We start from the raw sequence: 57,671 nt of genomic DNA, 5'->3' as shown, positions 1-57,671 counted from the left end.
GACATTGCGCGAACGCTTCTCGGTGGCCTGCAGGGTCCATTCGGCGACGGTGCCCGCACCCTTGCCACCCTCCAGCACCTTGTAGTCGCGGTAATGCGCGGAGAGGATGCGCGGACGCACCGTCTCGTAATCCGCGATGGCCTCGAGTGTGCGCTGCGGATCCGCCGCGACGGCGATCGAACTGCTGGCGCTGACCTGTCCCACAATGAGCTCCTTGTCCGGCTGCGTCTTCTTCTGGTCGCTCCGCAGGCTCCGCTCCCCGCGGTTGTCCCCTATCCTGCCCTGTCCGCGGCGCTTCGTGACGTTCAGGTCGGTCTGCGCCGCGCGATGTTGATCACCACCCGCCGAACGGTCCACACTGTTAGGCTTCTCGATCAGATTGCGCCGGAGGGGATCCATGCAATACATCGTGCGAAGCGGGTACTCGAAACCGCCCGGATCACCGCCGCACTGACACGGCGGGCCCTGGGTATTCCCGATGCAACAGATGCGTGACATTTATCCCTCGTCGGTGAGCTCGCAGTGCTTGTGTTACCGGTGCGTACTAGCGTCGAGGAGTGGCAGTGAGTCTGTTGGGTAAGGCCGGACACGCATCGGCCGCACACGAATCAGGGTTCGCCGCGCATCGAGCGGGCGTGGACCGGCTGTTGGCGAGTTATCGCGCGATCCCCATCGACGCCAACGTCCGACTGGCCAAGAAGACCTCGAATCTGTTCCGGGCCAGGGCCAAGAGCACCGCCCCCGGCCTGGACGTCTCCGGACTGGCCAAGGTCATCGCGGTGGACGCCGACGCGAAGACCGCGGACGTGGCCGGGATGACCACCTACGAGGATCTGGTCGCCGCCACCCTGCCCTACGGGCTGGCACCGCTGGTGGTGCCGCAACTCAAGACGATCACCCTCGGCGGCGCGGTCACCGGCCTCGGCATCGAGTCGACCTCGTTCCGCAACGGCCTGCCGCACGAGTCGGTACTGGAGATGGACGTGCTGACCGGCACAGGCGAGATCATCACCGCGACACCGGATGGCGAGCACGCGGATCTGTTCCACGGCTTCCCCAACTCCTACGGCACCCTCGGATATTCGGTCCGTCTGAAGATCGAACTGGAGACCGTACAGCCCTACGTCGCGCTACGGCACGTCCGCTGCCATGACCTGCGCGAGTTGGAGTCCACCCTCGCCCAGATCGTCACCGATAAGACCTACGACGGTGAACGCGTCGATTACCTCGACGGCGTGGTCTTCACCACCGACGAGAGCTACCTGACGCTGGGCCGCCAGACCGATGAGCCGGGCCCGGTCAGCGACTACACCGATATGGACATCTACTACCGGTCCATCCAGCACGACTCCGCACAACCCAAACGCGACCGGCTCACCATCCACGACTATCTCTGGCGCTGGGACACCGACTGGTTCTGGTGCTCGCGCGCCTTCGGCACCCAGAACCCGAAGATCCGCCGATTCTGGCCGAAGCGCTACCGGCGCAGCAGCTTCTACTGGAAGCTCATCGGGCTGGATCACAAGTACCACATCGGCGACAAGCTCGAGGCCCGCCAGGGCAATCTGCCGCGCGAGCGGGTGGTGCAGGACATCGAGGTGCCGGTCGAGCGCACCGCCGATTTCGTCGAATGGTTTCTGCGCGAAATTCCGATCGAACCGATCTGGCTGTGCCCGCTGCGCCTGCGCGGGAACGGCGAACCAACCTCGGGACGCCCGTGGCCGCTGTATCCGTTGCAGCCGAACCGGACCTACGTCAATGTCGGGTTCTGGTCCGCGGTGCCGACCGTCGCCGGTCAGCAGGAGGGTAAGGCCAACCGCGCCATCGAGCAGACGGTCACCGAGTTCGACGGACATAAGTCCCTGTACTCGGATTCGTATTACGGCAAAGATGAATTCGCGGCCCTCTACGGCGGCGAGACCTACACCGAATTGAAGAAGCGCTACGACCCGGACCAGCGACTGCTGGATCTGTATTCGAAGGCGGTGCAACGCAAATGACTACATTCAAGGACCGTTCCGATGTCTTCGCGGACCTCGGGACAAAACTCAGCATTGCCGAGATCTTCGAGACCCTGATCGACGGCGATGTCCCGATTCGGCTGACCGCCTACGACGGCAGTACGACCGGGCCCGAGGATTCGACATTCAGCCTGGAAATCAAGACCCCGCGCGGCATCAACTATCTGGCGACCGCACCCGGTGACCTCGGCATGGCCCGCGCCTACATCGCCGGTGATATGACCGCCACCGGCATCCATCCCGGCGATCCATACGACATCCTGAAGGCGATGGACGGGTTGAAGTTCCGTCGTCCGTCGGCGCTTGCGCTGGTCACCATTGCCCGCTCGCTCGGCTGGGAGCGGCTCAAGCCGATCGCGCCGCCGCCGCAGGAGACGCTGCCGCGCTGGCGTCGGATTGCGCTGGAGGGCCTGCGGCACTCCAAGACCCGCGACGCCGAGGCCATCCACCACCACTACGACGTCTCGAACACCTTCTACGAATACGTCCTCGGCCCCTCGATGACCTACACCTGCGCGGTCTACGGGGATGAGAACTGGACGCTGGAGCAGGCCCAGGAGAACAAGTACCGCCTGGTCTTCGACAAGCTGCGGCTGAAGGAAGGCGACCGCCTGCTCGATATCGGCTGCGGCTGGGGCGGTATGGTGCGCTACGCGGCCAAGCGCGGCGTCAAGGTCATCGGCGCGACACTATCCGCGGAACAGGCGGAATGGGCGCAGCAGAAGATCGCCGAACAGGGGCTCTCCGATCTCGCCGAGGTGCGGCACTCCGATTACCGCGATATCCCCGAGGCCGGCTTCGACGCCGTCTCCTCGATCGGGTTGACCGAGCACATCGGTGTGCACAACTACCCGTTCTACTTCGAGTACATCAAGAGCAAGTTGCGCGATGGCGGCCTGTTCCTGAACCACTCCATCACCAGGCCGGACAACACCCGGACCACCAAGGCCGGTGACTTCATCGACCGCTACGTCTTCCCGGACGGCGAGCTGATCGGCTCGGGCCGGATCATCTCCGAGATCCAGAATGTCGGCCTCGAGGTGCAACACGAGGAGAACCTGCGCGAGCACTACGCGCTCACCCTGCACGAATGGTGTAAGAACCTGGTCGCCAACTGGGACGCCTGCGTCGAAGAGGTCGGCGCGGGCACCGCGAAGGTATGGGGCCTGTACATGGCCGGTTGCCGACTCGGCTTCCAGCGCAACGTGGTTCAGCTGCACCAGGTGCTCGGCGTCAAGCTCGGCCCGAACGGCGAATCCGGTCTGCCGCTGCGCCCCTGGTGGCAGCCGTAACCATCAGCTGAGACTGCCCGTCCTAGCCCAGGAGTTCATCCAGGAACAGGGCGGGCAGTGTCGTATCTCCTGGTTGACCCGGCGTCGAGCGCATTTCGGTGCGCAGCACCCGCAAGATGGCGAGTACGCCGGGGCCCGCGTCCAAAAGCGGCATGGTCCAGCCGTGTTCGGCGCAGGTGGCTGCCGCGGGCAGCAGTAGCCCGGTGGCCTCGCCGACCCAACCGGAGGCCGCCAGACATTCGGCGAGCAGCAGTGCGGTATCCAATTCCGCACGGGGACGGTGCTGTTCGACCATCCGGCCGTGCAGTGCGCGGGCCCGGCGCACCGCGCGATCATCGGAACGCAGCTGACGTTCGGACAGCAGCGCCCGGATGGCGGCGATCTCCTCCGCCTCCGCGGTCAGCGCCGCCGCGCCCGTCATCCGATGTGCCTGGTGGATGGTGCCGGAGATATCCGACTCGTATCCGGTCTCGGCGTCGGCGACCCGCCGGGCGGCGGTATCGGTCAGCAGTCCGAGGCGCAGCCGCTCGGCGCGGATATGCGCGGCGAGCCGAATCAGCCGGTTATCGCTGGCGATTCGATCGCCCTCGTCGAGCCGTGCGGCGGCCGTGTAGAGATCGCCGAGCGCGGCCTTGACCCGGGCGCCGATCACGAAGGTGGAGATCTGGAAGTCGACCGGACCGATCCGGGTAACCAACTCGTGGCTGTCATCGAGCAGCCGATCGGCGGTATCCAGCTCGCCTCGGCGGTAATTCATCTCACCGAGCAGCGCGGCGGCCACCCGCACCGCATGTGAGCGCGGCCCCGACTCCTCCCGCGCGGTCTCCCATGCCTGCTGGAAACAGCTGGTGGCGGTGGCGATATCGAGTTGTTCATAGGCCGCGGCGCCCTGACCGCACAGGCCGAATACCGCGCCGAGCGGATCCTTGGATCGGGCGTGATACGGCGCCGCCCATTCCTGGACTTCGCGCGCGCCGTCGAAATCGAAGTCGCACAGTCGCACGAACGAGGTCAGATTCGCCGCGGTCGACACGGTCCACGCGGGTAGTTCGTCGGGCTTCTCCAGGCAGTCGGCCACCCGGTCCAGCACGCCTTCGGTGTGATCGCGTGCGATCTGATCCGAGGCGGCCAGCACGGCGGCCTCACAGCGCTGCCGGACGATATCGGCGTCGGTCGCGGACCCGCGCGACAGCACATTCGACAATCGGCTCAAAGCCGTCCGAGCCGCACTGGACTGCTGCAGATTCACATTCGCCCTGGCCACCGCCATCAGCAGTTTGGATCGCGAAGCCACCTGCTGGACCGGCAGTTTCGATACCGTCCCGAGCAGCGTCGCGAGCCGGGACTTGTCGATGAGGTCCATCCCGCCGCTCTCGAGCAGGTCGAGGGCCATCTTCAGATCTGTAGCCGCCAATGCATGATCGACCGACTTGCGCAATAGCTGATGTTCGGCGTACCAGCGCGATGCCTTGCGGTGCAACGCCTTCAGCTTGCTCGGATCGGAACGCTCCAACCGCGCCCGCAGATGTTCGGCGAACAGCGGCTGCATCCGGAACCACTCGGGATCGTGGGCAATGCGCCGCACGAACAACTCTCGCTGTTCGGCCTGCTCCAAGAGCTGTTCGCCGTCCGGATCCTCCGACAGCGCCGAGGCCAGCGAACCGGAGACTCGTTCGGTGATCGAGATCGAGGTCAGGAAGTCGAGCATCCTGGGTTCGAGGGCGTCCAGGACATTTTCGGCGAGGTACTCGCGGATGCCGTGACTGCCCTCGGCGAGATTGGCGATCAACCGATCCGGATCGACATTGCCGCGCAATGACAAACTCACCAGTTGGATGGCGGCGGGCCAGCCGTCGGTGGCCGCATGGATCTCCTCCACCTGGTTATCGGTGAGCGCGAAACCGTTGCGCCGCACCAGAATATCGTTGGTCTCCGCCGAGGTCAGGCGCAATGCCGATGAGCCGATTTCGACCAGTTCGTCGTGCACCCGCATCCGGCTGGTCGGCAGGCCCGACTGTTCCCGGCTGGTCACCACGAAGCGCAGATGGTGACATCCGTTCTCCAGCAACGCATCCATCGCCCGATGCGCGCCAGCATCGCTGACCCGATGCCAGTCCTCCACGATCACCACGACGGTGGTGCCGCTGGCGTGGATCTCGTCGATCAGGCTGGAGATGACGTAGGCGCCCGCGTCGGCAGGCCGTTCCTCGAGCACCTGGTCCAAACCCACGCCGATATCCGGCCGAACCCGGCGGATCGCCTGGACCAGGTGGGCAAGGAACCAGATCTCGTTATCGTCGTCCTGATCGATGCCGAGCCAGGCCACCGGCACCCCGCCATCGGTCAGCTCGGAGCGCCATTGCGCGGCCACCGTGCTCTTACCGAATCCGGCCGGTGCGTGGATCACCGCGAGCCGGCGGCGGCCACCGGCGCGCAGCGTATCCAGCAGGCGCGGGCGCGGCACCGGATCGCGCGCCGGGGTAGGCGGGCGGAATTTCGTCGCCGCCGTCGGCGGCAGTGTCAGCGCGACCGAGCTCGAGTTGGCCGGATGCTGCGATACCGCGGGACGCAACGTCAACGGCCACGTGCGGCGTGCGGTCACCGCGGGTCGCGTCGACGTCGTTTCGGCCACGCTCGCGTGGTCGGGCTCATCCGGTACCACCGAGGTATCCAGCAGCGCCATCTCATCGGGCATCTGATCGTGTGCGCGCTGCACCGTGCGCAGCAACTCACCGAACTCGGCTGCCGAGGCGGGCCGCTTACTCGGGTCGGTGTCCATCGCATGCTGGATGGCCTCGGCGACATCGTCGGGGATGTCATCGCCGTGCAGATCCGGCACCGGCTGGGTGGTGATCCGCAGGAATTGCGCGACCACCTTCTCCCCCGAATGCCGTTCGAAGGCGGCATGTCCGGTCACCAATGCGAACAGCGTCGACCCGAGCCCGTACACATCGGAGGCGACAGTCGGCTCATCGCCCTTGAGCACCTCGGGCGCGGTGAAGGCGGGCGAGCCGGTGATCAACCTGCTGGAGGTGCGGAAACCACCCGAGATCCTGGCGATACCGAAATCGGTCAGCTGCGGTTCGCCGTAGGCGCTGAGCAGCACGTTAGCCGGCTTGACGTCTCGGTGCAGGATCTGGGCACGATGCGCGCTCTCGATCGCGCCCGCCAGCTTCACCCCGGCACGCAGGGAATCCGCCCAGGTGAGCGGGCCCTGTTCGCGAATGAGCTGTTCGAGCGAACCGCGTGTGCAATAGGGCATCACGATGAACGGCTGGCCGGTCGGGGTGACATCGACCTGCAGAATGTCGACGATATTCGGATGGCCCGAGAGCCGACCCATCGCCTGCTCCTCGCGCAGGAATCGTTCGCGGCTCTGGGCGTCGATCTCCGAGGACAGCACCTTGACCGCAACCACCCGGTTCAGTGCGTATTGGACACAGCGATACACCACCCCGAACCCACCACGGCCGATCTCGACGGCACCCGACAGACCCATCGCTTCCAGCTCGTCGACGATCTCGATGGGCGCATGTCGCTGGGTATCCGATTCAGCCGGAGCCGAGTCGGGGCTTGCCTTGCCCGAACGCATCTGTGGACTCATGTGACCACCTCGAACTCATATCGAATCGGCGTCACCGGCGATCAAGAACCACACGGACATCGGACATCGCGAAACGATCTCGCGATGTCCGATATGTCTGCGCATACTCCAACGTAGCGCGGTATCAACCCCAGTGGGTGGCCTTTCGGAACAGCGCGGTTCCCACCGCTCAGCGTTCGGCGGCAGGCCGCGTCGCCGGATCGTAGAGAAACGAGATCCGCTCCATGACGTTCTTGCGCTGCGTGTTCTGGAAGGCGGCGATCAACCAGCGGCCGTCTTGGCGGACGATGGTGTAGGTCTGCGTTTTCGACAGATCTGCTGGCTGATCCGGTTCGTCCCGGTAGGTGTCGCCACGACTGGTGACGACGGCGGTATCGGTGCCGTAGAACCGGATGCTCAGGATGGAGTCTTCGAGTTTTGTGCCCTTCTTGAAGCCGTTGAACAGGGCGCGGTGGCCGTCGACGATATCGGTGCGGCCCTGGTAGTAGGTGCCGACGAAACTGGTGTAGGTGGCGTCCTCGGTGAACAGGGCACCGTAGGCGTCGGCGTCGCCGCGGCCCCAAGCGCCGGTGAGTTCGTCGAGGAGAGTGCAGATTTCCTGAACCGATTGCGGCGAGGGGGCGGCGCCGGAGGGGCTGACGGTGGCGCAGGCGGTGGCGCCGAGATTGTGCACGTCGGAGGTCTGGTCCAGCCAGAGGTAGCCGCCCGCGGCGGCGACGCCGAGGGTGATGGCGGAGGCCGCGAGAACGCGGGAGACGATGCGGCGACGCTGGCGCGGCTTGGGCTCGGAGGTTTCGGTGGTCTCGGCTTCGATGGTCTGGGCTTCGGCGTTCATGGTGGGTCCTTCGGGCGGAAGCGGGGGGAGAGTTCAGCGTTCGACGGATGGGCGGGCGGCGGGGGTGGACAGGTAGGTGATGCGCTCCATGAGCTTGTTGCGCTTGGTGTTCTGGAAGGCGGCGATCAGCCAGCGGCCGTCGCGGCGGACCAGGGTGTAGGTCTGGGTCTTGGTGAGCTGATCGGCGCGCTTGGGCTTGCCCTTGTAGGTATCGCCATGGCTGTTGACCACGGCGGCGTCCGGCCCGTAGAAGCGGATGTCGACGATGTCGTCGGCCAGCCGAGTGCCCTTCAAGACGCTGCCGAACAGGGCGCGGTGCGAGGCGACGATATCGGCCCGACCGCGGTAGAGGGTGCCGAGAAAGCTTGTGTAGGTGGCGTCTTCGGTGAAGACCGCGCCATAGGCGTCGGCGTCTGCGCGTCCCCACGCCTCGATCAATTCCGCGAGCACGCCCTGGATGGCCCGGGTGTCGGAGTAGGTGTCGTTGCTGCCCATGATGGTCCTCCGTGTTAGATTTCTTCTTGTAAGAGCTTTCTTTGTTGAGGAAGTCTCTTCGTTAAAGAAGAGATTAGAAGATGGAGGTATCCGTGTCAACACCACCGATGCGCCCCGATGCGAGCGAGGTCTACCGGCGCTATTTGAGCGCGGTCATGCTGCACGGGCAGGCCGGCGCCCGGGCCGTCGACCTGGGCGCGACGGACCTCTACGCGCTGAACATCCTGGAACTCAACGGCGCCATGACCCCCGGCGAACTCGGCACCCGCAGCGGCCTGACCACCGGCCCGACCACTCGTCTGATCGATCGTCTGGAGGACGCGGGCTATGTGCGCCGCGTACCGGTCCCCGGCGATCGTCGCAAGATCATCGTCGAATTGATCGACAAGCCAGCCGATCTCGATGAAATCCTGGCTCCCGCGCGCCGCCGCATCGGCGAAATCATCGGCGGCTATTCGGCCGAACAACGCGAGGTGCTGTTCGACTACTTCACCCGCGCCGCCGACGCGTACTACCAGGCCGCCGAGGATCTGCGTCCGAGCTGAACGACGAACTCCTACCGCAGGGCCAGCGCCACGATCTGGGTGACCTGCTTATCGGAGAAGTTGTTGTCGCTGACCAGGATCAGGGTTCGCTCGCCCGACGGCAGGCGCGGCCCCCAGGTCATACCCTCGATATTGTCGATGGGGTCGAGGCCGAGATCGGCGAGATCGACCAGCAGGCGCTTGGCGACCGGACGGGCACTGCCGAGCGCAGCGTCGAGGATATTGGTCGCGCCGCTGGTGTCGGCCTCGTAGATCCGGATCCTATTGCCGACGCCGAGGACGAAAGAGCGTTCCAGGACCAGGAATTTCGTCGGATCGAGCGGGTCGGCGGCCAGGATCGAGGCAATACCGTTCATACCCTGGCCCGGATCGGGACGCGACTCCGCGAAGACCGGCTCCATCGGGTAGGCGTACTGAGCCAGCAGCGGACCGAAACGCGCCTGAACCGTAATCCGTGAGGTGGCACCGGTTTTCACGGTGGCGACGGGACCGTCCTGCAGTAGCGGGCCCTCGACGGATGTCACGAACAGTGCGCCGCCCGCCGCGAAGGTCGCGCCTTCCAGCGCGAGATTCTGGCGCGGACCGGTGGTCGGGCGCATCCGCTCGTTCTCCGGGATCGGGAGTTCAGCGGCGAAAGTTCCGTCCGGATGGGCGATTCGGACCGAAGGATCGGCGAGCACGGTATCGGTGCGCTCACCCTCCTGGGTCCAGTAGTAGTCACCGGTCCACGGGTCGACTCGAATCTCCTCGGGATCCAAGGACTTCGGCGCGTACAGCGAGCCGTCCGGGGTGCGCAGCGGGTGAGTTCCGGTGAACGTCACCGGACCGACGCCGCCGTCGTCCACACCGAATCGCGCGGTGTAGCAGCGCGCCGGATCACGCTCTGACCTGTCATCGCTGATCAGCACGTATTCGCCGGTACCCGGCTGGAAGTCGATACCGGACAGGCCACCGACAGTGGTGCCTCGGAAGTCGGCGTCGAACGGAATGATCTGCTGGCCGAGCAGGTGCACCGGGGCCGCATCGGACGCGACCGGTTCGGACGCGACCGGCTGGGGCGCGGCGGTGGCGACCGGGGCGACGGCCCACGCGACCGCGACCGTCGCTACGAGCAGGGATCGGCTACCTCTGACCACAATCGACAACGGTATCGGCCGGGTCGATCACGCAGGTTAACGGCATCCGAAATCGATGCCCGAAACGGCGAAAGCCCGCCACCGCGAAAGGCGGTGGCGGGCTGACCGTTTCGAGCGACCTGCAAGCAGTCGCCACGGACCTGTTTCGATGCCGCGAGCCTACTTACGCAGCGAGGCCGGAACCTCGAAACGCTCGCCGTAGGTCTTGGCGAGGTAGTCGGCACGCTCGACGAAGGCCGCCTGGCCACCCGGGTAACCGACGATGAACTGGTGCACACCACCGGTCCAGGCCGGGAAACCGATGCCGAAGATCGAGCCGATGTTGGCGTCGGCGGTGGTGATCAGCACACCCTCGTCGAAGCACTTCTGGGTCTCGATCGCCTCGATGAACAGCATGCGGTCGATCAGATCCTGCAGCGGCACACCGAAACCGGCGGTGCTCTCGAAGTGCTCGCGCAGACCCGCCCACAGGCCGAGGCGCTTGCCGTCCTCGTCGTACTCGTAGAAGCCGGCCTTGCCCAAGCGACCCGGACGACCCTGCTCGACCAGGTAGTTGATGACGTCCTGCGCCGGGTGGCGCTTGACGCCCAGGGTGGCGTCGCCCTGCTGTGCGGCCTCGAGGGTCTCCTTGGCGATCTTCTGCATCAGCGTCAGGTTCAGCTCGTCCGACAGCTGCAACGGCGCGGCCGGGTAGCCCGCCTGCAGACCCGCCTGCTCGATGGTCGCGGGCTCGATGCCCTCGTTGAGCATGGCGATCGCCTCGTTGACGAAGGTGCCGATCACGCGCGAGGTGAAGAAGCCACGGCTGTCGTTGACGACGATCGGGGTCTTCTTGATCGCGAGGGTGTAGTCGAACACCCGAGCCAGCGCCTCATCGGAGGTCTTCTCACCCTTGATGATCTCCACCAGCGGCATCTTGTCGACCGGCGAGAAGAAGTGGATGCCGATGAAGTCTTCCTGGCGCTTCACGCCGGTCGCGAGACCGGTGATCGGCAGGGTGGAGGTGTTCGAGCCGAGCAGCGCGTCCGCGTCGACGATGTCCTCGATCTCCTGGAACACCTTGTGCTTGAGCTCGGTGTTCTCGAAGACGGCCTCGATGACGAAGTCGACACCGGCGAAGTCGGCCGGATCCGCGGACGGCTTGATCCGGTCCAGCAGCGCCTTGGACTTCTCCTCGGTGGTCTTGCCGCGGGAGAGGGCCTTGGCCTCGATCTTCTCGGAGTAGTTCTTGCCGCGCTCGGCCGCCTCGATGGTGACGTCCTTCAGCACGACCTCGTAGCCCGCCTTGGCCGAGACGTAGGCGATGCCCGCGCCCATCATGCCCGCGCCGAGCACGCCGACCTTGCGGATCTCCTTCTTCGGGACATCCTTGGGCCGCGAACCACCGTTGTTGATCGACTGCAGGTCGAAGAAGAACGCCTGGATCATGTTCTTCGCGACCGGGCCGGTCAGCAGCGAGACGAAGTAGCGCGACTCGATCAGCGACGCGTTGTCGATATCGACCTGCGAACCCTCGACCGCGGCCGCCATGATGGCGCGCGGTGCGGGCATGTTGGTGCCCTTGAGCTGCTTACGCAGGTTGGCCGGGAACGCGGGCAGGTTCGCCGCGAAGGCCGGGGTGGACGGTGTGCCGCCCGGAATCTTGAAGCCCTTCTTGTCCCAGGGCTGCACGCCGCCCTCGGGGTTGGCCTTGATCCACGCCTTGGCGGCGGGCACCAGCTCCTCGATCGAGCCGACGACCTCGTTGATCAGGCCGATCTCCTTGGCCTTACCCGGGCGGTACTTGTTGCCCTGCAACAGGACCTGCATGAGCGCGCCCTGCAGACCGAGCATGCGCACGGTGCGGGTGACACCGCCACCGGCGGGCAGCAGGCCGAGGCTCACCTCGGGCAGGCCGAGTTGCACACCCGGCACGTCCGCGGCGATGCGGTAGTGGGTCGCCAGGGTGATCTCCAGGCCGCCACCCAGGGCAGCGCCGTTGATCGCGGATACGACCGGTTTGCCGAGGGTCTCCAGCCGACGCAGCGCCGACTTGATGGTGCCGAGCTCCGCCATGAGGGCCTGGCCGTCTTCCGGACCGACCTTCATCATGTTCTTCAGGTCGCCGCCTGCGAAGAAGGTCTTCTTCGCCGAGGTCAGCACCACACCGGTGATGGTGTCCTTCTCGGCCTCGAGCCGGTCGACGGTGGCGGTCATCGACGTCTTGTACAGCTCGTTCATCGTGTTGGCGCCCTGGTTCGGGTCGTCCATCGTCAAAACGACGATGCCGTCCGAATCCTGCTCCCAACCGATCATGTTGGTCTCGCTCACAGCTCTGTGTCTCCTTGAATTCTGTGCTGTCGGTTGGGGTTAGACGCGCTCGATGATGGTCGCGACGCCCATGCCGCCGCCGATGCACAGGGTGATCAGCGCGTAGCGGCCGTTGCGGCGCTCCAGCTCGTCGACCATGGTGCCGGTGATCATCGCGCCGGTGGCGCCGAGCGGGTGGCCCATCGCGATGGCACCGCCGTTGACGTTCAGCTTCTCGTCCGGGATCTGCAGGTCCTTCTGGAACTTCAGCACCACGGAGGCGAACGCCTCGTTGATCTCGAACAGGTCGATGTCATCGGTCGACAGACCGGCCTTGGCCAGCGCCTTGTGCGCGGCCGGAGTCGGGCCGGTGAGCATGATGGTGGAGTCGGCGCCGCTGGTGGCGGTGGCGACGATACGCGCACGGGGGGTCAGGCCCGAGGCCTTGCCCGCCTCTTCCGTTCCGACCAGCACCAGCGCGGCACCGTCGACGATGCCCGAGCTGTTGCCGCCGTGGTGGACGTGGTTGATCTTCTCGACGAAGTGGTACTTCTGCAGCGCGACCGCGTCGAAGCCGCCCATCTCACCGACCACGGCGAAGGACGGGTTCAGCTTGGCCAGATCCTCGGCGGTGGTGCCAGCGCGACGGTGCTCGTCGTTGTCGAGCACGATGATGCCGTTCTGGTCCTTGACCGGGACGACGGACTTGGTGAAGTAGCCGCCGGTCCACGCCTTGTCGGCGAGGTCCTGCGAGCGCACCGCGTAGGCGTCGACATCATCGCGGCTGAAGCCCTCGATGGTGGCGATCAGGTCGGCCGAAACACCCTGCGGCACAAAGTAGGTGTCGTAGTTGGTGGCCGGGTCCAGTGCCCAAGCGCCGCCGTCGGAACCCATCGGCACGCGGGACATGGACTCCACGCCACCGGCGATGACCAGGTCGTCGAAGCCCGAGCGGACCTTCTGCGCGGCCAGGTTCACGGCCTCCAGGCCGGAGGCGCAGAAGCGGTTGAGCTGGAAGCCGCCGACGGTATCCGGCAGACCGGCCACGGTGGCCGCGGTGCGGGCGATATCCATGCCCTGGTCGCCGACCGGGGTGACGACGCCGAGGATGATGTCGGAGATCCGGTCCTCGTCGAGGTTGGGGAAGCGAACGCGCAGCTCCTGGATCAGACCAACAGTCAGATCGATCGGCTTCACCGAATGCAGCGAACCGTTCTTCTTGCCGCGGCCACGTGGAGTGCGGATGGCCTCGTAAATGTAGGCCTCTGTGGTCATATCGGAGTGTTTCCTTCCTTAGGGTGCGGCGGGGCGAACATTCGTCCATCCACGCTCTATGCGGCGTCCGAACGTCATCCGTTCGAGCGCGTTGTGCAGCGACACCACGTTTGCGGCGTGGCCGCGGGGGACCTCGCCGACCGGGCCGGAACCCGATCGTCCTAACGCTGTACAAAAGCCGACATGCAGCGGTGATCACGAGTCCTACCGCCCAGTAGCCCTGGGCATACGATAGAACGTCGCGACACCGGAGCTCGCGGCCACCCGTTCATACTACCGTCGCGTGCGAACTCCGGTTAACTTAACGTCCTCGGAGCGAGGGTTGTCAACCATCCAGCCTTGTGGCACCCAGCTCACTTTTCAGCAACTCCAAGGCGACCTCATCCGGGTCGCGGCGATCCCCCGGCGCCACCGGTGTCTGGGATTCGGCCAGCATCTCCTGCTCCTCTTCCGGAGTGGAGGGCGGTGGGACACCGTCGGTCGGTGCGTAATCCATCGGACCCGGATCATCCGGTAGATCGGGGAAGTCGGGCGGCGGAATATCGTCGTCGCCGCGGAACTGCCGCGCTTCGCCGCCCGGCGCGGGTCGCTGACCACTACCCGTCGCGGTATCGGTAGCCGCGGCCCTGGCCTGACTCGGCCGCGAGAAACGCGGCGGCGCAGGTGCCTCCGAACCCTGTGCGGCCGCATTCCCGGATTCCCGTCCCGGCGCATTCCCGCCCTGCTGCCCGGTCTGGCCGCGCCCCCGGCTCGCCTGCTGCGGTGCGGCGGCCGGCCGAGGCGCGCCGCCACCGGCCTCCCAGCGCACCGGGTGATCACTGCCGAGCACGGCCCGCACCGCAGACCGCACCGCTTCCACATTCCGCGGATCCGACAGCCGCTGCGCCAACGGCGCGTGCTGATGCGCGAAAACGATCGCATCCCCGTCGATCCGCGCCACCGAGGCCCCCGACAACAACGCCTGCACGGTAGGCCCGAACTCCCGAACCTTCGCCCGAATATCCCCCCAGGCCCCCTCCACCGCCCGCAACAGATCCGCATCCGCACCGCCTTGCGGCGCCATTTCCGCCTGCCCCCCACCCTGCTGGGCCGCATCCGCCTGCGCGCCACCCTGCTGGGCCGCATCCGCCTGCGCGCCACCCTGCTGGGCCGCATCCGCCTGCGCCCCACCCGGCTCCACCGCATCCGCCTGCGCCCCACGCTGCTGGCCCGCATCCGGCCGCGCGCCACCCTGCTGGGCCCCAGCACCAGCCCCGGCTGTCGGTTCATCCACTGGTGACGGCACACCGACCCCGGCCGATGCCACATCCACGTTGCCGGGCTCGGACGACGACTGAGCCGAGATCGGCTGCGCAGCATCGGAATTCGATGCCGCCGCAGCCGGGAAAGCGCCCGTGTCCCCGGCTGGATCCCGGCCCACCAGTGGCGTTGATCCGGAAATATGAGGTGCCGATTCGGGTTCCGATGGCACCGGGGGAACCCCCGCCTGCCGACCGGCGATGGCCTCGGGCTCATCCGGCCCCGACTCCGAACCGCCTGGTACGAAAGCGAATCCTGGCCCAGCTTGAGCCGCATCGCCTTCGGGCGCGACCTGCACAACGGGAGCACTCTGCCCAACCGGGCCACTCTGCTCGGCAGCCGCATTCTCCGCAGTTCGGATGCCGCCCTCAGCAGCTACGTTCTGCCCCGCGGTCGGACCTTGCCCAGCCTCGACCGTCTCCGATCCGACGGCGTCGCGCCGCCCGCCGACCGAACCCTCGGTGGCGACACCGGACCGGGCAGCCGCTTGTTGTTCGGCTGCCACCGCCCGCTCCGCGGGCAGGCTATGCCCAGGGGCAGCACTCAACGTAGCGGTCACGTTCGACGCGGGAACAGCACTCTGCGCGGGAGCGCCCTGACGGCTCGCATCCTTTTCGCGACGTGCGGCGGCGAGGAGTTCCGCCCCGCGGCGGCGTGCGGGCTCGTTCGCGGCGCGGGGCGGGGCCGACTGGGTTGGGGGTGCGGGCGGGGCCGGGGCGGGCGATGCGTCGGCGGGCGGGGCGGGGACGGCGCTGGCCGGGGGGATCGCGCCGGTTGCGATGCCGCGTTCGAGGCGCTCGAGGCGTTGCAGGGTGGCCGATTCGGCGTCGGAGACCGATGGCAGCAGCATGCGGGCGCAGACGATTTCGAGCAGCAGGCGCGGAGCGGTGGCGCCGCGCATTTCGCCGAGGCCCTCGTGCAGGAGTTCGGCGTGGCGGGCCAGGGTGGCCGGGCCGGTGCGTTCGGCCTGTTCGCGCATGCGGTCCAGGACGTCGCCGGGGCCGGAGACCAGGCCGCGGTCGGCGGCGTCGGGGACGGCCTGCAACAGGATGAGGTCGCGCAGGCGCTCGAGCAGGTCGACGGCGAAGCGGCGTGGGTCGTGGCCCGCCTCCATGACGCGGTCGATGGTGCCGAAGAGGGCGGCGCCATCACTGGCGGCGAGTGCGTCGATCGCATCGTCGATCAGCGCGACGTCGGTGACACCGAGCAGGGATACGGCCCGCGAATAGGTGACACCCTCGGGGCCCGCCCCCGCGAGCAGCTGGTCGAGCACACTGAGGCTGTCGCGCGGCGACCCACCGCCCGCGCGAATCACCAACGGGTACACCGCTTCCTCGACCGGCACGTGCTCTTGCTCGCAGATCTTCCCGAGGAGTCCGCGCATAGTCGCCGGCGGCAGCAAACGGAACGGGTAGTGGTGAGTACGCGAGCGGATGGTCGGCAGCACCTTGTCCGGCTCGGTGGTGGCGAAGATGAAGATCAGATGGGCCGGCGGTTCCTCGACGATCTTGAGCAACGCGTTGAAGCCCGCGGTGGTGACCATATGCGCCTCGTCGACGATGAACACCCGATAGCGCGACTCCGCGGGCGCATAGAAGGCCCGATCACGCAGTTCGCGCGTGTCGTCCACACCGCCGTGACTCGCCGCGTCCAGCTCGATCACATCGAGATTGCCCGGACCACCGGGACCCAGCGCCACACAGGACGGGCAGACGCCGCACGGTGTCGAGGTCGGGCCCTGCACACAGTTCAACGAGCGCGCGAGGATGCGCGCCGAGGAGGTCTTGCCACAGCCCCGAGGACCGGAGAACAGGTAGGCATGACTGATGCGACCAGTGTCGAGCGCGGTACTCAGCGGGTCGGTGACGTGCTCCTGACCCACCACTTCAGCGAACGTTGCCGGTCGGTACTTCCGGTACAGAGCCACGGCCAGAGGTTACCGGCGCCCACCGACAATGCCCATTCCCACCGCCCGACAGGCCGGGCGCGGCGTACCGCCGGGCGTTTCGGGTCAAATATGTGACGCAGATCACAAGATGCTCAAACCTTTGTTAGCCCCCACTGATCAGCGGTGAAGGCGGCAATGCCGGAGCAATCGAAGATCAAGAACGGACGAACAGGGAAATTAGGCGCCCGTCCAGTGCGCTTTGCGCCGATTAGTTGAACCTACGCCCTGGTTCGGGGCCGATTTGCGGAGATAACGAATCCGTCAACCAGGGTGACATCGGCGCAATTGTCTGGCTACCGTGGTTAGCGGCAACTTCGGTAGCCAAACCTTCATCAGGTTGGTCGCCCCGGCCGGTCCCTCATCCCGACCGGGGCACAACCTAACTTCCCTAAGCTCCGGCGCTTTCCGCCGAACTCACACCGCTCCCACCGGAGGAAATTTCCACCGTGCCGTCGCGTGACGACATCGCCGCCGCCTGGCTTTCGAGCACCGACTTCGCCGACGACCATGCTGCCGTCGACCTGCTCAGTCGTGCGATCAGCCCGCAGGACTTCGCGATCAAGCGCGATTCGCTACCGGTGGCCGCCGCCGCCGATCCCTCGACCGCCGCGGCCATCCTCGAACTACTGGAGCGCGGCCAGGTGCCCACCATGGCGGCGATCCGGACCCTCACGGCCCAGAACGAGATGCGCCGCGAGGCCGAGCGCATCGAACGCCTCGGCCGCCGGGCCCAGCGCAGCATCGACGACTTCGGGCGGGTGCTGGCCCGCCTGGCCGAGGACTATTGGCTCGCGCACGGCACCGGCCCCACCCGCCGCGACGTGCTGCAGTCCGAACCGGTGATGGCGCTCATCCGAGACCGGATCGGCGATATCGCGCCGACCGCGGTGAAACACCTCTGGTTGATCGAACGCGCGCAGCGGGCCGGCTGGATCGCCTCCAATGCCAACCCCGGATCCCTGTGTGCCGCACGGCGTTTCCATTCCGCAAAATACGGCAACCGGGTCTCGCTGCGGCCGGTCAATACGATCGGCACGATCGTCGCGAGCTACCTCAACGACCACCTGAGCGAGCACGACAGCCCGCCGCGCTGGTCCACCCTCGCCCACGACCTGCGCGACGATCGCGGCCGCCGGCTCTTCCACGACACCGCCGACGCGCGCATCCAGCAGCGGTGGCTCACCACTGCCGAATGGATGGCCGTACCAGAGGACCTTCCGATGCCCGGACGTCGTGGCCTGCGCGCCTTGGCGAAGAAGTCGCGGCGCTGAACTGTCTGGGCCGATACCCCTAGCGGTGCTCAGGGCTGCTGTGAGCATTCGGTAATTTCTTCGCAACGCATGAACGCGTGGAAGGAGTTACCCCGTGTCCTCAACCATCGATCCCGCGGCCACCGCCTGGCTGCTCATCAGCACCGCCCTGGTGCTGCTGATGACGCCTGCCCTGGCCATTTTCTATGGCGGGATGGTGCGCTCGACCGGCGTACTCAACATGCTGATGATGAACTTCATCGCGATCCCACTGGTCACCGTGGTCTGGCTGCTGGCCGGTTACAGCCTCGCGTTCAGCGAAGATGCGGGCGGTGGGCTGATCGGCAATCTCGACCACTTCGGGATGGCGGGCATCGACCCGAATTCCGTGCACGGCACGATTCCGGAACTGCTGTTCGCCACCTTCCAGCTGACCTTCGCGATCCTGACCGCGGCACTGGTCAGCGGCGCGATTGCGGACCGCGCGAAGTTCTCCGGCTGGATGGCCTTCGTCCCGTTGTGGGCGCTGGCGGTCTACGTGCCGATCGCGCACTGGGTGTGGGGTCCGGACGGCTGGCTGGCCTCCTTCGGCGCGCTCGACTACGCGGGCGGCATGGTCGTCGAGATCGCGTCCGGCGCGTCCGCGCTGGCGCTGGCCATCGTGCTCGGCCCGCGCATCGGCTTCAAGACCGATGCGATGCGCCCACACAATCTGCCGTTCGTGCTGCTCGGCGCGGGTCTGCTGTGGTTCGGCTGGTTCGGTTTCAATGCCGGGTCGGCGCTGTCCGCGAATGGCCTTGCGGCGGCGGTGTTCCTGAACACATTGGCGGCTGGCTGTCTGGGCATGCTCGGCTGGCTCGCGGTCGAGCAAATCCGCGACGGTCGCCCGACCACCTTCGGTGCGGCCTCCGGCGTGGTTGCCGGACTGGTCGCGATCACGCCTTCCTGCGGTTCGGTGAATACGCTCGGCGCGCTCGTCGTCGGCCTCACGGCCGGTGTGGTGTGTTCGTTCGCGGTGGGCTGGAAATTCAAGGCGGGCTATGACGATTCGCTCGACGTGGTCGGCGTGCACTTCATCGGCGGCATTGTCGGCACGCTGCTGATCGGCCTGTTGGCCAATCAGGTGATGACCGGTGGCGTCGAGGGGCTGTTCTACGGCGGCGGGCTCGCGCAGCTGGGTAAGCAGCTGGTCGGCGTGCTGGTGGTCGCGGCCTATGCGTTCAGCGTCACCTTCGTACTCGGCAAAGGCATCGACCGGTTCCTCGGATTCCGGGTCAGCAAAGAAGACGAGACCGCGGGCATCGACTTCGCACTGCATGCCGAGACCGCGTATGCCGAAGGCGTGCACGGACATTCGCCGCGGCGCTCCGGCGAGGGTCACTTCGGACAGCCACACGGCAACGATCACTGATACGAAACACCACCGGGCAGCGCACCTTCGGATTCGATCACCACACGGAAGCGGTTGCTACGCGATTTCGTCCGAGGGTGCCAGCCAGGTGTTGCACTGGAAGGTCCGGTCGTACTTGGTGCCCTGAACGAACCAGTTCCCGGCGTTCTGCCCGGTGCCATGATCACGGGCGTCACCCTGCTTGTCGCCGCGCCCGTACGTGTCCTGCGTGGCGCGAGCGGCCTGCGCATCGGTAAAGGCGCCATCGTAGGTCGACGTGCCGACATACATTCCGGAGAAGCACTGCGCCTGCAGCTCGTGGCGGCGTGACAACTCCAGTCCCTTTGCGCTTCGGGTGCCCGCGGCGTTGCGTTCGGTATTCATCTGCTGGGTCATCCCGGAGATCGCCTGCACGTGATGGCCGTACTCGTGTGCGAAAACCGCCAGGTAGATCACCACATCATTGCCGTACCTCTCGACCTGGATGTGGTCGAGCGGCATGTAGATCGTATGGTTCGCCGAACAGTAGAACGCCGCGTAGCTGCCACCGTTCGAGGTGCACGGCGACTGCTCGTCCTCCGCTCGGGCGGGCGCTCGAACATTCGGGCTGGAGAACGGCAGATTCGACCCCTGCAGGGCGGGCCGCCACTTCTTGTCCAGACAAGCCGCGGCGGCCTCGAAGAACCGTTGGGCCACGTCGGCCGTCGCGGACCAGGACGGATAACCGCACTCGACGTTGATCAGCCCGTTCTCGGTGTCGCTGAACAGCGGATTATCTCCGAGCTTGGCGACCGGTTGCGGCCCAGCGGGTTTCGTCGTGGTCGGCGCGGCGGCGCGAGTCGTGGTCTCCGCCGCGGCGCGCGAGGTCGGGCTGGGCGATGAAGTCGTCGCCGAGGTCGGTGGAGTGTAGGTGTAGCTCGGCGTCGGCGGGGTGTAAGCCGACGGGCGGTGCCGGTTCTTCGCGTTGTCAGCCGAAATCGCTGATGAGACGAACAGTCCGACAACCACGACGATGACCGTCAGTACACCGAGCAGTGCACTGAGCCCCGCACCCGAACTCCGCCGCCGCGGTGGGTACGGATGCGGCGGATACCCCGGCCGCTGGTACGGCATCGGCGGACCGTACGGCGCCGCGTTCGGTGGGCGATAGCCGGGCGGATAACCCGGTGACGGGCCATATCCCGGCTGATAACCCGGCTGCGGTTGGTACTCGGGCGGCGGTTGGTACCCCGGTACAGGTTGATATGCGGGTACAGGTTGATACGCGGGCTGCGGAGATCCGGGCGGCTGAGATCCGGGCGGCTGAGATCCGGGCGGCGGACCATAGCCGTACGGCGGCTGCGTCATCTACTCACGCCACCGAACTTGCCACCGCGGTGAACGTATTGCACTGTGCCGCACGGTCTTTGTCCACCCCGATCTCGAACCACGTCCCACCGTTCGCCGCGGTCCCGTGATCACGCATATCGCCGCGCTGATCGCCGCGACCGTGCGCGTCCCGGCGAGCGAGGGTGATCTGTGCCGATGTCAGCGAACCGCCATTGGCCGAAGTGCCGAGGTACATTCCGTCGAAGCAGTTGGCCTGCAGCTCGATTCGGCGCGACAACTCCAGCCCCTTCTCGCTGCGCACACCCGCGTCGACCCGATCACTGTTGGCCTTGCGCAGGATTCCGGCCATCGCCTGAACGTGATGTCCGTACTCGTGGGCGAAGACGGACAGGTAGACGATCCAGTTGTCCTTGAACAGATCGGTCTGCAGCTGGCTGATCGGCATGTAGATGGTCTTGTTCGCCGGGCAGTAGAACGCGGCGAAATTACTCGTCGAGCCGGTGCACGGCGTGGTGATGCCGTCGGTGTTCGCGCTGACATTCAGCGTCGGCGACTGAAACGGCAGATTCTTCTGCGCCAGAACGGGTTTCCACGCCGACTCCAGGCAGCCCGCGGCGGTTTCGAAGAACTTGCGCGCGGTCTCCACCTGCGTACTCCATGGCGCATACGAGCATTTCGCCGGAATCAAGGTGGTGTTGGGATCGGTCAGCAGCGGATTGGTTCCGGTCTCCGATACCCCGCCGCTGGAATCCGGGGTGTAGGTCATGCTCGGGCCGGGACCCGACGCGGCGCTGCTGAGTTTGCCGTGCGAGACCGCATTGCGCACCAGGCCGCCCGCCACCACGAAGACGACGATCAACAGCAGTGCCACCCAGCCGCCGCCGCGCTTGCGCCGCTGGGGTGGGCGTCCCGGCGGGCCGTAGGGCGTCGGCGGCGGCATCGGCGCACGCTGCCCGTATCCGGGCGCCGGATTACCGTGCTGCTGGCCATATCCCGGCGGCGGACCATAACCCGGCTGCTGGCCGTACCCGGGCGGATACCCCGGCTGCTGGCCGTATCCGGGCTGCTGGCCGTAACCCGGCTGACCGGGCGCGGGACGATAGCCCGGCTGCCCATATGGCGAACCCTGCCCTGGACGCGGCGGACCCGGTTGCCCACCAGGCGGAATCGGTCCATAGCCGTACGGTGGTTGTGTCACTCCCCCGTACCCCCTCGTCTCATGATCGCCCGACAGCCGCTGACGAAGGATAGCAACTTGTCTAGAGTAGGCAGCCATGCTGACTTTTCGGGGGGGCGCCGCGAGCGCGCTGCTTCTCGCCACTGCGGGAATGCTCGCCGCCGCACCGGTTGCCCACACGGAGCCCGCAACCGATGGCGTGAATATCGTCGCCGATCTGAAGCTGAGCCGGGAAGGCGTCCTCGAGGTCACCGAGAAGGTCGTTGTGCCCGCCACCGGCGAGTTCAAAATGACGCTGCCGCTACGCCTGAAGGTTGGCCAGGACGTGGAGCGCGTCTTCAAGGTCACCGATGTCGATACCATGGGGCCGGGCACCGCGACGGTCGCGAACGATCTGTTCACCATCGATGCCAAACCGGGCGAATCGACCTTCACCTACGCAATCCACAACACGGTCAGTGACGCGCCGGGCACCCAGGTCTTTCGCTGGCTCGGCACGATCAATGCCGATGTCGCCTCGATCGACGCCTCGCTGATCAGCCCGAGCTACGAAATGGGCGTGGTGGACTGCAAACTCGGCCCGCCGGGCAATCTGCGGCAGTGCTCGGATCTGCAGATCGAGGCGGACGGAGTGCTCTACTGGCAACAGAGCGACCTGCACAAGGGCGACAATATCGACCTGACCCTGCAACTGCCGCCCGGCACCGTCCCCACCAACGCCGATATTCGCGATAACACCGAAGCGGGTGCCTTCTCCTTCACGACTCCGGTGCTCGTCGCATTCGGTGCGCTGCTGCTCGCACTGGCCGGATTGGCGGCCTATGTGCTCCGGGCCCGACGGGAAAACGCCGCCGCCACAGCAGGATCCGAGACGATCGACCCACTGCTGCGCGACGGCAAACAGGTCCAATTCACCTCCCCCGACGGCATCTTGCCCGGCGAGGCGGGCGTATTGCTCGACGAACATGTCGACCCGGGCGATATCGCGGCGACGGTGATCGACCTCGCGGTGCGCCGGTACCTGTGGATCACACCCGTCAGCGATAGCGATTGGCGCATCGACCGGGTGAACGCACCAGATGGTCAACTACGCGATTACGAAAAGGCGGTCTACCGAGCGCTATTGCCGGACGGCACCGATTCGGTGACCGTTGGCGAGTTGCGTGCGCCGGGACGCGTGCAGGCCCAGCCGGTGCGCACCGCCATGCTCGCCGACGCGGTCGAGCGCGGCGCATTCATCGATCGCGCCCGCATCGGATTGCCGGTCCTCTTGGGTGGGGCACTGATCCTCGGCGGTATCGCCGCGACCATCGCCTTGGCGCTCACCTCGGGTAGCGCGCTGGTCGGCGTCGCCATCCTGCTCGCTGGTGTCGCGACCGTACTGCTCCCGCGATTCCTGCCGCTGCGCACGGCCCAGGGGCGCGAACTCGTCGGCCAGATCCGCGCACTGCAGCGCGGCCTCGACGCGACCAGCCGCGACCAGATCCCGCCCGCCGACCAGGAATTGGTCTTCTCCAGGGCGCTGCCGTTCATGGTGATCGGCGGCCGCGCCGACAACTGGATCCGCGCCTTCCGCGACCTGAACCCCGCCGCCGACTCCCAGCCCGGCCTCTACTGGTTCGGCAGCTTCGAACGCGACCGCAACCTCCAGCGCTTCGCGGGCCACTTCCCCTACTTCATCACCGCACTCGAAGGCCTGTTCGCAGGCAGCCGCGGCCACTGAGACCACCGCCCAACCGGTCGCTGATCCCCATCGAGGGTAGTCATATGGTCGCTGAATACACCGGCGGCCTCAGCCACCATATGACTACGCTCGACGAAAATCTCTGCAACGCAACAACGGTTGGTGCTCGCGTTGGAAAGGTGGGGAGAGAAGGACGGGTGCGGCATACGACGTGCCCAGTACTGCCAGGTAACCCCGGACGGCAGCCGATCCGGGACGGCCTTACGTGGCAGGACAACAGGACCCACCGCAGCCCGACGATCTCAACGCGGCGAACGGGCCCCGATCGCCAACATTGTCAGCTCCGTGGCTAGTCAGCGAGCACCGTGCGTCGGATCGCAGACAGCGGATCGGCGTAGAGGACGCTGAGCGAAGTAACCACGGCCGCGAATTCCTGGACCTTGCCGCCGAATCCGCTGATGCGGATATCCGTCGGCGGCAGCTGCGAGGACTGGGCGAAGGCACGGGCCACATGGGCGACCGCGGGCCGGTAGCCGGTGAAGGCTTGGCCGCCGAGGATCACGCGGTCCGGGTTGAGCATGTCACGGACCATCGCGACGGTGTGCCCGAGGATGGTCGCGCGCTCGGCCAGCAGTTCGCGCGCATCCGCAGCGCCCGATTCGGCGGCGCGGTACAGGTCGGCGATGGTCGTGCCGCCGGTGCCCTTGTGCGCCGGAATGATTCCGCGCCCAACGGCTCTGGCGTGCAGCGCCCGATCGCCGACGGTCACCTCGAGGCAGCCGCGTCGGCCGCAGGTGCATTCGACATCGGAGCCGGTCGGCAAGTGCGCTATCGAACCGGGACCGCTACTCGGGGTGTGCACGCGCCCGTCCAAAGTCACTGCGATACCGGCGGTTTCGCGGACGTAGAAGTAGAGGCTGCTGCCGGGGCCGCCGGTGCGCAGACCACTGCGATCGGCATCCTTCGGTTCGCCGGTCGGCAACAGCAGCTCCGACGCGGCCATGGCCTCGACGTGCGGCGCCACCGAGACCGGCAGCTCCAGCACCTCACCGAGCACCGAACCGACCTGCGCACCCTGCCAGGCCAGCTTGGGATGGTCGACGACACCGGTCAACGGATCGACCCGCCCACCGATCGCCACTCCGGCCCACAGCGGTTTGCGCCGATGCCAGCGCTGCAGGAAGGCCTTGGCGCTGCGTGCGACGGTCATGGGCGCGAAGTCCTGACCGGTCTGCGGGGTCGCGATCGCCAGGCCACCGAGAATGCGTCCGCGCAGGTCGGCGGCGACGATCTTGGTGACCGCGGCGCCGATATGGATGCCGAGGGTCAGATAGGCCTCGTGGTCGATTTCGAACGGAACCCGCGGACGTCCGACCGCACCCGACGCGGTCAGGTCGGGGCGCTCGCGCAGCAGACCGGCGGCCAATAGCGCCGATACCTGACGGTTGACCGTCGCGATGCTCAAACCCGTTGTGCGGGCGGCATTGTCGCGCGAGACCGGGCCGCCGGTCGCGGTGCGCAGTACGGCCGCGGCCGGATTGTCGGCGATGCGGAGTTCCGGCGCGATGACGGGGCGCTGAACACGGACACGACCGGTGACGACCCTGGAGGCGGATCGATCAAGGGTGGGGAGGGACATATGAAGATTCCTTGCTGAAGTCCCGTAACCACGGGACGTGCCTACACATGCGGCGGCTGGGCAGCGCACGAGCCGAAAGAATGGCTCAGCTGCAGCAGGAACAACACAGTTCGCGAGTCAACGGCAGTCGCAGACCCAGTGCGGCGGTCACGTAGGTGACCCGCAGTGCGGTCGGACGGCTCGAAGACATGGGATCAAAGTTAACACCGAAATCGCCGTGCACCAAGCCCTGTCGGCAGCACGCGACCTCCCCTGATGTGTGGTTCGCTCCGAAATCCTTGCCGCGCATCGGGTTCCGAGCCGGATGTGGCTCGCGGCACGATTTGTCCGAAAATGCCGAATGGGGGCCGCCGATTCGGCGACCCCCATGGGGTGACTGGCTCGCCCGATCCCGGGCACGCTGGTGGTTTGGAGCGACCTGCGAGCAATCGCTCCGGTCAGGCCGCTTCGGCGACCAACTGACGACGGGCCAGCAGCGCGGTGGCCGAGGCGATCAGTCCGACCAGCGCGACGACGGTGACCAGGTACAGCCCCGGCCGGTACTGCGCGATGCTGGTTGCGGCGCCACCGCTGATCAGACCGGTGACCACGGCCAGCACGACCGCGCCGCCGATCTGGCCCGAGGTCTGCACCAGCCCCGAGGCGAGTCCCTGCTCGTGGTCGGCGATGCCCTCGGTGGCCTGCACCATGACCGAGGAGAACCCGAGTGCGAAACCGAGGCCGAGCAGCAGGAACGCGGGCAGGTAGTCGACGACGTAGTTCGGTTCGGCGCTGCCGCCGAAGGAGATGAACCAGACGTATCCGATCACGAACGAGGTCATCGAGGCGATGATCATCGGCGTGGTGCCGTAGCGGTCGATCAGCTTGCCGGCGACCGGAGACAGGATCGCCACGATGATGCCGGTCGGGGCAAGGGCGAGCGCCATCTTCAGCGGCTCCCAACCCAGGGTGTTCTGCAGGTACAGCGACACGATCGTCTGGAAACTGATGTAGGAGCCGAAGATGGCCAGTGCGGCCAGGTTGGCCCGCACGATCGACTTCACCTTGAAGATGCTCAGCCGCACCAGCGGATGGGCGACCTTGTTCTCCACCACGAAGAACGCGCTGAGCAGGGCGACGGCGAGGACCGCGGTGGCGACAACGCTTGCGGTGAGGCCTTTTTCGGGGGCGGTGACAATGGTGTAGACGGCGGCCAGCATGCCACCGGTCAGCAGTGCGGCGCCCGCGAAGTCGACACGGCCCTGCTCCTTCTCGATATTGCGCGGCACCACGAAGTAGGCGGTCAGTACGACGGCCGCGACGACCAGCACCGGGACGTAGAAGGTCAGCCGCCAGTCGATACCGGTGAGCAGACCGGAGACGATCAGGCCGGAGGCGTATCCGGTGGCGCCGAAGACCGTGAAGATCGACAGCGCGCGGTTGCGGTCGTGGCCTTCCTTGAAGGTGGTGGTGATGATCGAGAGCGCGGCCGGTGCGGTGAACGCGGCGGCGACGCCCTTGATGATGCGGCTGGCGATCAGCAGCGCACCGTCATCGACCAGACCGCCCGCGAGCGAGGCGACTCCGAAAACCACCAGGGCGCCGAGGAATACCTGCCGACGGCCGAGCAGATCGGCGGCTCGTCCACCCAGCAGCAGCAGGCCGCCGTAGCCGAGGATGTAGCCGTTGACGATCCACTGCAGGCTCTCGGTATTCAGGCCGAGTTCGGATCCGATGGAGGGGAGCGCGACGCCGACCATCGAGACGTCGAGTGCGTCGAGGAACATCGCCAGTCCGGCGACGAACAGCACGGCCCACAGTTTCGGGCCCCAACGGCCGGGGGCGTGTTCGGTAGATGCGGCGGTCCGGGTCTCGGGCGCGGTAGCTGTCATAGTCACGTTCAGTAATTTAGATGCACATGCATTAAATGTCAAAGCAAGTAATGCGCGGACATGAAAGAGCTGGTCATGATCTTGCTGGGCCCGCGAACGACCCCGGACAGCACGGAAGGCCCCGCCCGGTCGAGAGCTACTGGGCGGGGCCTACTTCCGTGGCGACGGTGCGCCACGGATGCCGTAACCGGCGGATTCGACCTACTTGGCCGGGACGAACGGCTGGTTGACCGTTGTGAGGTATTGGATGGCGGCTGCGGCGGCGATCGGGGCGCCGACGAAGATTGCTCCGCCAATGACTCCGAGGGGGGCGAGTGCGACCGCACCGATGAGGCAACCGGCGAGTGGTCCCGCGCCGAAAAGGGTAGCCAGTGGCCCGGTCGCGATGCCCGCGGTGACGCCGCCGAGAAGACAGCCGATGGCACCGGCGCCCACGGCGCCGACGATCGCGCCGGCGGCGGCCCCCATGGTGATGGTGGATGTCAATCGCGCCCAGGCCGCGACTTCCCGGTCATAGGGGGTTTTCCAGGGGGCCTGGTCCTCGAAGGGCAGAGCGGCCGGCTTGTAGTGGGCGCGAGCGGGGTCCAACACGGGTGTGAGTGTGGCTGTTCTGCCGTCGATGCGGGCGTCGATGGGGAAGGCGATGTCGTCGAGGTTGAATTCCAGCGGAATACCGGCGAGCAGGTCACCGCTATTCGACCGGAGCTGGAATCGGCCGTTTTCGATGACGATGCTGCCGCTGTCGATGGCGATGACTGCGGCGTTCCCGTCCTGGTAGGCGGTGTAGTGCACACCAGGTCCGATATCAGTGGACATGTCGTCGATAGGTGCTGCGACCGCTGGCACGGAAGTCAGTATCGATCCGGCGATAAGGGCAGCGGGCAGAATCTTGTTGACGCGCATTGCTTTTGCTTTCTGCAGTTTCGGGCAGGGTGGAGCGTCGGCCTGCGGGGGCAGGGGTGCAGGCCGAAAAGGAGCTATCGGGGGCAGGGGCACGTAGGCCTCAGTGCTGGTGGAGCATCCGGCTGCTGGAGGAGACGATCGAGCGTGTGGCGAGCGGTCAGGCGGAGGTTTGTTCGACCGCCGGTACTTTCCAGCTCCCGTCGAGAAGAGACGGCGGATTCTCTGTCGGCCAGTACATGCGCAGCATGAGGATGAACCGATCCTTGGGTGCGGGCAGCCAGTTCGATTCCTTGTCCGCACCCGGCGAGTCGGCCTGGATGTACAGGTCGACCGAACCGTCGGCGTTCTCCTTCAGCGGGTTGCGCTGGCTCAGGGTGTATCGGTTGAGCGGGTTGGCGACGAAGAAATAATCGGCGTCATACATCGTCAGTGACCAAAAGGCCTTGACCGGCGGCATTTGTCCTTTGTCGAAGTGCATGACGTATTTGTTGGCGCCGCTATATGTCTGCGTCGGGCTCTGCCCCTGTGACGCGGGATAGATGGCGTCCTGTGGCAGGTTCGCGCCCAGCCCGATGGCGGTGATATAGGCGCGTTGCCTGTAGTTCGTGCCGTAACGGCCGGTCTTGGTGGTGAACAGCCAGCCGTCCCGGTATGAATTGTCACCGGCGGACACGCCGTCCTTCGCCCAGGCCATGATCCTGCTCTGCGCGGGTTTCGGTGCGTCGGCGATGGCTTCTGTCACCGCTGGATCGAGTTTGGCGGCATTGAAGTCCTGGCCGGGCACGATGCCCAGTTTGCCCAGCTGGGCGAGTATCGGAGCGTCATCGGGGGACGGCGGGTTGGTCGCGAGCAGATCGGCGAAAAGCTTGAAGTAGGACGCCCCGTCCAGCGCGTTGACCTGATCGCGCACGGCGGTCTTCATATCGATCGATGGGTCGACCGTACCGGGCGCCGGGGTGTACGGCTTTCCGTACGACGACAGCGGCACCGCGGTGATCTGGTCTTGCAACGCATGCACGGCCGCATAGTCCTCGGGGGTGCCGGTGCAGTAGAGACGACCGAGCAGCCACACCATATCGGTCGCGGACTTGTACTCGGTGACACCCGCTGGCAGGCTGCCCTTCCAACCGGGGCCGGTGATCGCGAACGTTTGGGCCTTGGTGCCGGTGGTGCGGCTACCCGGAGAGGCGAACACATTGGTCCAGCCGTCGAGCATCGGCAACAGGTAGTACCGATCACCCATATCGGGCACGCTGACGATCCACGGCTCCTTGGCGACATCGAACCATGCCGTGGTGTAGAGGGTGTCGGCGTTGGGCGCGGTAACGGCCCTGAACCCGGCGTCCGGATATTCGCGTTTACGGGCGAATTGCCCCTGCGGCGCGCGGCTGCCGTCGGGAGACGCGACGTTGGTCAACGCCCGTCGTGTGTACTCCATTGTCACCAACGGGTACGCGTAGGTGTATGCATCGACTGCCGCCGCCGCGAGCTCGGCAGCGGATTGTTCGCCCGACTTGGTGCTGTCACGGGTGCCGCACGCGGTAAGCATGCCGACAACCAGAACGAGAATCGCGGCGGCGCTCGCCATGCCTTTGCTGTTCAAGCGATTCATTTCATTCCCCTTTGGGACTGCCACATTGCCGTGGACGGCCTTCCGGTCAGCGCACGTAGAGTTCGCGTCGTAGCCTTCGGCAGGCGCATGGTCGGCAATTCTCGGCCGAAACGATTCGGGTGCGCTGAGTGTTCAGCGGGTGGCGCGATGGTTGGCACTGCATCTGTCGACATCGTCAGAGAACCTCTCGATCGAATGTGGTCGGTCCGAGGTGACGGGCGCTTCGTATGTTCTGATCGCAGAAGACGCCCTGCCCCGGTCGCTTCTTTAGGTGAGCTGGATGCGGGTGGCGATCTCGACGGCGTCCGAGATGTCGGGAACGGCAAGGAATCCGGGATCGCTGTAGGCGGGGTCGGGGTAGCTGTAGTACCCCTGACCGGTCTGCAGTCCCAGCAGGCCCCGGTCGAGGAAGTTCTCGGCGAGGTAGGCGGCGTTGGCGAGCATCTGCCGATCGCCGTGCACGCCTCCCCAATGGCTGAGCACGTCGTATGCGGTCTTCATGCCGACCACGTCGAGCATTCCCATCGGACCGCGAGTTGCTCCCGGGTTGGCGATAAGAAACGATCGGTCGATGTCTTCGGGGGTGGCGATGCCGTTGGTGACCAGCGATTGTGCGGCGTTCAACAGTGGCACGAACCAGGTGTTGAGGACGTAGCCGTTCTGTTCCTTGCGCACCGGAATGGGCAGCATCCCGATTTCGATCGCGTATTCGGTGATCGCGATCAGTGTGCTGTTGGCCGTGCCGGGATGTGCCATGACCTCGGCGACGTTGAGCGCCCAGATCAGGTTGGCGAAGTGCAGCGCGCAGTACTTGTCGGGACGGCCGGTGGCCTCGGCGAAATCGCGCGGCAGCAGGGTCGAGGAGTTCGTGGCGATGAGCGTGTGCTGCTCCAGCAGGTTCGCCATTTCGCGATACACCTGGGTCTTGACCTCGGGGATCTCGGGGACGGCCTCGATCACCAGATCCTTGCCGGATACCGCCGACTCGAGATTCGTCGTGTAGGTCAGCCGCGCGCGGGTGTCAGCGACGTCGTGATCCGATGCGCCAACCGCGGCGAGATAGATTGCCGCGTACTGCGCATGAGCGTCCCGGCATCGATCGAGGGCCTCCTCTGAAATGTCGTAGACCGTAACAGTTTTCCCTTTGAAGGCCGAGTGCCAGGCGATCTGCGCGCCGAGCACTCCGGCGCCGAGCACCGCGACTTTGTCGAGAGTGGACATGGTGTAGTTCTCCTTCGATTGATAGGGCGTGATTCGACTGCGGCGGGGGCGCCGTCAGATCAGCTCGATGACGTGGAGTCCTCCGTCGGCTCCCAGCTGCCAACGCGCTACCCGGTCGGCGCGGAACGCGCGCAAGTCGCCGGCGGCAACGACGCCGGTGCGGAAGCCCGGCATGTGTCAGCAGCCATCGCCGCCGGTGTCGTGCGCGGTCAGTGGTCGGTCGTGGTGGCGAGGAATGGCAGCACCAGTTCGGCGAACTCGTCTGGGCATTCGATCTGCGGCATGTGGCCGATCCCGGTGAACAGGAAGGTCTCGGCGTGCGGGATCAGTCGGCGGGCCGCTCTCAGATGATGCGCGGGAAGGATCCGGTCACGATCTCCCCAGACGATCATGGTGGGGCGCGGGTGCGCGGCCACCGCCGCCATCAGCTCGGCTCGCCACTCGGATCGGACTCCCCTACCCGTTGCGAGTGCACGCGTGGTCTCGTGCATGACGATGCCGCGGTCGGGTTGGCGGGCTATCGCGAGGGCGTGGTCGATTCGATCCTTGGTTGCCAATGATCGGTCGGCGAAGATGGCGCGCTCAGTCAGCCGGGCAACGGCGCGAGTGGTGCTCCGAGTAGCGAGCCTGCCGATGCGCGGCAGGGCCAGGAGTCTGAGCAGGGCGGTGACCTCCGAGCCGAAGGCCGCGCTGTTGACGAGAATCAGGCCCGCCACGCATTCGGGACGCAACGCAAGCAGCTGCAACGCGACTGCGCCACCGAGCGAATTCCCGATGACATGTACGGGCCGCTGCTCACCCAGGGTGTCGAAGAGGTCGGCCACCCAGCGTGCGAGTACCGGCAGCGTAATGGATTCGTGCGGACGGGCGGAAAATCCGAAGCCGGGGAGATCGACCGCGACCAGCCGATGCGCGCCGCTCAACCGCTGGTATTGGGGTGCCCAATCTTCCAGGCTTCGTCCGATGCCGTGCAGCAATAGAACGGGCGGGTTATCGGGGTTGCCTTCGACACGGGCGCGAGTGCGCAGGCCGTTGACGCTGAGGTAGAAGGGCGCGCTCACGCGATCGCTACCTCGTCGTCGGCCGGTGCGGCGGCTGCGGCGTGTGTCGCGGTGAATCGCAGCGCCGGATCCTCGACTGGACCGTTGCGCAACCGAGCACGGTCCGCGGCGTAGCTGTGCTCCAGCGCCCACGGCCCGTCCGAGCCTTGTTGTGGGAACAGCCGCACCGAGCGTTGCATATACCCGGCGGCCATGTCGAACAGTGGTCGCCGGGGCGTGGCCGGGGCACTGACCGGGGTAACGGCTGTGTATCCGTGCCGATCCATGTGGGCGAGCATCCGGCACAAGTGGTCACAGACCAGATCGACCTTCAGCGTCCACGACGCATTGGTGTACCCGATGGCGAAGGCGAAGTTCGGGACGTCGCCGAGCATCATGCCCTTGTAGGCGAGGCAGTCGTGAATGTCCACCTGCCGTCCATCGACATGCAGTTCTACTCCGCCGAAGGCCACCAATTGCAGACCGGTGGCCGTGACGATGACGTCGGTCTCGAGCTCGGCTCCTGACTCGAGCAGGATCCCCCGCTCGGTGAACCGCGCGATGCGATCGGTGACAACCGAGGCCTTGCCACGCGAGATCGCGGTGAACAGATCGGCGTCGGGAACCATACACATCCGCTGGTCCCACGGGTTGTAGGTCGGGCTGAAGTGGGTGTCGACCGCATACCCATCGGGAAGAGCACGGGTGTTGAGACTGCGGATCAGGCGACGAACCAGCGCCGGGTAGCGCCGGCTGCCGTGGTAGATCAGCGACTGGCGGGCAGTGTTCATCCGGCGCGTGATCCGGTAGGCGACGGTATCCGGGAGCAGGCGTCGCAAAGTGTTCGCGATCGGGTCCCGGCGGGGGACCGGTACGACATAGGACGGGGAGCGCTGCAGCATCGTGACGTGGGCGGCTCGCTCTGCCATGGCTGGGATCAGCGTCACGGCTGTGGCGCCGCTGCCGATGACGACGACCTTCTTGCCGGTGTAGTCGAGGTCCTGCGGCCACTGCTGAGGATGAACGATCAGACCGCCGAAGTCCTCGGTCCCCTCGAATCGCGGGGTGTAACCGCCGGAGTGGTCGTAGTAGCCGGCGGCGGAGAACAGGATGTTGCAGGTGACGTCGAACTGCTCACCGTCGCCGTTGCACCGCAGAGTGACTGTCCACCGGGCATCCTCGGACGAGAAGTGTGCGCGTAGCACCTTGTGCCCCAAATGGATCCGCCCGGCGAGGTTGTTCTCCTCGACTGCCTCGTGCAGGTAATCGAGGATCTCCTCCGCGTCGGCGATCGCGTTATCGCTTCGCCACGGCTTGAACTCGTATCCGAAGGTGTGCAGATCGGAGTCCGACCGGATTCCCGGATAGCGGAACAGGTCCCAGGTCCCTCCGATCGCGTCGCGACCGTCGACGATCGCGAATGTCCGCCCCGGTTGCTTGGTCGTCAGGTAATGCCCCATGCCGATACCGGAGATGCCTGCGCCGATGATCAGCACGTCGACGTGCTCGAACTCTGCTGTGACAGGGAAGCGAACCATTGGTGAACTCCGTGACTGTTTCGGGTACACGATCTGTCAGACCAGGGTCCTGTGACGGGCCTCACTTATACAAGTGCAAGTAGCACCAACTTCTCGAACATTTGGTGCAATCCGCACCATCAACGCCGTACGATGGCGGCATGTCCTGGCCAGAACCGTCCGAACGCGTGCGCGAGTTGATCAGCCACTGCGCCCAGAGCGCCCTGAACGCCTCGCCCGAGTGGCTCACCGAAATGGACGACGCGACGTTATCGGCAGTGAACATGCAAGCGATCGCCGACGACCCCGAGCTACGCACCGCAGTAATTCGGCTCAATCGCGCCAACCTCGTGCATTGGGTGACGGCGAACATCCGCGATCCCGGGGTGCCGGTACCGCCCAACCTCGATCCCGAGCCCCTGCGTATCGCCCGAGACCTGGTGCGACGCGGACTCAACGAGTCGACACTGGACGCCTACCGAATGGGCCAGAACACCGCATGGCGCCGGTGGATGGCCACCGCTTTCGAAGCGACCTCCGACCACCAGGAGTTGCGCGAACTGCTCGAAACAACCGCCCGGTCGATGTTCGGGTTCCTCGACACGACAATCGCCGCCATCTGGGCCCAGATGCAGCTCGAGCGCGAGGAACTGATCCGCGGCAATCACGCCGAGCGACGCGAGGCCGTCGCGCTGATCCTGGACGGCGCCCCGATCACACATCAGCGCGCCGAAACCCGCCTCGGCTACAACCTCGACCAGAACCACACCGCGGCCGTCGTCTGGAACCCCGACCCAGACCCTGCTCCGGGTGACCTCGAACGCGCCGTGGAAGCCCTGGCCCGGGCAGCCGGAGTTACGCGCGCGCTGACCGTGATCGCCAGCGCCGCAACGCTATGGGTCTGGATACCCGGCCCCCGCGCCCCCGACATGAGCCAGTTGCAGGCAGCGGTCGATACGATCCCGACGGTCCGTGTCGCCATCGGACCCACCGCACAAGGCGTCGACGGGTTCCGGCGTAGCCACCTGGACGCTTTGACCACCCAGCGCATGGTGGCGCGCCTGCACTCTGCACAACGCGTGGCCAGCTTCGAGGCGGTACAGATGGTTTCCTTGCTCACCCAGGACGCCGACCATGCCGACCAATTCATCCGGAATACCCTCGGAGACCTCGAATCGGCCGACCGGGACTTGCGGGCGAGCCTCCTGGTCTTCATCCAAGAACGATGCAACGCCGCACGCGCCGCGAAGCGCCTGTTTACGCACCGCAACACGCTGTTGCGTCACCTCGCCCGCGCCCAGGAACTCCTACCGCGACCACTGGACGACGACGTCGTGCGTGTCGCAGTGGCGCTGGAACTGCTGAACTGGCGCGGGGCCGGCGTCTGACCTGATGTTCGGATGAGTTCCCCCCGTTTTCCGGAGCGCTCCGATTTATGGGCGTCGACTCCCGTGTGATTCATGCCACAGCAGGGCCCTGACGTTGGACAAGTGGAGCCTGCCCAACGTCAGGGCTTCAGGTGACGTCCGGTGCACTCGCTCCAGACGTATCGCGTGCTCGACGCGACATATCCCCTACCCGAGGGCGATGGGGTGAATACGCGAGCCCGCCGAAAACGCCGCGGCACCCATTTAGTGGACCGCAGGTCGTGGTCTGATCTCAGCGCATTTCACCAGGTCAGGTCATTTCCCTTGGAAAGGGGAATTGACCGTGGTGAAGTACTGGATCGCCGCACCGATCGCAACCGGCGCGGTCACGAAGATCTGACCGGCCAGGGTGCCCAGCGCGCCGATGGCGATGACGCCGCCGAGGCAGCCGATGGCGGCGGCCGGAATGAACGGACCGAACAGGCCGACGATGGTGGCCGAGGCGACCGTGGCACCGGCGATACCGCCGAGTACGCAGCCCACCGCACCACCGGCGAGGCCACCGACCAGCGTGCCGATCGTGGCGGCCGCCGAAATGGTGCTCGTCAGCCGGGTCCAGGCCGCGACCTCACGGTCGTATTCGGTCTTCCACGGCGCCTTGTCCTCATACGGCAGCGCGACCGGCTTGTAGACCGCGTGCTCGCGATCGATATGCGGGGTCAACGTCGCGGTGCGATCGGAAATCTGTGCGGCGATCGGGAATTCGAAGTCATCGATCGTGAACTTCAGCGGAGTGCCCGCCAGCACGGTTCCGTCGGCTGCCTTGATCTCGAAGACACCATCCTCGACAACCAGCGAACCCGCGTCGGTCTTGATGATCGATGAATCGTTGACCGCTTCCGCGGTGAAATTGATTGCGCCATTGTCGCTTTCGAGCGCGGCCGGTGCGGCGGCGGAGGTGCCCGCGGCCACTCCGGTCGCCATGGTCACCAGCGCCGCGACGACGGCGAGCTTCCTCATCCTCATGTACTGCAGTCCCTCATCTAGGTGTTGCTATCGAGGGAAAGCATCGAGGAGAACTCGATTGTGCACGAGGAAAAAATGCAGGCAGATTCCAATGGGGCAAATCCGGAGCGACCTCAGGACTTCTTGGCGGCGGCCTTCATCTGCTTCTTGAATGCCCGCACTTCCAACAGTGATTCGCCGTCGACGATATCGGCGGCGGAGCGACGAGAACCCTGCTCGGAGTAGGCCCCCGCCGCTGCTTCCCATCCCTTCGGCCGCACGCCGAGCTGCTTGCCGAGCAGTGCGAGGAAGATCCTGGCCTTCTGATCGCCATAGCCGGGCAGGTCCTTCAGTCGGCGCAGCACCTCTTTGCCGTCCGGATCGCCCTGCGTCCAGATCCGTTCGGTCTTGCCGTCATAGTTTTCCACCACGTAGCGAGCGAGTTCCTGGGTCCGGCGCGCCATGGACCGGCCGTAGCGGTGGATGGCGGGCGGGGTGGCGCACAGTTCCTCGAATGCCTCGGTATCGGCGTCGGCGATGCGCTGGATGTCGAAGCCGTCCATCCGGTCGGCGATCTTCTTGGGCCCGCGGAAGGCGTGTTCGAGCGGAAACTGCTGATCCAGCAGCATGCCCGTCAACAGCGCAAAGGGATCCTCGGAAAGGAGCTTGTCCGCCTCCGATTCCTGCGCGAGACACAGCTTGACAGTCGCGGACTTTGCTTTGGCCACGGGACTTCCTTTCGCTCGTGGGCCGCTGGCGACTGCTTGCAGGTCGCTCGGAATGGTCAGCTCCCCCGATCATCTCACTCGACGCCCCGATGTGGTCCGCCCCACCCGGATCGATGGTGTGCCCGAATCGTGACGGAGATCACATACCTGCCGTGCGGGGTGCTCGGCCCCCAAGTAGGCTCGGCGCATGCCTCAGACGACGGCAATACCTAGAGACGGAATCGGGCCCATGAATATGTACGGGTTACGCCCGGATCGCTTCGACAGCGCGGGCCAGGATCAATTGGTCGACGTGCGCGATCTGCAAGCCGCGCTGCCCGGCATCCGACGGCTGCGCACCTGGGCACACGAAGCATTGGCACTGCAGCCCGGTGAGAGTGCGGTCGATATCGGGTCGGGCACCGGTTCGGAGGTCATGGCGTTCGCGGACGCGGTCGGCCCGACCGGCGCCGCGATCGGTGTCGAACCCGATCCGCAACTGCTCGTCTCCGCCGAACACCGCGCCGAACAGGCCGGATCGACGGCCAAGTTCCACTCCGGCGACGCCTACGGGCTGCCTTTCGGCGCGGATACCTTCGACGCCGCACTCTGCGAGCGGGTGTTCCAGCATCTGACCGCACCCAATCGCGCCGCCAACGAGATAGCGCGGGTGCTCAAGCCCGGCGGTCGCGTTGTGGTGGTCGATAGCGACTGGGGCACCGCGATCGTGCACCCGGGCGATCGGCAGGTGGTTCGCGAGGTCACCGACACGCTGCTCGCCGCGACCACCAACCCGTTCTCCGGCCGCCGACTGCCCGGACTGCTGACCAAGGCGGGCCTGGTGATCGACGAGATCGGCTCGCACGCGCTGGTACAGGATCGGACGGTCGGTGCTGGCGCACTGGTCAACCGGATCTCGGCCATGGCGGTAGCGCGCGGATCCATCACCGAGGCGCAGCGCGATCAGTTGATCGCGGATCTGGAGCGGGGCGCCGAAAGCGGTGACGTCCACCTGTCGGTCACCATGTTCGCCGTCCTGGCCCATAAACCCCACTGAACGTGGCCGTCGAGGTATCGACAGCGGCACGGTGGCAGGCGCTACTGGAAGCGACCTGACTGCGGGCCGAAATACGATGGGCGCGTACCGATTCGGTGCGCGCCCATCGCATTGTTCGACTAGCTTCCGAGCAGTTTCTCGGTGGCCGCCAAGAGCACACAGGTGGCAAGGCCGTCCATCGCCTTCTCCAGTTCCGGCAGCTGCGGGAAGCTGGGGGCGATGCGAATGTTCTTGTCCTCCGGATCATTCCGGTAAGGGAAGGCCGAACCTGCTGCGGTGAGCGCGATTCCGGCATCCTTGGCCAGCGCGATCACCCGGGCCGCAGTGCCTTCCAGCACGTCGAGGCTGATGAAGTAGCCGCCCTTCGGCTCGGTCCAGGACGCCACCTTCGACGCACCGAGCCGGTCCTCCAGGACCTTGCGCACCAGTGCGAATTTCGGTTCCAGGATGGCGCGGTGCTTCTGCATATGCGCGCGTACGCCGTCGGCGTCTTCGAAGAAACGAAGGTGGCGCAATTGGTTGATCTTGTCCGGACCGATGCTCTTCTTCGAAGCGTGACCGAGGTACCAGTTCAGGTTCGGCGTCGACGCACCGAGGAAGCTGACGCCCGCGCCGGCGAAGGTGATCTTCGAGGTGGACGCGAAGACGATGGGCCGGTTGGGGTTTCCGGCCGCGGCCGCCATACCGAGCACGTCGAGGACGGGCACGGCGGTATCGGTCAGTGGGTGCACCGCATAGGCGTTATCCCAGAACAGCCGGAAATCCGGCGCCGCGGTCGGCATCGAAACCAGTTCCCGGACAATCTCATCGGAGAAGATGACACCTGTCGGGTTGGAGTAGTTCGGTACCGCCCACAGTCCCTTGATCTGCGGATCGTCCGCCACCAGTGCGGCGATGGCGTGCACATCCGGACCGTCGTGACCGGTCGGAATCGGAATCATCTCGAAGCCGAGCGCCTCGGTAATGGTGAAGTGCCGGTCGTAGCCCGGACTGGGGCACAGGAACTTCAGGGTGGGCTCGGCCACCCAGCGCCGCTCGGAATCCGGGGTTCCGTACAGCAATGCGTAGGTGATCACGTCGTGCATCAGCTCGAGGCTGGCGTTATTGCCCGCGATCAGGTTCTCGACCGGAATGCCGAGCAGCTCACCGAAGATCGCGCGCAACTCCGGGAGACCGTGCAGCCCACCGTAGTTGCGGCAGTCGGTGCCGGTGCCATCCTTGAAATCGCCCGCGCCGGGCAGCGAAAGCAGGTCCGCGGAGAGGTCGAGTTGTTCCGGCGAAGGTTTTCCTCGAGTGAGATCCAGCGTGAGCTTCTCGGTCTTGAGCGTCGCGTAATTCGCGGTCTGGGTCTCGTGTTCGGACACGAGCTCCGGGTTGCTCATCAAACCGATCTGCGTTTGCCGGGGCATCCTGGACAGCCTTTCGAAGCAGCGAGGGGCGAATGACGTCCGAACCGATCTGCTGCGGTCGGACCGTTGATCCAGCCGAGCGCGTTCGACGTCCGGCGGACCGTGTTCACGTTACCCGGCGGTTGCTCCGAATTGGAGTGAATATATAGGGGACCCCGCGCACCCGGCAGAGCCCGTTGACCCTTGCTGCCTTCCGGCCCTGGGGGAGTTCACAGGATGCGCGCCGCGCGGGATCCGTCAGCAAGTGTAGCCGCTGCCGCACACCGCGCCAGGCCGGGGTCACACCCGAACCGGACCCCACCCCCGAACCAGCGATTTTTGTGGACCGCACGGGCCAATTTGGTGACCGGCCGGGTGCACCCGGTATGCTGCTCCACGGAGGATTCGCCTAGTGGCCTATGGCGCTCGCCTGGAACGCGGGTTGGGTTAACGCCCTCAGGGGTTCAAATCCCCTATCCTCCGCCACGGCAAACGCCTCTGACCAGACTTTAATGGCTGGTCAGAGGCGTTTGCCGTAATACCTTGTCTGCGTTGGCAAATGCTCCGCATTGTTGAGCATACGTCCTGTTCAGGGCGGTTTTCACAGCCCTTGCCGTCGTTTTCGCACGTAGATGGCGTGTTGACCGCGTCAACAGGCTTCGGGATAGGGGATCATCTCCCCTTACCCATCCTCGGCGCCGGTCGCAGCAATCCGGATGCGCGGGGTCTCGCCGGACAGGATCCGATGTGGTAGCGCGGTGAAAGTGGAGCAGAACTACGATCCCTACCCGACCACGATCGTCGCTTCGTGACTCACGGGGAAATTCACCGAATTCGCGATGAAGCACTTCTTGTGTGCCTCGGCGTGCATACGTTCCGCGGTCTCGACCATGCCTGCCTCGGTGAGGGTGACCTGCGGCCGCAGCGTGACGTGCTGGAATCGCACGTCATCCATGAGGCCGATGGCATCGTCGCGATAATCGGTGACCACGACCCCCGCTTCGACGCAGAGATGCAGATACCAGAGCATGTGGCAGTCGGACAGGGACGCGACCAGCAGCTGTTCCGGATTCCACCGGGTGCGGTCCCCGCGGCCGACAACGGGATCCGCGCTCGCCAGAATCGGCGGCCGCCCGTCGGCCAGTAAGTCGTGATTGCGGGAGTAGTCGCGATATCCGGTGGTCGCACCCGACCAGGTGACCGAGACCTCGTACACATGTTCAGCCATATGCCGACCATCCCACACTTGCGGGACGCGGACTACGGCTGTGGCGGCAGGTAGCACCGCGGATTTTGGATTCCGCGGGTTCTTGGCCCGAGCCCAGGCGGGACAGCGCAGTCCGCTCATGGATCGGGACGGGCGAGGTCCCGGTCCTGGGCCCGGCGAACCTGTCGCCACATGATATGGCGCACATATGTCCGAGGAACTGGGCCGCCCGGTGCGCTACGAACGGCACTCGCTCGCCGACTTCCGAACGGCACTGACTGCCCGCGGCCTTACCAGCACGCTCGCACAGGGTTACGTCGTCCGACCGAGTCATGTTCACTATTTCCGCATGGCTGGTTGATGGTGGGCATGTTCACCCACGATCCAGGATCCTTAACAGCCCGAAAAGTCCTGGTGATGGCCCCGATTCGAACCTTTTACGGCATGTTCGACCATCCAAGACGCCCTGTGATCCGAATGCGAATCGACAAGGTCCTCTGCACTGTGAAAGGTAATAGATGGGCACAGGCAAGCACAGAAAAGTCAGTTCGCGTCAACAGAAGGTGGGGTCGATGGTAGTGGCGGGAGCGGTTCCCGTTGTTCTTACTCTGGTGGGTAGCAACGGTGCCGCGAATGCCGAGCCCGACCGGCACGTTCCGGTGAGCCAGACCGAGCACGGCAGCCACGTTGCCTTCGTGGCCGACGACACGGATTCCGGCGAGGGGACCCCCGCCGTGCAGGCAGAACAGACCCCGGACTGGCCCGCCGCCCAAGCGCCGAATGTGCGCCCGTACCGGGGAATGCGAATCCCGGACGACACGCGCAGTTCGCTGCAGTGGGCGCGGCCGGTACCGAAAAGCGAGTATCTGTCGCCGGTCGAGTTCCTGCACGGCCCGGTCCCGGTCGCGCCGGTGCCGCCGATCGCGCCGCCGCCGGGCATGTTGCGTTTCGGCGACGTGCAGGTCCAGGCGCCGGATTGGCTGCCACGGGAGCCCGCCATCCAACTCAACGACGCCGCGGCGGTCACCGAGGCCGATCTCGCAACGTTCTTCGACTCGGTCGGTATGGAGCGCACTCGCTCCGATCGTATTGCGAGTCAGACCGTCGGCTCCGCGGCGCTCGGTGCTGCCGCAGGCGCAGCGGTGGCGAGCCCGTTCGCACTGATCGGCGCAGGTGTCGGCGGTGCACTCGGTCTCGCGATCGGCGTACCGTTCGCACCGATCGGTCTCGCCGCGGGGCCCATCGGCGCCGCATACGGCGCGGCCCTCATGGCGGCACCGCTTGCCGCCATCGGCGCGGGAATCGGCGCGGGTCTCGGCGCGACGCAGGCCCTCACCGCACCCCCACGAGCCCTCGGCCCAGCCGATGCCGCCACAGACGAACCCGCGACCGATTGACCGGCCTTCCACTTTGTCGAACAGGTGGCGACACCGCCTGAAAGAGACCGGCAGATATATCGGCTGCGGCACGCGGCCCCTTTGGCCTGTCGATTTGTGACAGGTCAAAGGGGCCGAGGTATCGGAGACTATGGGCCTGACGTGCTGTTGTTTTCGGGCACCTGCGTCGAGCTTGACCTTCACCCGTACGTGAATGTTTACGGTCGCGTACATGACACACGCAGCAACCGAAATCCGCCTCGCCGCCCGTCCGGGCGCGTTGCCGACCCTCGACGACTTCGAAGTCGCCCAGGTCGACGTGACCGCTCCCGCCCCCGGTCAGGTCCTGGTGCGAAATCTGTTCACCTCCCTCGATCCCGGCATGCTCACCCGCATGCGCGGCGAATATGTGCCCGGAAAGGTGATGACCGGCGACGCTGTCGGCGAAGTCGTCGCGTCGGCCGACCCGTCGCTGCGCGAGGGTGATCTGGTTCGACATCTGTTGGGCTGGCGTGACTACGCGCTGGCCGACGCGTCTCGGTTCATGCCGGTGCCTCGCGACATCTATCCGTCGGCCTCCTACTATCTCGGATTCGGCCTCAACGCCTATGCGGGATTGACGGCCATAGCCGAGCTCCGCGCGGGCGACACCGTATTCGTTTCGAGCGCTGCGGGTGCGACCGGCGGCCTGGCCGGGCAGATCGCCAGGCTCATGGGTGCCGGGCGCGTGATCGGCAGCGCTGGTTCCCCGGAGAAGGTCGTTCATTTGACCGATCGACTCGGCTTCGACTCCGGCTTCGATTATCGCCACGGATCGATCGCCGACCACCTGCGCACGGCCGCGCCCGACGGTGTGGATGTCTTCTTCGACAATGTCGGCGGGGCACAGCTGCGGGCCGCGATCGAGGTCATGAACCCGTTCGGCCGCATCGCCATGCACGGTTTCCTCGCACACGACGGCGATCTCGGGGACCTGCGCACGGTTATCGGTAGGCGGCTGACGCTGCGCGGCTTCACCGTAACCGACCACATGGGACTCATCGCCGAATTCGGCCCGCGGTTGCGAACCTGGCTCGACAACGGGCAGATCGTCTACGACGAGACCGTGATCGACGGACTGTCGAATGCCCCGCAAGCGCTGCTGGACCTGCTCGCGGGGCGGTTCACCGGCAAGGTCGTGGTGTCCATAGGCTGAAGTGATGCTCATCGGTGAACTGGCCGGAAGCACCGGAACGACTACCCGTGCGCTGCGCTACTACGAGGAACAGGGCCTGCTGCTCCCCGAACGTACGCCCGCCGGATATCGCGTCTACGGACCCGAAGCACTGCGGCGCGTCAAGAACATCCGCAGGTTGTTCGACCTGGGCTTCACCGTCGCCGACGTCCAGGCGTTTCTGCCCTACCTCGATGATGATCTGCCCGAGGTGTTCTCCGAAGATCCCCGATGCCCGGACGGATATGCGGTGGGCGCACAGCGAGTCGCCGAGTTGAATGAGCGCATCGAGACACTCACGCGGCTGCGGGACAAGCTGGTGGCACAGGCGCCGTGGTTGCGGACGGCACGTCCCGACCGGTCGACGCCTTAGCGGTTCATACGCTCGTTGGCCCAGTTGGCTGGTGGCGACCGCCGCCACACGCCTAGGATCAGAGGCGTCGGGGGATGCACAGCTCGACGAATCGGCGAGTCGGATCCGTGCGATGAACTCGCCGGAAGAAGGCACGATGATGACCAGGAAGACCGCCGCCGACACCGGTCGGCGGCTCGCGAAGGTCGCGCTGGTCGGGGCCGCGATGACGATTCCGATGGTGTCGGTTCCCGCCATGGCGGCACCGGCCCCCGCACCCGGTGTAGTGCGCACTGATAACCCACACTGTGACCGTTACGACCTTTGGGGCATCGACCGCTGGCAGAGTGATCGATGGAACAAAGACAAATGCGACGGATGGAACCAAGGCTGGGGCTCGAGCAATTTCTTCCCTCCAGGTTGGGGCTCGAACAATCTGTTTCCCAAAGGCTGGTTCGGCAGTAGCTGACCGAACGGATCCGCGCGTCGCACAGTAGGAAAACAGCACATCCGCTCGGCCCGCCCGCGGGCTACGACCGAGCGGATGTGTTTGCGCGGGTTCAGGTTTGCGGCGGCCGGCGGCTCCACGTTCATGCCGTCGGGCGCTTCCACTTCGACAAGCCGGGTCATGAACTCCGGATCAGCGCGGTACGCATACCTCGTTCAGCGCAGCACGCAGGAGGTCGGTGTAGGTGTCGATATCCGGCAGCACGGCGGTGTTGGCATGGACCGAGACGGTGACCGTGTCACCGAGGCCGTGGACACCGTGGGTCAGGTGCATGACCGAACCGATCGCCGGAAATCCGCCGGTGAAGCGAACGGATGCGCCCCCGAAGGTCAGATCGGCGGGGCCGCGGTGGACGCTCGAGACCACGGTGTGTCCGGCGATCGAGTCGGGGACGGTATCGATCGGATAGCGGTCGACGTCGCGACGCAATAGCGGGGCGGGGGTGACCGCGGTGACGCGGTCCTGTGCTGTCAGCAGTGGATGGTGGGCTCGGATGCGGCGGTCGGCGAGCGCCGCGGCGATCCTATCCGCGCGAGCCAGTGGCTCCGGTTCATCGATGAACAGTTCGACGCCGAGGCTGCGATAGTTGTTGCGGGCCGCTATCCGGTTGCCGGACAACGCCATCGGCACCTGGGCTCCGAGTCGGTCCACCTGCTCACCCCGCGCCGTCAGGTAGCGATCGAGCGCGATGGAGACGGCGGTCAGCGCGACCACTGTCACGGTATGCCCCGGGATCCGCATCCGCACGGCGTCGCAGATGATCATCCGCACCTGATGGGCGTCATATGGCCGATTGCCGTGCAGCGCGCCCGGCCGGTTCACCGGACTCGGCGCGAACCCGGGTCCCGGCTCCGGAATCTTTCCCGCAGTGGTCAATTCGGCCAGTTCGCGCTGTGCCAGGAAGGCGTGGTAGCCCAGGACCGCCGTGCGTGCGATGCGCAGCGGCATCCGCAACAGCGCCAGCGCCGAATCCACGTGTATGGCGCTCACCGGCGCCAATTCCCTTGCCGCAGTGCCGATTCGTCGACCGCGGACGCCCAGCGCCGCAGCAATCGAATCGCGCGCCGCAGCAGCCGGCTCGACCGGATCGGATTCGGCGAACAACGCCCTGGCGATCTCGGTCCCGCGCCGCCCATCGGCCAGCGCATGCGACAGCTGCAGCACGACCACCATCGCCGGTCCCGGCCCGCCCCGCGGCGCGCCGTCTATTCCGCGGAACACGTGCAATCGCCACGGACGCACCGCCGCGTCCACACCGGTACCGAGCAGTTTGCCCACTGCTGTGCACACACCCGGCCAATTCGCTTCCGGAAGGAAATGTTCCACAAATTGCTCGGCACGGAAATCGCACCGAACCCAGGACGGATAGTCCAGATCGCGCGGCAGCTCGTGTAGCCGGACGCGCAGATCGGCAATGCGTGCACTGCGCCGCGCGACGAACTCGCGCAGTTCCACGCTGGGCCGCCCGGAATCGTCGAAGCAATAGAGTAAGAACAGGTCATTGCGCGTGCGGCTCGACAGCCAGTACATCGTCGCGTCCTGGGCTGCCAACGTACTCACGGCTCGACGATATGGCACCGGTTACCGGGGGCGGCGGGCAGCACCGGCAAGAACTGAATGATCTTGTTCCACACTGCGGTGTTCAACATTGCCTCGGAGAAAGCTATCGATTCCCGCCCGATCCCCTGCTACCGTCTGTAGTAGAACACATACCACCACTCACCCAGTGCGGGGGTGTCGGCCATGGCTATTGATGTAGGTCGCAAGGTAGGCGAACAAGCCCACGCCTTCGACGAGCGATATCAGGCCGCGAGGTTCGTCAAGCGGTCGATCAACAAGGTGTTCCCGACCCACTGGTCGTTCCTACTCGGCGAGATCGCGCTCTACAGCTTCATCATCCTGGTGCTGTCCGGCACCTATCTGACGCTGTACTTCGATCCCTCGATGGCCGAAGTGGTCTACAACGGCGCCTACCAGCCGCTGCGCGGGGTGACCATGACGCGCGCCTACGAGACGGCGCTGAACATCTCCTTCGAGGTCCGCGGCGGTCTGTTCGTACGCCAGGTACACCATTGGGCCGCACTGCTTTTCGCGGCCTCGATCATCGTGCACCTATTCCGCATCTTCTTCACCGGCGGGTTCCGCAAGCCGCGCGAACTCAACTGGGTACTCGGCTCGCTGCTGCTGATCCTGGCGATGTTCGAGGGGTACTTCGGCTATTCGCTGCCGGACGACCTGCTCTCCGGTACCGGCCTGCGGGCGGCGTTCTCGTCCATCACCCTCGGCATCCCGATCATCGGCACCTGGATGCACTGGCTGATGTTCGGCGGCGACTATCCGGGCGAGATCATCATTCCGCGCCTGTTCATCGCGCACGTGCTGCTGTTCCCCGGCATTATGCTCGCGCTGATCGCCGCGCATATCGCGCTGGTCTGGTATCAGAAGCACACCCAGTTCCCCGGTCCGGGCCGTACCGAACGCAATGTGATCGGCACCCGAATCGTGCCGGTGTTCTCGCTGGATCAAGGCGCGTTCTTCGCGTTCACCCTCGCTGTCGTCGCGATCATGGGCGGCCTGTTGCAGATCAACCCGATCTGGGCATTCGGCCCCTACAACCCGGCCGAGATATCCGCAGGCACCCAGCCGGACTTCTACATGATGTGGACCGACGGGATGATGCGCCTGATCCCACCCTGGGAGCTGTATCCGGGCCGCTATACCGTGCCCGCACCGTTCTGGGGTGCGCTGATCATGGGTTTGGTGTTCACGGTGCTGATCGCATATCCATGGATCGAACGCCGCCTGACCGGGGACACCGCGCACCACAATCTGCTGCAGCGCCCACGTGACGTACCGGTACGCACCGCGATCGGCGCGATGGCGATCACCTTCTACGTGGTGCTGACGCTGTCCTGCGTGAACGACATCATCGCCTACAAATTCCAGGTCTCACTGAATGCGACCACCTGGGTCGGCCGGATCGGCATTCTGACCCTGCCGGCGCTGGCCTACTACGCGGCCTACCGCATCTGCCTCGGCCTGCAGCGCAGCGACCGGGCGGTACTGGAGCACGGCATCGAGACCGGCATCATCCGGCGACTACCGGACGGTGAGTACATCGAGATCCACCAGCCGCTGGGTCCGGTCGACGAGCACGGTCACCCGATTCCGTTGGCGTACCAGGGCGCACCGGTGCCGAAGAAGATGAACCAGCTGGGTTCGGCGGGTAAGCCGGGCACCGGCGGATTCTTCCGCCCCGACCCGTGGCAGGAGTCCCGGAGCAACCTGGCGGCCGAGCATGAGGAAGAGCGCAAGCAGCTCGCTGTCCTACGCGCCGCCCAGGATCAGGGCGACGGCCGAGGCGGCAACGGACAGGGTCATTGAGAACGGGCCACCAAGAACAATGCTCCTGATGACCCGCGAAGGCCCCGAGTCCGTGCCGACCCGGGGCCCGTGCTGATTGGTTCAGACGTGACTGTTCTTCAGGCGCGTCCGAACTCCCCCTGTGACACTCCTGTTAGGAATGCGTCCCACTCGCCCGGCGCGAACGCCAACAGCGGACCATTGCCGTTGTCCTTGGTGTCGCGTACCGCCACATTGCCGTCGACGAGAAAAGCGACTTCCACGCAGTTCCCGTCGGGGCCACTGTGTGTGCTCTTGCGCCACACAGCGCCCGTAAAGTCAACCTCCACGGCACTAGCTCCTTTGCTGCGTCGAGAACGAGATTATTCTTCTGACATCGTTCTAACTAGCACCGGCATCCGGCGCGGAACGCCGAATCCCGCGGTGCGCCTTGCCAAAGCGCGCGACTTTCACGGTGCGTCGTGATCGCAATGCTCTTCGAGGCGATTTATCCTCGCGGGGTCGCCCCCGCGCGCTAAACACTAGCAGGTTCAACGAGAATTTGCCGATCTCTTGCTCATTCAACCATCGCATTTGCCAATCTTGCGAAGATAGAAAGTTGCGGAGGCATTGCCGGTAGATGACATTCATTCCTATGTTTGCTGGGCAGCAAACTTTTTGCGGATGTGATTGCTCCGTGATCCGTCAATAAATCCGGGTCGGTCCCGATCGTGTGGACGCCCGCGGCATCGACCGTGGATGATGGGCCGCATGGTCGAACGCCACCGCGACGAGGCAGGTCGCGCCCGCAATCCCCGCCCACGCGACCGGTTCGGGCGACCGATGCCGGTCGGCAGCGTCGGGGTGCCGCGAATTCCGGATGATCTGAATTTGCCACCCCAGCAAACCCTTTCGTACGCCCAGCAACTGCTCGATGACGGTCTGGCATTCAACGCACACGAGGTATTGGAGGCCGCGTGGAAGAACGGACCGTTCGCCGAAAGGATGCTGTGGCAGGGACTCGCGCAATATGCGGTCGGACTCACCCACATCCAGCGGGAGAATCCGAAAGGCGCGCGCACGCTGCTCACCCGTGCGGTAACGCGGCTGCGCGCCTACGCACCGGATCCGGGTACCCCGGTGCCATACGGGATCGACCGCGTCGGTCTGATCGCACACGCCGAGACGCTATTGGCCGCGCTGGAGCGCGGTACACCGATTCCCGAGGACCGGCTCAAGCCGCACCTGCGGATCCGTTGACCGAGGCCGCAGCCCCTACCATGGCAAACGTGCCCGCAACCACCAGAACTCCAGCAGGCAGGTATGCGCCGAGCCCATCCGGCGATCTGCACGTCGGAAACCTGCGCACGGCCGTGCTGGCCTGGTTGTTCGCGCGGTCGACCGGACGACGCTTCGTTATCCGCATCGATGATCTGGATCGGGTGCGGCCGGGCGCCGAACAGCGTCAGTTGGCGGATCTCGCCGCGATCGGACTGGACTGGGACGGCCCGGTTGTTCGGCAAAGCGACCGGCTACCCCACTACGCGGCGGCCATCGATCGGCTCACGGCCGCCGGACTCACCTACGAGTGCTATTGCACCCGAAGGGAAATCCAGCAGGCCGCGACCGCACCGCACGGACCGGTCGGCCACTACCCGGGCACCTGCCGCGATCTGACCGAGGCCGAGCGGGCCGCGCATCACGCCGACGGTCGCCAGGCCGCGCTGCGTTTGCGCAGCCGGACAAGCGAATTCGAGATCGTCGACGAATTACACCGGCGCTACCGTGGCCCGGTCGACGATGTCGTGCTGCGGCGTGGCGACGGAATTCCGGCATACAACCTGGCCGTCGTCGTCGACGATGCCGAACAGGGTATCGATCAGGTGGTCCGTGGCGACGATCTGCTGCCGTCGACACCGCGCCAGGCCTACCTCGCGACCCTGCTCGACCTCCCGGTTCCGCGGTACGCGCACGTCCCGCTGGTATTGAATATGGCAGGCAAGCGGCTGGCCAAACGCGATGGCGCGGTAACACTCGCCGACCAACTCGCCCTTGGCAATACACCCGAGCGGGTGGCGGCGGCGCTGGCCTGTTCACTCGGCCTTCCCCCGGTGTCGCCCGCAGAGCTGCTCGACGGATTCGACCCGGCCCATCTGCCCGAGGAACCGTGGATACTCGACGAGAATGGGTTGTTGCAACCCGCGCGATGTCCGTAACGTACGCAATCGACCGATCTCCTGATCACTGACGAGGACACACATATGACAAGCGGTGGGTACGACCCCAACCAATATCCGCAAGGCGGGCAGCCGTATGGGCAGCAGTACCCGCAGGGCGGCCAGCAGTACCCGCAGGGGCAGCCACCCCAGTACGGGCAACAGCCGCCGCAGTACGGCCAGCAGCCGCCGCAGTACGGACAACAACCCCAATACGGTCAGCAGCCGCAATACGGTCAGCAGCCGCAAGATCCCTACGGCCAGCAGCCCTACCCGCAGCAGTACGGTGAATACGGCCAGCAGGGCCCCGGTGCGGGCCAGCCGGGTGAGCTGCTGCCCCGCTTCGGCGCCAGGTTCATCGATGGGCTGATCGTCGGCATCCCGGCATACATCATCGACCTCATCCTGTCGAAGATCGGGATCATCGGCTCGATCCTCGGCTTCATCGTGGTCATCGCGGCCCCCATCGCGTACTTCGTGCTGATGGAGACCAATATGGGGACCACGCTGGGCAAGAAGATCCTCGGCCTGCGCGTCGTGGCACCCGGTGGCGCCGCCAAGATCACGCCGGAAGTTTCGTTCAAGCGCAACCTCTACCTGATCGCCAACATCATTCCGTGCCTCGGCCAGCTGGTCGCGATCGGCATGGCGATCTACATCGCGGTGACCATCGAGCAGGACCCGAACAAGCAGGGCTGGCACGATAAGTTCGCGGGCGGCACCCAGGTCGTCAAGGCCTGATCCGCAGATCCGAAGAACAGGGGCGCTCCCGGCTCGGGAGCGCCCCTGTTTTCTATTGCGGCACAGACTTTTTCGACTACCGCTAGGTCGAAGACAGCGCGATATTGAATATCAGCCAGACGATGCCGAGCACGATGCCACCGGCACCGACCCAGATGCCGGCCAGCGCCAGACCGCGCCCCTCCTGCCCGCGTTCCTTGATCTGATTCAGCGCGATGATTCCCAGCACGATCCCGACGATCGAACCGATGCAGGTGCACAGCCCGACCAACGAGGCGACCAGCGAACCGATCGCGAGCCCGTTGGTGCCCTGCGCCTGCTGCGGGTACCCGTACGGCTGATACGCGTTCGGGTAGGCCGGCGTCTGCGGGTACGGCTGCTGCGCACCGGCGACCGGCTGCTGCGGGTAGCTCGGATACTGCGGCGGCGTCGGCTGCGGCGCTGGCTGCTGCGGGTACTGCGGCGCGGAAGGATACTGTGGAACCGATCCGGGCGGCGGGGTCTCCGGATACTGCGGTACCGACCCCTGGGCGCCACCCTCCGGCGACACACCTTCGCCGCCGTACTGCTTCCACCACTCGTCGGAATCGCCGGGATTCGTCATTGGTACAGCCTATTGCACAACCTGGTTGGATGAAGCGCGTGAGTGAGTCCAAGACAGTTGAAGAACACCCAGGATCTGGGGGCCCCGCGGCGGCCCACGCGGCATTCGCCGTCGCCGCGCGGGGCTACTACACGCCCGTCGTCGCGCTGTTCACCGCGACACTGATCATCTCGAATATCTGCGCCACCAAGGGCGTCCAGTTCTTCACCGATCATTCGGTGAAGCTCGGGCCCATCGAGGTCCTACCGATCTCCACCGATGGCGCCTGGTTCCTATTCCCCCTCGCCTACATCATCGGCGACGTGCTCAGTGAGGTTTACGGCTTCAAGGCCGCCCGCCGGGCCATCTACTACGGTTTCGCCATCCTGCTGCTCACGGTCGTCTGCTTCACGATCGCCATCGAGCTGCCCGCCGCGACCTTCTACGACAATCAGGAAGCCTTCCGGTCCGTTATCGGCACCACGCCGCAGCTGGTCGCCGCCGGACTGTCCGGATACTTCGTCGGCGAAATGCTCAATTCCGCGACGCTGGTGCTGATCAAGGAGAAGACCAAGGAAAAGCACCTCTGGGCCCGGTTGATCGGCTCCACGGTGGTCGGCGAATTCGGTGACACACTGATCTTCTGCTCGATCGCGGCCACCGCCATCGGTATCGATAGCTGGGGACAGTTCGTGAACTATGTGATCGTCGGATTCATCTGGAAGACGCTCGCCGAGGTCATCGTGCTGCCGATCACCTACCGGGTGATCGCCTTCCTCAAGAAGCACGAGCCGAGCTACGCGCCGCGCGAAACTCCCGCGCTACTCAACTGATTCCGGTGATGCCGCAGTTCCGCTCGGGACGCAACCCCGACGGAGCGAGTCTTACGCGAGGAGTTCGTGGCCGTCTCGCGACCGAGCCGTCGAAGCACAGGCGCCGCAGGCGCGAGTCTCGACGGCTCGGACGCGAGACACCGGGGGCCGCGCGCGCCGCAGGCGCGGCACATCAGACAGGGCTGCGGCCCTTCCAGCGGGCCAGAGTTTCGGCCTTGTAGTCGTTGAAGTAACCGCCATCGATGCTCTCGCGGATCCGGTCGACGAGCCGAATCGTGTAGCGCTCGTTGTGGATCGTGCACAGCGTGGAGGCGAGCATCTCCTTGGCCTTGAACAGGTGGTGAATATAGGCCCGGGTGTAGTTGGCGCAGGTATAACAGTCGCAGGTGTCGTCGATCGGGTTGAAGTCTCGGCGGAAGCGGGCGGTATTGATATTGAATCTGCCTTCGGCGACATAGATCGCCGCATTGCGCGCAACCCGGGACGGGTTCACGCAGTCGAAGGTGTCCGCGCCGTTCTCCACCGCGACGAAGATGTCCTCGGGCTCGCTGATGCCGAGCATATGGCGCGGCTTGTCCTCGGGCAGTTCGTCACAGCACCAGCCGACAATGGTGCCCAGGTTGTGCTTCTCCAGCGCGCCACCGATGCCGTAGCCGTCGAAACCCGTTCCGGCACTGCCCCGAATCGATTCCAGTTCCCGACATGCCTTGCGGCGCAGGTCTTCGTACTGTGCACCCTGGATCACCGCGAACAGCGCCTGGTACGGGCGGTGCGCGCGCGCGGCGCTCAGCCGTTCGTGCTCATCGATGCAGCGCTGCGCCCATTCGTGCGTGCGCTGTAGCGATTTCTCCTGGTAGGCACGGGTATTGAGCAGGGTGGTCAGCTCGTCGAAGGCGAACATGATGTCCGCGCCGAGCCGATGCTGTATGCCCATCGAAACCTCCGGCGTGAACCGGTGTTTCGAACCGTCCAGATGGGAGCGGAAGGTGACGCCGTCGTCGTCGACGGTGGCCAGGCGCTCCTTGCCCTTGGCGATCACATCGTCGCTTCGGACGTCGACCGCTTCCATGGCCAGTACCTTCTTGAAACCGACACCGAGCGACATCACCTGGAAGCCGCCGCTGTCGGTGAAGGTCGGGCCCGGCCAGTTCATGAACTTGCTCAGTCCACCCGCCTCGTCCACGATGTCCGAACCCGGCTGCAGATAGAGGTGGTAGGCATTGGCCAGCAGCGCCTGGGCGCCGAGTTCCCGCATGGTCTCCGGCAGCACGGCCTTCACCGTCGCCTTGGTGCCGACCGGGATGAACGCGGGTGTGGCGATATCGCCGTGCGGTGTGCTGATCACACCCGTTCGACCGTGCCGCCCAGCCAAGCGGGCGCCGACGGTGAACGAGAAAGCTCCAGGATCAGCCACGCCGTCCATCTTCTCAGGCACCGCGCCGTGCCCCACACCACATCCGAATCCCGCACCGTCCGCCTGCACGCAAACGCCCTCGACCAGCGTCAATGGCTATTCCAGTGCTGTCACACAACCACTGAGCGTCACGCACAAGGCACACGTTGTGCGCGATAGCTATTCGCTATCCGACAGCGCTGTCCCTGGCCGCCGACGGGTGGTCCGGTCAGGCGTCGGCGGCCGCGGCGGCGAACTGAGCGTTGTACAGGCGGTAGTACGCGCCGCGCTCCTCCAGCAAACGCTCATGGGTGCCGTGCTCGACAATGCGGCCCGACTCCATGACGACGATCAGATCCGCGTCGCGGATGGTGGAAAGGCGGTGCGCGATCACGAAGCTGGTGCGGTCGCGGCGCAGGGCCGCGGTGGCGTGCTGGACCAGCGCCTCGGTGCGGGTGTCGACCGAACTGGTCGCCTCATCGAGGACCAGGATGGACGGCTTCGCCAGGAAGGCGCGGGCAATGGTGATCAGCTGCTTCTCGCCCGCGCTGACCCCCGATCCCTCCTCGTCGATGATCGTGTCGTAACCGTGCGGCAGCGCGTGGACGAAACGGTCGACATAGGCGGCGCGAGCGGCGTCGAGGATATCCGCCTGGCTCGCATTCGGATTGCCGTAGGCAATGTTCTCCCGAATGGTGCCCTTGAACAGCCAGGTGTCCTGCAGCACCATGCCGATCCGCGACCGCAGGTGATCTCGGGTGATCTCGGTGATATCGACCCCGTCGATGGTGATGGTGCCCGCATCGAGTTCGTAGAACCGCAGCAGCAGATTCACCAGTGTGGTCTTGCCCGCACCGGTCGGGCCGACGATGGCGATCACGTGCCCCGGCTCGGCGACCAGCGACAGCCGCTCGATGACCGGCGTCTCCGGTTCGTAGCGGAATGAGACCGCCTCGAATTCGACTCGGCCGCGATCGACCGGACGGGTGTTGGCCATGACCGGATCCGGCGACTGTTCTTCGGCGTCGAGGATCTCGAAGATCCGCTCGGCCGACGCGACACCGGATTGCAGCAGGTTGGCCATGGCACCGATTTGGGTCAGCGGCTGGCTGAACTGCCGGGAGTACTGGATGAACGCCTGCACCTCGCCGAGCGACAGATTGCCCGTCGCCACCCGCAGACCGCCGACCAGTGCCACCAGCACGAAGTTCACATTCCCGAGGAACATGATCGCGGGCATGATCAGCCCGGAGATGAACTGCGCCTTGAAGCTCGATTCGTAGAGGTCGCTGTTGCGCTTATCGAATTCCTCGCCGACCTCGCGGTTGCGGCCGAATGCGGTAACCACCTCGTGCCCGGTGAAGGCCTCCTCGACCTGGGCGTTCACCATGCCGGTGTACTTCCACTGGTTCACGAAGTGCGGTTTGGAGCGCTTGGCGATCTGCGCGGTGACCACGATGGCGGCGGGCACCGTGAGCAGGGCGATCACCGCGAGCAGCGGTGAGATCCAGAACATCATGATCAGGATGCCGAGCACCGAGAAGACCGAAAGGAGCAGCTGGCTCATGGTCTGCTGCAGGCTCTGCGAGACATTGTCGACATCGTTGGTCACGCGGCTGAGCAGGTCACCGCGCGGCGTGGAATCGAAGTAGCGCAACGGAAGTCGGTGGATCTTGTCCTCGACGTCGCTGCGCAGCCGCTTCACCGTGCGGTTGATGACGATATTGAGCAGGAACGATTGCAGCCAGCTGAAGACCGACGCGCCGATATAGAGCAGCAACACCAGCATGAGAATCCGACCGACCGCGCCGAAGTCGACACCGACGCCCGGAGTGACATCCATCGCGCCGAGCATGTCGGCGAAGGTGTTGTTGCCCGAGGCACGCGCGTGCTGGATCGCCTCTTCTTTGGTGATCCCGCTCGGCAGCCCACGGCCGACCACACCGTCGAAGACCAAGTTGGTGGCCTTGCCGAGGATGTACGGGCCGAGCGTATTCAGCAGCACCGAGATAATGGCCAGCCCGACGATCGCGCCGACATACATGCGCTCGGGTACCAGCCTGCGCAACAGTCGCTTCAGCGACGGACCGAATGACTTCGCCTTCGCATCCGGCGCACCGGGATTCACCGCTCCGGGTCTCATCGGCTCTCCTCCTGCCGGGCGCGATGCCCGTCCCCGGTCGGATCGGGCGGCGATCCGATGCGCTTGAGGAGGGCGACTCCCGCGACCTCCTCGGCGCCGAGCTGCGAGGCGACGATCTCCTGGTACTCCGCGCAATCGCGCATCAACTGCTCATGGGTGCCGATCCCGGCCATCGCACCGTCCTCGAGCACCACGATCTGATCGGCGTCGCGGATGGTGGTAACCCGTTGCGCCACAATGATCACCGAGGCGTCCCTGGTCTCCGGCCGCAGGGCCGCGCGTAGTCGGGCATCGGTGGCGACGTCCAGTGCGGAGAACGAATCGTCGAACAGATAGACCCGCGGCTTCTTCACCAACGCCCGAGCGATGGCCAACCGCTGGCGCTGTCCGCCCGAAACGGTGGTGCCGCCCTGCGCGACCGGGGTCTCGAGGCCCTGCGGCATATCGCGCACGAAGTCGGCGGCCTGGGCGATCTCCAGACATCGCCACAGGTCCTCGTCGGTCGCATGCGGATTGCCGTAGCGCAGGTTGCTCGCCACGGTTCCGGAGAACAGGTACGCCTTCTGCGGCACCAGGCCGATCTGTTCGCGCAGCAGCTCGAGGTCGATATGGCGGACATCGGTGCCGCCGATGTAGATCGCACCGTCGGTGACGTCGATGAGCCGGGGAATCAGATTGAGCAGCGTCGTTTTGCCCGCGCCGGTGGATCCGACAATGGCCGTGGTCGTGCCCGGTTCGACCTGGAACCGGATGGCCGAGAGCACCGGCTTCTCCGCGCCGGGATAAGCGAATTCGGTGAATTGCAGATCGACGAGCGCCGGATCGCCCTTGAACGGCTGCGGCAGCCGCGGCGGGGCCACCGACGTCTCGGTATCGAGCACCTCACCGATCCGGTCGGCCGATACGGCCGCGCGCGGCGCCATCATGGCCAGGAACGAGGCCATCATGACGGCCATCAGGATCTGCATGATGTAGGAGAGCATCGCGGTGAGCGCGCCGATCTGCATCTGGTTGTCGTTGATCAGATGCCCGCCGAACCAGATCACCGCGACGGCGGTGACATTGCTGATCAGCATGACCAGGGGGAACATCAGCGCCATCAACCGGCCGACCCGCAGTGCGGCATCGGTGAGTTCGGAGTTGGCCACCCCGAAGCGCCAGGTCTCCTGGCGCTCGCGCACGAATGCGCGCACCACCCGGATACCGGTGATCTGCTCGCGCAGTACGCGATTGACCTCATCGATCCGGTGCTGCATATCGCGGAAGCCGGGCACCATCTTCGCCACGATGGCACCCATCGAAATGGCCAGCGCGGGCACCGCGATCAGCAGCAGCCAGGACAGCCCGAGGTCCTCGCGCAACGACATGAATATGCCGCCGACACACATGATCGGCGCCATCACCAGGATGGTCGCCGACATCACGATGAGCAGCTGAACCTGCTGAATATCGTTGGTATTGCGGGTGATCAGCGACGGTGCGCCGAACATGCCGACCTCGCGGGCGGAAAAGGTGCCGACCCGGTGCAGCACAGCCCCGCGCAGATCCCGGCCCGCGCCCATGGCGGCCTGCGCGCCGAGGTAGACCGAGCAGGCGGACGCGACGATCTGCACACCGGAGACCGCGAGCATCCACAGACCGGTGGTCCAGATGTAGCCGATATCGCCCTTGGTGACGCCCTTGTCGATCAGGTGGGCGTTCAAGGTCGGCAGGTACAGCACAGCGATGACGGCGATCAGTTGTAGGCCGACGACCCCCGCCAATTGCGCCCGATAAGGGGCTAGATAAGTGCGAAGCAGTCTGATCAGCATGATGAAAAGGAGGCTACCGGGAAACCCGGATATCCGTCGCGAGGTTTCCTGACCAGCACCGATGCCCTGGATTCCGGCCCATCACCAGCAAAGTGAAACAGTGTGCGCCCGCGAGCCCTTCGGCCTGCGTGACTCGATTCGAACTATCGCCGAGACCAGGCACCGGGATCCTCGGTCAGCGCCTCGACGAAACCCGGGAGCCGGTTCTGCGCGATGTCGTCGATGGAGACATTCTCCAGTACCGCACGAATATTCACCCGCAGTGCGATCCACACGCGCTGCAACGGCTCGGCCGCACCCGGATACCGCACATCCTCCGGACGCTCGCCGCGCACCGAGGCCAGCGGGCCCTCGATCGCGCGGATCACATCGGCGATGGAGATCTGCGCGGCCGGGCGGGCCAGCCAGTATCCGCCGTCCGGGCCGCGCCTACTGGTCACCAGATCAGCTCTGCGCAGTTCGGCGAGTACGGTTTCGAGCACCTTGGGCGGGATGTGCTGCGCGGTCGAAATCGCCTCCGCCTTCACCACCGGCGCGACCTGCACGGCGGTCGCGCCGATCACGGCATTGTCGGTCTTCGGTGCGCGGGCGATTTCCAACAAGGTCCGCACCGCGTAATCGACCCTCGCGGTGATGTGCACTGCGGCTACTCCCTGGCCTATTAGGTGTGCGAACGAATCTACGCGGTGTGACAGCCGGTCAGCACACAGGTGGCCGCATCGAGCAGCGTGCGTTCCACCACCGAATCCTCGACGCCGGGCACCAGTTCGGTGGACAGCAGCGCCACGCCGAGCACCTCGAGCGCGGCACTGGCGCGGAGTTTGGCCACATCGTCGGCGTCGGGTCCGGCGAGCCATTCGCGCAGCACCCGGCTGGAATCCATGAGATCCGGGTAGCGGTCGGCCATCACATTGATGATCGCGACGGTGTCGCGGACACACAGCGCACCGGCGTCGCGGTGGCGAATCATGCCGCGCAAATAGGTGCGCAGAACGGCGCGCACCCCTTCCGCATCGTGCGGGACCGCATCGATATCCTCGGTCACCGCGCGCAGGTG

Annotated in this window: 45 protein-coding genes, 1 tRNA gene, 1 other RNA gene and 1 pseudogene (2 of these 48 only partly in view); 18 read left to right on the top strand and 30 right to left on the bottom strand. The window is 65.6% G+C overall.

Going from position 1 to position 57,671, the window contains the following annotated elements; genetic code table 11:
* Positions 1-204, bottom strand: partial view of an SRPBCC family protein gene (locus ACQP1G_RS01820; protein WP_433207995.1) — the beginning only. The gene continues 231 nt to the left of window position 1, outside the view; 204 of the gene's 435 nt are visible here — the first part of the coding sequence; the start codon lies at positions 202-204; the stop codon falls past the left edge of the window.
* Between the two features lie 359 nt (positions 205-563).
* Here ACQP1G_RS01820 and ACQP1G_RS01815 point away from each other — a divergent pair, with 359 nt between their 5' ends.
* On the top strand, positions 564-2,000 hold the full coding sequence (locus ACQP1G_RS01815) for an FAD-binding oxidoreductase (protein ID WP_433197721.1): 1,437 nt from the start codon (positions 564-566) through the stop codon (positions 1,998-2,000).
* Positions 1,997-3,313 (top strand): class I SAM-dependent methyltransferase, encoded by a 1,317-nt coding sequence (locus ACQP1G_RS01810; RefSeq protein ID WP_433197719.1) that lies wholly within the window; start codon positions 1,997-1,999, stop codon positions 3,311-3,313. Before ACQP1G_RS01815 ends, ACQP1G_RS01810 begins: the two co-directional genes overlap by 4 nt.
* A gap of 22 nt (positions 3,314-3,335) precedes the next feature.
* On the opposite strand, the gene ACQP1G_RS01805 is transcribed toward ACQP1G_RS01810, so the two are convergent.
* The 3 genes from ACQP1G_RS01805 to ACQP1G_RS01795 all read right to left on the bottom strand — a co-directional run bounded on the left by ACQP1G_RS01805 (position 3,336) and on the right by ACQP1G_RS01795 (position 8,247).
* Complete coding sequence (locus ACQP1G_RS01805; RefSeq protein WP_433197717.1) at positions 3,336-6,917, bottom strand: protein kinase domain-containing protein; 3,582 nt, start codon at positions 6,915-6,917, stop codon at positions 3,336-3,338.
* Between the two features lie 169 nt (positions 6,918-7,086).
* Entirely contained in the window at positions 7,087-7,752 is a 666-nt protein-coding gene (locus ACQP1G_RS01800; RefSeq protein ID WP_433197715.1) for an SgcJ/EcaC family oxidoreductase, read from the bottom strand.
* A 33-nt stretch (positions 7,753-7,785) separates the two neighbouring features.
* Positions 7,786-8,247, bottom strand: a complete 462-nt coding sequence (locus ACQP1G_RS01795) for an SgcJ/EcaC family oxidoreductase (protein ID WP_433197713.1) — start codon at positions 8,245-8,247, stop codon at positions 7,786-7,788.
* 92 nt (positions 8,248-8,339) lie between these two features.
* On the opposite strand from ACQP1G_RS01795, the gene ACQP1G_RS01790 reads away from it, so the two are divergent.
* The gene (locus ACQP1G_RS01790) at positions 8,340-8,792 is read left to right on the top strand and encodes a MarR family winged helix-turn-helix transcriptional regulator (protein WP_433197711.1); all 453 of its coding nucleotides are present in this window, start codon (positions 8,340-8,342) and stop codon (positions 8,790-8,792) included.
* Between the two features lie 11 nt (positions 8,793-8,803).
* Here the strand turns inward: ACQP1G_RS01790 and ACQP1G_RS01785 are convergent, their stop codons facing one another.
* The 4 genes from ACQP1G_RS01785 to ACQP1G_RS01770 all read right to left on the bottom strand — a co-directional run bounded on the left by ACQP1G_RS01785 (position 8,804) and on the right by ACQP1G_RS01770 (position 16,718).
* Positions 8,804-9,928 carry an esterase-like activity of phytase family protein gene (locus tag ACQP1G_RS01785; protein ID WP_433197709.1) on the bottom strand — a complete coding sequence of 375 codons (1,125 nt, stop codon included), beginning with the start codon at positions 9,926-9,928 and terminating at the stop codon, positions 8,804-8,806.
* A 159-nt stretch (positions 9,929-10,087) separates the two neighbouring features.
* Positions 10,088-12,238: a 3-hydroxyacyl-CoA dehydrogenase NAD-binding domain-containing protein gene (locus tag ACQP1G_RS01780; RefSeq protein ID WP_433197707.1), complete on the bottom strand. Its 2,151-nt coding sequence runs from the start codon at positions 12,236-12,238 to the stop codon at positions 10,088-10,090.
* Between the two features lie 39 nt (positions 12,239-12,277).
* Positions 12,278-13,492 (bottom strand): acetyl-CoA C-acetyltransferase, encoded by a 1,215-nt coding sequence (locus tag ACQP1G_RS01775; RefSeq protein ID WP_433197705.1) that lies wholly within the window; start codon positions 13,490-13,492, stop codon positions 12,278-12,280.
* 325 nt (positions 13,493-13,817) lie between these two features.
* Complete coding sequence (locus ACQP1G_RS01770; RefSeq protein WP_433197703.1) at positions 13,818-16,718, bottom strand: DNA polymerase III subunit gamma and tau; 2,901 nt, start codon at positions 16,716-16,718, stop codon at positions 13,818-13,820.
* Positions 16,719-17,185: 467 nt separating this feature from the next.
* Here ACQP1G_RS01770 and ACQP1G_RS01765 point away from each other — a divergent pair, with 467 nt between their 5' ends.
* On the top strand, positions 17,186-18,010 hold the full coding sequence (locus tag ACQP1G_RS01765) for a hypothetical protein (protein WP_433197701.1): 825 nt from the start codon (positions 17,186-17,188) through the stop codon (positions 18,008-18,010).
* Between the two features lie 94 nt (positions 18,011-18,104).
* Positions 18,105-19,400 carry an ammonium transporter gene (locus ACQP1G_RS01760; protein ID WP_433197699.1) on the top strand — a complete coding sequence of 432 codons (1,296 nt, stop codon included), beginning with the start codon at positions 18,105-18,107 and terminating at the stop codon, positions 19,398-19,400.
* A gap of 57 nt (positions 19,401-19,457) precedes the next feature.
* Here the strand turns inward: ACQP1G_RS01760 and ACQP1G_RS01755 are convergent, their stop codons facing one another.
* Together ACQP1G_RS01755 and ACQP1G_RS01750 are read right to left on the bottom strand one after the other, a co-directional pair.
* Positions 19,458-20,492 carry a neutral zinc metallopeptidase gene (locus ACQP1G_RS01755; protein WP_433197697.1) on the bottom strand — a complete coding sequence of 345 codons (1,035 nt, stop codon included), beginning with the start codon at positions 20,490-20,492 and terminating at the stop codon, positions 19,458-19,460.
* 238 nt (positions 20,493-20,730) lie between these two features.
* Positions 20,731-21,906 (bottom strand): neutral zinc metallopeptidase, encoded by a 1,176-nt coding sequence (locus tag ACQP1G_RS01750; RefSeq protein ID WP_433197695.1) that lies wholly within the window; start codon positions 21,904-21,906, stop codon positions 20,731-20,733.
* A gap of 76 nt (positions 21,907-21,982) precedes the next feature.
* Here ACQP1G_RS01750 and ACQP1G_RS01745 point away from each other — a divergent pair, with 76 nt between their 5' ends.
* A complete protein-coding gene (locus tag ACQP1G_RS01745) occupies positions 21,983-23,608 on the top strand; it encodes a DUF2207 family protein (RefSeq protein ID WP_433197693.1) in 1,626 nt (541 codons plus the stop codon).
* Between the two features lie 310 nt (positions 23,609-23,918).
* On the opposite strand, the gene ACQP1G_RS01740 is transcribed toward ACQP1G_RS01745, so the two are convergent.
* The 7 genes from ACQP1G_RS01740 to ACQP1G_RS01710 all read right to left on the bottom strand — a co-directional run bounded on the left by ACQP1G_RS01740 (position 23,919) and on the right by ACQP1G_RS01710 (position 33,393).
* Positions 23,919-25,208: an ROK family protein gene (locus tag ACQP1G_RS01740; protein ID WP_433197691.1), complete on the bottom strand. Its 1,290-nt coding sequence runs from the start codon at positions 25,206-25,208 to the stop codon at positions 23,919-23,921.
* A gap of 437 nt (positions 25,209-25,645) precedes the next feature.
* Positions 25,646-27,079: an MFS transporter gene (locus ACQP1G_RS01735; RefSeq protein ID WP_433207992.1), complete on the bottom strand. Its 1,434-nt coding sequence runs from the start codon at positions 27,077-27,079 to the stop codon at positions 25,646-25,648.
* Between the two features lie 201 nt (positions 27,080-27,280).
* Complete coding sequence (locus ACQP1G_RS01730; RefSeq protein WP_433197689.1) at positions 27,281-27,982, bottom strand: hypothetical protein; 702 nt, start codon at positions 27,980-27,982, stop codon at positions 27,281-27,283.
* A gap of 157 nt (positions 27,983-28,139) precedes the next feature.
* Positions 28,140-29,570, bottom strand: coding sequence for a DUF1254 domain-containing protein (locus ACQP1G_RS01725; protein ID WP_433207989.1), 1,431 nt, complete (start codon positions 29,568-29,570; stop codon positions 28,140-28,142).
* A 291-nt stretch (positions 29,571-29,861) separates the two neighbouring features.
* On the bottom strand, positions 29,862-30,815 hold the full coding sequence (locus ACQP1G_RS01720; RefSeq protein WP_433197687.1) for a 3-hydroxyacyl-CoA dehydrogenase: 954 nt from the start codon (positions 30,813-30,815) through the stop codon (positions 29,862-29,864).
* A gap of 209 nt (positions 30,816-31,024) precedes the next feature.
* On the bottom strand, positions 31,025-31,876 hold the full coding sequence (locus ACQP1G_RS01715; RefSeq protein ID WP_433197685.1) for an alpha/beta fold hydrolase: 852 nt from the start codon (positions 31,874-31,876) through the stop codon (positions 31,025-31,027).
* On the bottom strand, positions 31,873-33,393 hold the full coding sequence (locus ACQP1G_RS01710; protein WP_433197683.1) for a flavin-containing monooxygenase: 1,521 nt from the start codon (positions 33,391-33,393) through the stop codon (positions 31,873-31,875). The genes ACQP1G_RS01715 and ACQP1G_RS01710 overlap by 4 nt, the downstream gene beginning before the upstream one ends.
* A 140-nt stretch (positions 33,394-33,533) precedes the next feature.
* Here ACQP1G_RS01710 and ACQP1G_RS01705 point away from each other — a divergent pair, with 140 nt between their 5' ends.
* On the top strand, positions 33,534-34,760 hold the full coding sequence (locus tag ACQP1G_RS01705; RefSeq protein ID WP_433197681.1) for a PucR family transcriptional regulator: 1,227 nt from the start codon (positions 33,534-33,536) through the stop codon (positions 34,758-34,760).
* Positions 34,761-35,054: 294 nt separating this feature from the next.
* On the opposite strand, the gene ACQP1G_RS01700 is transcribed toward ACQP1G_RS01705, so the two are convergent.
* Positions 35,055-35,765 carry a hypothetical protein gene (locus tag ACQP1G_RS01700; protein WP_433197679.1) on the bottom strand — a complete coding sequence of 237 codons (711 nt, stop codon included), beginning with the start codon at positions 35,763-35,765 and terminating at the stop codon, positions 35,055-35,057.
* A 113-nt stretch (positions 35,766-35,878) separates the two neighbouring features.
* On the bottom strand, positions 35,879-36,472 hold the full coding sequence (locus ACQP1G_RS01695) for an HhH-GPD-type base excision DNA repair protein (RefSeq protein ID WP_433197677.1): 594 nt from the start codon (positions 36,470-36,472) through the stop codon (positions 35,879-35,881).
* Between the two features lie 187 nt (positions 36,473-36,659).
* Between ACQP1G_RS01695 and ACQP1G_RS01690 the strand changes: the two genes are divergently transcribed.
* On the top strand, positions 36,660-37,508 hold the full coding sequence (locus ACQP1G_RS01690; RefSeq protein ID WP_433197675.1) for a methyltransferase domain-containing protein: 849 nt from the start codon (positions 36,660-36,662) through the stop codon (positions 37,506-37,508).
* 119 nt (positions 37,509-37,627) lie between these two features.
* On the opposite strand, the gene ACQP1G_RS01685 is transcribed toward ACQP1G_RS01690, so the two are convergent.
* Complete coding sequence (locus ACQP1G_RS01685) at positions 37,628-38,917, bottom strand: aminotransferase class I/II-fold pyridoxal phosphate-dependent enzyme (RefSeq protein WP_433197673.1); 1,290 nt, start codon at positions 38,915-38,917, stop codon at positions 37,628-37,630.
* Between the two features lie 144 nt (positions 38,918-39,061).
* An RNA gene (gene ffs, locus ACQP1G_RS01680) (signal recognition particle sRNA small type) lies at positions 39,062-39,156 on the bottom strand.
* A 138-nt stretch (positions 39,157-39,294) separates the two neighbouring features.
* Between ffs and ACQP1G_RS01675 the strand changes: the two genes are divergently transcribed.
* Positions 39,295-39,382 (top strand) — tRNA-Ser (locus ACQP1G_RS01675).
* A 298-nt stretch (positions 39,383-39,680) separates the two neighbouring features.
* Here the strand turns inward: ACQP1G_RS01675 and ACQP1G_RS01670 are convergent.
* A complete protein-coding gene (locus ACQP1G_RS01670; protein WP_433197671.1) occupies positions 39,681-40,124 on the bottom strand; it encodes an OsmC family protein in 444 nt (147 codons plus the stop codon).
* 551 nt (positions 40,125-40,675) lie between these two features.
* On the opposite strand from ACQP1G_RS01670, the gene ACQP1G_RS01665 reads away from it, so the two are divergent.
* The 4 genes from ACQP1G_RS01665 (at position 40,676) to ACQP1G_RS01650 (ending at position 43,513) form a co-directional block, all read left to right on the top strand.
* Positions 40,676-41,500, top strand: a complete 825-nt coding sequence (locus ACQP1G_RS01665; RefSeq protein ID WP_433197669.1) for a hypothetical protein — start codon at positions 40,676-40,678, stop codon at positions 41,498-41,500.
* Between the two features lie 211 nt (positions 41,501-41,711).
* Positions 41,712-42,674: an NADP-dependent oxidoreductase gene (locus ACQP1G_RS01660; protein ID WP_433197667.1), complete on the top strand. Its 963-nt coding sequence runs from the start codon at positions 41,712-41,714 to the stop codon at positions 42,672-42,674.
* A 4-nt stretch (positions 42,675-42,678) separates the two neighbouring features.
* Entirely contained in the window at positions 42,679-43,065 is a 387-nt protein-coding gene (locus ACQP1G_RS01655; protein ID WP_433197665.1) for a MerR family transcriptional regulator, read from the top strand.
* 112 nt (positions 43,066-43,177) lie between these two features.
* Positions 43,178-43,513, top strand: coding sequence for a hypothetical protein (locus tag ACQP1G_RS01650; RefSeq protein ID WP_433197663.1), 336 nt, complete (start codon positions 43,178-43,180; stop codon positions 43,511-43,513).
* 171 nt (positions 43,514-43,684) lie between these two features.
* On the opposite strand, the gene ACQP1G_RS01645 is transcribed toward ACQP1G_RS01650, so the two are convergent.
* Positions 43,685-45,112 (bottom strand): wax ester/triacylglycerol synthase domain-containing protein, encoded by a 1,428-nt coding sequence (locus ACQP1G_RS01645; protein ID WP_433197661.1) that lies wholly within the window; start codon positions 45,110-45,112, stop codon positions 43,685-43,687.
* A gap of 183 nt (positions 45,113-45,295) precedes the next feature.
* Here ACQP1G_RS01645 and qcrB point away from each other — a divergent pair, with 183 nt between their 5' ends.
* Complete coding sequence (qcrB, locus tag ACQP1G_RS01640) at positions 45,296-46,936, top strand: cytochrome bc1 complex cytochrome b subunit (RefSeq protein WP_433197659.1); 1,641 nt, start codon at positions 45,296-45,298, stop codon at positions 46,934-46,936.
* Positions 46,937-47,034: 98 nt separating this feature from the next.
* On the opposite strand, the gene ACQP1G_RS01635 is transcribed toward qcrB, so the two are convergent.
* Positions 47,035-47,244: a DUF397 domain-containing protein gene (locus ACQP1G_RS01635; protein WP_433197657.1), complete on the bottom strand. Its 210-nt coding sequence runs from the start codon at positions 47,242-47,244 to the stop codon at positions 47,035-47,037.
* A gap of 421 nt (positions 47,245-47,665) precedes the next feature.
* On the opposite strand from ACQP1G_RS01635, the gene ACQP1G_RS01630 reads away from it, so the two are divergent.
* The 3 genes from ACQP1G_RS01630 to ACQP1G_RS01620 are packed head-to-tail and all read left to right on the top strand — an operon-like array spanning position 47,666 to position 49,851.
* Positions 47,666-48,154 carry a DUF309 domain-containing protein gene (locus ACQP1G_RS01630; RefSeq protein ID WP_433197655.1) on the top strand — a complete coding sequence of 163 codons (489 nt, stop codon included), beginning with the start codon at positions 47,666-47,668 and terminating at the stop codon, positions 48,152-48,154.
* Positions 48,155-48,174: 20 nt separating this feature from the next.
* Positions 48,175-49,110, top strand: a complete 936-nt coding sequence (gene gluQRS, locus ACQP1G_RS01625) for a tRNA glutamyl-Q(34) synthetase GluQRS (RefSeq protein WP_433197653.1) — start codon at positions 48,175-48,177, stop codon at positions 49,108-49,110.
* A gap of 45 nt (positions 49,111-49,155) precedes the next feature.
* Positions 49,156-49,851 carry an RDD family protein gene (locus ACQP1G_RS01620; protein ID WP_433197651.1) on the top strand — a complete coding sequence of 232 codons (696 nt, stop codon included), beginning with the start codon at positions 49,156-49,158 and terminating at the stop codon, positions 49,849-49,851.
* A gap of 82 nt (positions 49,852-49,933) precedes the next feature.
* On the opposite strand, the gene ACQP1G_RS01615 is transcribed toward ACQP1G_RS01620, so the two are convergent.
* Positions 49,934-50,455, bottom strand: a complete 522-nt coding sequence (locus ACQP1G_RS01615) for a DUF4190 domain-containing protein (protein WP_433197649.1) — start codon at positions 50,453-50,455, stop codon at positions 49,934-49,936.
* Positions 50,456-50,484: 29 nt separating this feature from the next.
* Here ACQP1G_RS01615 and ACQP1G_RS01610 point away from each other — a divergent pair, with 29 nt between their 5' ends.
* Entirely contained in the window at positions 50,485-51,267 is a 783-nt protein-coding gene (locus tag ACQP1G_RS01610; protein WP_433197647.1) for a queuosine precursor transporter, read from the top strand.
* Between the two features lie 172 nt (positions 51,268-51,439).
* Here the strand turns inward: ACQP1G_RS01610 and tgt are convergent, their stop codons facing one another.
* From tgt to ACQP1G_RS01585, 5 genes and pseudogenes are all read right to left on the bottom strand, one after another.
* The gene (tgt, locus tag ACQP1G_RS01605; protein ID WP_433197645.1) at positions 51,440-52,681 is read right to left on the bottom strand and encodes a tRNA guanosine(34) transglycosylase Tgt; all 1,242 of its coding nucleotides are present in this window, start codon (positions 52,679-52,681) and stop codon (positions 51,440-51,442) included.
* A gap of 208 nt (positions 52,682-52,889) precedes the next feature.
* Positions 52,890-54,803: an ABC transporter ATP-binding protein gene (locus ACQP1G_RS01600; protein ID WP_433197643.1), complete on the bottom strand. Its 1,914-nt coding sequence runs from the start codon at positions 54,801-54,803 to the stop codon at positions 52,890-52,892.
* A gap of 86 nt (positions 54,804-54,889) precedes the next feature.
* Positions 54,890-56,614: pseudogene (locus ACQP1G_RS01595) on the bottom strand (ABC transporter ATP-binding protein); the annotation flags it as partial.
* A 143-nt stretch (positions 56,615-56,757) separates the two neighbouring features.
* Positions 56,758-57,255: an RrF2 family transcriptional regulator gene (locus tag ACQP1G_RS01590; RefSeq protein ID WP_433197641.1), complete on the bottom strand. Its 498-nt coding sequence runs from the start codon at positions 57,253-57,255 to the stop codon at positions 56,758-56,760.
* A 38-nt stretch (positions 57,256-57,293) separates the two neighbouring features.
* Positions 57,294-57,671, bottom strand: partial view of a TetR/AcrR family transcriptional regulator gene (locus tag ACQP1G_RS01585; protein WP_433197639.1) — the 3' portion only. The gene runs 216 nt beyond the window's last position; the window shows 378 of its 594 coding nt (coding positions 217-594); its start codon lies beyond the right edge, outside the window; the stop codon is at positions 57,294-57,296.

Source organism: Nocardia sp. CA-107356 (assembly GCF_050946365.1).
GTDB lineage: Bacteria > Actinomycetota > Actinomycetes > Mycobacteriales > Mycobacteriaceae > Nocardia.
The sequence above is the reverse complement of the archived record's forward strand: the minus strand, read 5'-3'. Positions and strand labels throughout refer to the sequence as shown.

What these genes read in the sequence shown, in the direction of transcription:
- ACQP1G_RS01805 (WP_433197717.1), bottom strand. Translation starts at nt 6,917, where the DNA reads ATGAGTCCACAGATGCGTTCGGGCAAGGCAAGCCCCGACTCGGCTCCG.
- ACQP1G_RS01735 (WP_433207992.1), bottom strand. Translation starts at nt 27,079, where the DNA reads ATGACAGCTACCGCGCCCGAGACCCGGACCGCCGCATCTACCGAACAC.
- ACQP1G_RS01775 (WP_433197705.1), bottom strand. Translation starts at nt 13,492, where the DNA reads ATGACCACAGAGGCCTACATTTACGAGGCCATCCGCACTCCACGTGGC.
- ACQP1G_RS01685 (WP_433197673.1), bottom strand. Translation starts at nt 38,917, where the DNA reads ATGCCCCGGCAAACGCAGATCGGTTTGATGAGCAACCCGGAGCTCGTG.
- ACQP1G_RS01620 (WP_433197651.1), top strand. Translation starts at nt 49,156, where the DNA reads ATGACAAGCGGTGGGTACGACCCCAACCAATATCCGCAAGGCGGGCAG.
- ACQP1G_RS01810 (WP_433197719.1), top strand. Translation starts at nt 1,997, where the DNA reads ATGACTACATTCAAGGACCGTTCCGATGTCTTCGCGGACCTCGGGACA.
- qcrB (WP_433197659.1), top strand. Translation starts at nt 45,296, where the DNA reads ATGGCTATTGATGTAGGTCGCAAGGTAGGCGAACAAGCCCACGCCTTC.
- ACQP1G_RS01730 (WP_433197689.1), bottom strand. Translation starts at nt 27,982, where the DNA reads ATGCGCGTCAACAAGATTCTGCCCGCTGCCCTTATCGCCGGATCGATA.
- ACQP1G_RS01610 (WP_433197647.1), top strand. Translation starts at nt 50,485, where the DNA reads ATGAAGCGCGTGAGTGAGTCCAAGACAGTTGAAGAACACCCAGGATCT.
- ACQP1G_RS01650 (WP_433197663.1), top strand. Translation starts at nt 43,178, where the DNA reads ATGAACTCGCCGGAAGAAGGCACGATGATGACCAGGAAGACCGCCGCC.
- ACQP1G_RS01670 (WP_433197671.1), bottom strand. Translation starts at nt 40,124, where the DNA reads ATGGCTGAACATGTGTACGAGGTCTCGGTCACCTGGTCGGGTGCGACC.
- ACQP1G_RS01800 (WP_433197715.1), bottom strand. Translation starts at nt 7,752, where the DNA reads ATGAACGCCGAAGCCCAGACCATCGAAGCCGAGACCACCGAAACCTCC.
- ACQP1G_RS01710 (WP_433197683.1), bottom strand. Translation starts at nt 33,393, where the DNA reads ATGGTTCGCTTCCCTGTCACAGCAGAGTTCGAGCACGTCGACGTGCTG.
- ACQP1G_RS01665 (WP_433197669.1), top strand. Translation starts at nt 40,676, where the DNA reads ATGGTAGTGGCGGGAGCGGTTCCCGTTGTTCTTACTCTGGTGGGTAGC.
- gluQRS (WP_433197653.1), top strand. Translation starts at nt 48,175, where the DNA reads ATGGCAAACGTGCCCGCAACCACCAGAACTCCAGCAGGCAGGTATGCG.
- ACQP1G_RS01660 (WP_433197667.1), top strand. Translation starts at nt 41,712, where the DNA reads ATGACACACGCAGCAACCGAAATCCGCCTCGCCGCCCGTCCGGGCGCG.
- ACQP1G_RS01740 (WP_433197691.1), bottom strand. Translation starts at nt 25,208, where the DNA reads ATGTCCCTCCCCACCCTTGATCGATCCGCCTCCAGGGTCGTCACCGGT.
- ACQP1G_RS01720 (WP_433197687.1), bottom strand. Translation starts at nt 30,815, where the DNA reads ATGTCCACTCTCGACAAAGTCGCGGTGCTCGGCGCCGGAGTGCTCGGC.
- ACQP1G_RS01615 (WP_433197649.1), bottom strand. Translation starts at nt 50,455, where the DNA reads ATGACGAATCCCGGCGATTCCGACGAGTGGTGGAAGCAGTACGGCGGC.
- ACQP1G_RS01700 (WP_433197679.1), bottom strand. Translation starts at nt 35,765, where the DNA reads ATGAGGATGAGGAAGCTCGCCGTCGTCGCGGCGCTGGTGACCATGGCG.
- ACQP1G_RS01655 (WP_433197665.1), top strand. Translation starts at nt 42,679, where the DNA reads ATGCTCATCGGTGAACTGGCCGGAAGCACCGGAACGACTACCCGTGCG.
- ACQP1G_RS01600 (WP_433197643.1), bottom strand. Translation starts at nt 54,803, where the DNA reads ATGAGACCCGGAGCGGTGAATCCCGGTGCGCCGGATGCGAAGGCGAAG.
- ACQP1G_RS01690 (WP_433197675.1), top strand. Translation starts at nt 36,660, where the DNA reads ATGCCTCAGACGACGGCAATACCTAGAGACGGAATCGGGCCCATGAAT.
- ACQP1G_RS01630 (WP_433197655.1), top strand. Translation starts at nt 47,666, where the DNA reads ATGGTCGAACGCCACCGCGACGAGGCAGGTCGCGCCCGCAATCCCCGC.
- ACQP1G_RS01755 (WP_433197697.1), bottom strand. Translation starts at nt 20,492, where the DNA reads ATGCCGTACCAGCGGCCGGGGTATCCGCCGCATCCGTACCCACCGCGG.
- ACQP1G_RS01705 (WP_433197681.1), top strand. Translation starts at nt 33,534, where the DNA reads ATGTCCTGGCCAGAACCGTCCGAACGCGTGCGCGAGTTGATCAGCCAC.
- ACQP1G_RS01795 (WP_433197713.1), bottom strand. Translation starts at nt 8,247, where the DNA reads ATGGGCAGCAACGACACCTACTCCGACACCCGGGCCATCCAGGGCGTG.
- ACQP1G_RS01745 (WP_433197693.1), top strand. Translation starts at nt 21,983, where the DNA reads ATGCTGACTTTTCGGGGGGGCGCCGCGAGCGCGCTGCTTCTCGCCACT.
- ACQP1G_RS01725 (WP_433207989.1), bottom strand. Translation starts at nt 29,570, where the DNA reads ATGGCGAGCGCCGCCGCGATTCTCGTTCTGGTTGTCGGCATGCTTACC.